Source organism: uncultured Lactobacillus sp. (genome assembly GCF_944327175.1).
Taxonomy (GTDB): Bacteria; Bacillota; Bacilli; order Lactobacillales; family Lactobacillaceae; genus Lactobacillus.
In genome coordinates this window covers 1-57,671 of sequence record NZ_CALVGT010000050.1, presented here as the reverse complement: position 1 = coordinate 57,671, position 57,671 = coordinate 1, and the positions used below count along the sequence as shown (strand labels likewise).

The following is a 57,671-nucleotide window of genomic DNA, read 5'->3' as shown; positions in this document are numbered from 1 at the left end:
ATTTCGTCGGTTAAAGGCAGTTCTTCGGTTGATTCCAGGCCGACCTGCTGGATCTTGATCTTGGAGTCCCAGACCGTCTTGCAGGCTTCCGGGTCCCACCAGGCGTTCCATTCCTGGGTTCCGTCAGCGCATGGAGCGTAAACGTTGCCGTGGGCGTTCAAAGACCCGCCCATCCAGTAGAGTTCTTCGATCTTGTCTTGAATGCTTGGGTCGATTTCCAGAGCCCGGGCTAAGTCAGTCAAGGGGCCAGTGAAGACCAGAGTAACCGGGCCGTCAGCAGCATGGATCTTGTCGATCATGTCCAGGTGGGCTGGCTTTGCGGCAACTGGCGCTTCAACCGTGCCTTTTTCATTCAAGATCGGGAAGTGGTCAACGGAAAAAGCTGACACTCTCCAGGCTTCCGGGAACTGGTGGACAGCCCGGGAATCGGACTTGGCTACTTCTAGCTTGTCGCCGCGCTGGTTGAAGCGGTCGATCAGCTTCCGGGAAGCGGAAACGCCTGGTTCAACGTAGCCGTCGGCGTCGGTTACCCCAACCCCGATCAGCTTGATGTCCGGGGCCAAAAGCATCAGCAAAAGTGAAGTAAAGTCATCCATGTTGCTGTCATGGTTCAAGTAGAAGTTCTTCATAAAATCTTACCTTCCTAAATCCTTTAGTCTTAACAAGAATATTATACGTGATAAGTAGTCAAAAGACAGCATTTTCAGTGAAAAAAAGTTTGTTTTGAACTAAAAGTCGAACAAGCTAAGCGGCGAAAAAGTAATTGTTAAAATAAACACTTATTTTCTCCTTCATTTTGGTCATGAAAAATCATTAAAATATTTTTGTGATTACAGGCGGATTGGTGTTAGAATAATACTTTTCGTGATAAAATCGTACGGTAAATGATTCGCGGGGAGGCAGACATGGCAAGTCAATTGATTGAAAACAAATTGAAATTGCTGCCGGAAAAGGCCGGCTGCTATCTGATGAAGGACGTCAACGGCAAGGTCATCTATGTTGGCAAGTCCAAAAACTTGAAAAACCGGGTCCGGTCTTACTTCAAGAGCAGCCAGGAGGGCCGCCGGGCCGAGCTGGTCAAGAATATTGCCGATTATGACATCATCGTGGTGGATTCTGACAAGGAAGCCTTTTTGCTGGAAATCACCCTAATCAAAAAGTACCAGCCTTATTACAATGTGGCTCTGAAGTCGGGGACGGGCTATCCCTATATCGAAATCACGAATGAGAAAAATCCCCAGACCCGCCTGACCTCGATCGTCTACAAGGATAAGGGCTACTATTTTGGCCCTTACCCCAACGTCTACGCGGCCAGCGCGACTTTAAAATTCATCCAGAAGGTCTTCCCTTTGCGCCGCTGCAGCGGCTATACCGGTCGGCCCTGCCTTTACTACCACATGGGCCAGTGCCTGGGCAGCTGCTTCAAGGAAGTTCCGCAAAGCGCATATGACGAGCAGATCAAGAAGATTAAGCGCTTTTTGAACGGGGACATCCAGGAGGTCAAGAAAGACTTGACCAATAAGATGCTGCAAGCTTCAGCTGACCTGGAATTTGAAAGAGCAGGGGAACTCCGGGACCAGCTCAAATATATTGAAGAAACGGTTGAAAAGCAGAAGATCATCTCTAACGATCATACCCAAAGAGACATCTTCAACTATTACGTGGACCGGTCCTGGATTTCCATCCAGGTCTTCTTTTTGCGGCAGGCCAAGCTCTTGCGACGGGAATCACACATGTTTCCTTTGACTGATGAAACTGACCCGGCAGACGAATTCATGTCCTTTATCGCCCAGTTTTACGCCCAAAAGAACCGGGTCAAGCCAAGGGAGGTCCTGGTGCCAAAAGGCATTGACCAGGATGAACTGGCCGCGGCAATCGGCATCAAGGTCCGGACCCCGCAAAGGGGGCAGAAGGCTTCTTTGATGGAGATGGCCAGAGAAAATGCCCAGCTGAAGCTGGATGACAAGTTCCGCCTGCTGGAGCTTGGCCAGCGCAAGACCAAGGGGGCCCAGGAAGAAATTTTCAAGGCCTTGGGTCTGCCTTACGGGGCATACATTGAAAGTTTTGACCACTCCCATATTCAAGGGGCGGACCCGGTTTCGGCCCTGGTTGTCTTCAAAGACGGGGAGCCTTTTAAGACCGGCTACCGGAAGTTCAAGCTGAAGGGGGAAGTTGAACACCAAAACAGCGCCGATGAAGTCGGCAACACCCGGGAAGTCGTCCGCCGCCGCTACAGCCGGCTCTTAAAAGAGCATGAAAGAATGCCGGACCTGATCTTGATGGACGGGGGACAGATCCAGGTGGAAGCTTGCGAGGACGTCTTAAGAAACGAGCTGAACCTGGATATTCCGGTAGCGGGGATGGTTAAAGACGACAAGCACCGGACCAACCACCTCTTGTACGGTGACCCGTTTAAGGGCCAGCCTTTCAAGCTGATTCCAATGGATCCGAAGTCAGAAGGCTTTTACTTAATGACCCGGATTCAAGATGAGGTCCACCGCTTTGCCATCACCTTTCACCGGCAGACCCATGCGAAAAATTCCCTGGTCAGCCGGCTGGACTCGATCAAAGGCATCGGGCCGAAGAGCCGGACCAAGCTTTTGCGGGAATTTGGCTCTTTAAAGAAGATCAAGGAAGCTTCTATTGACGATCTGCGTGAGGCGGGACTGACTTTAACCCAGGCGCAGGCTGTCAAAATTTCCCTTTAGCTATTGGGCAAAATAGCTTATGATTAAATGGTAACAATTAACGAAAGAAAGAAAAGGTAAAAACAAGAATGCCAACTCCTTCAACATTTGTTGATCAAACTAAAATTGAAGTCCAAGCCGGAAAGGGCGGGGACGGCATGGTGGCCTTCCGCCATGAAAAATTCATGCCCAACGGGGGACCAGCTGGCGGTGACGGCGGCCGGGGCGGCTCCATTATCTTTGTGGCCGACAACGGTCTCAGAACCTTAATGGATTTCCGCTACCGGCGCAAGTTCAAGGCTGAGCCTGGCGAAAACGGCCGCATCAAGGCCCAATACGGCAAGGCAGCCAAGGACCTGTACCTGAAGGTGCCAGTCGGTACGACCGTCTACGACTTTTTCACCGGTGAAGAAATCGGTGACTTGGTTGAAAACGGCCAGGAACTGGTCGTGGCCAAAGGCGGCCGGGGCGGCCGGGGCAATATCCATTTTGCCACCAGCGTCAACACCGCGCCGGAAATCGCAGAAAACGGGGAACCAGGTGAATTCCGGACCCTGCGTTTGGAATTGAAGGTTCTGGCCGACGTTGGTCTAGTCGGCTTTCCGTCTGTCGGTAAGTCAACCCTTCTGTCAGTCGTCACCAGTGCCAAGCCAAAGATCGCGGCTTACCAGTTTACGACCTTGAAGCCAAACCTGGGCATGGTCCTTCTGCCAGACGGCCGGGACTTCTCCATGGCCGACCTGCCGGGCCTGATCAAGGGGGCCAGCCAGGGGGTAGGGCTGGGGATCCAGTTCCTGCGTCACGTGGAAAGAACCAAGGTTATCCTCCACATGGTGTCCATGGACCCGAACAACGGCCGGGATGCCTACGAAGACTATGAAACCATCTTGCACGAACTGGCTTCATACACGGAAGATGACCTTTCCAGCAAGCGGGAAATCATCGTGGCCAGCCAGATGGATATTCCAGGTGCTGATGAGAAACTGGCTCAGTTCAAAAAAGACCTGGCTGCTCATGGGGTTGACCAGGAAGTTTACGAACTCTCCAGCATTACCCACCAGGGCGTTGACCGCTTGATGAGCCGAGCTGCTGACCTGGTCAGCGAGGTTGAAGCCCAAGAGGCTGAAGCTGCTGTTAAGCCCAAGGAAGAGGTCAAGACTAAGACCTACAAGTACCACCGGCCTGAAAAGCTGGAATTCACGGTTGAAAAGCTGGCTGACCACGAATTTGAAATTCACGGTGAGCAGCTTGAACGCCTGGTAGCCATGACCAACCTGGACCACCAGGACGGGATCATGCGCCTGGCCCGTCGCTTGAAGAAGATGGGTGTCGATGATGAACTGCGGGCGCAAGGCGCTGTCGATGGAGACGACGTTTACATTGGCGACTTCAGCTTTGAATTCGTGCAATAAGGGATAGATTGAAAACTATAGAATAGAGAAACGAAAGTTAGAGAATTAAAAAATGAAGAAACGATACATTACTGGCTATGCCGGTTTGCGGGCCCTGGCTGTAATCGGGGTTATTTTGTATCACCTGGATCCGGACCACTTTGTCGGCGGCTACCTGGGTGTGCCGGTCTTTCTGGTTTTGACCGGCTATCTGGTAACCGATCAGATTATGGCTGCTTACCGCGATTATGGCTATTTTGACATTAGGTCCTTTTACCAGCGCCGCTTCAAGCGTCTTTATCCGCCGCTGATTGCCATGCTCTGGCTGACTAGCGCTTATATTGTGCTCTTTCAGCGCAACCTCTTGAATAAGCTCTACCAGATCGTCGCCAGCAACCTGCTGGGGGTATACAACTGGTGGCAGATTTTTAACGGGCAGAGTTACTTTGAGCGTTTTGCCAATAATGAATCGCCTTTTACCCACTTGTGGACGATGGCGATCGATTGGCAGTTCTACCTGCTCTGGCCGCTAGTGATGGCCCTCTTGGTCAAATTTGCCAAAAAGCGGCGGAATATTTTCTGGGTTTTGGTTGGCCTGTCGGTCTTGTCCGCTTTGGAAATGGCCCTGCTTTTCCGGCCGGGCCAGGATACCAGCCGGATCTACTACGGAACCGATACCCGCTTCTTCTCCTTGGGCCTGGGTGGCGCTATGGCAGTTTTCTGGCCTTTTGAAGAAATGGACAACCGCTTCACCCAAAAAGACGGGGTGATCCTCAACTGGACGGGGCTGGCGACCTTGTTTGGGATGCTTTTGCTCATGTTCTCGCCTTTAATGAACGCTCAGACGGCCTTCCCATATTATGGGGGGATGTTCATCTTCAGCTTCTTCGTGATGGTTTTCGCGGCCGTAATCGCGGCACCGGTCGGGATCTGGGATCAGCTGATGACCAACCCGGTCTTTGACTGGCTGGGGTCAAGAAGCTATGAAATCTATCTCTACCAGTTCCCGGTCATGATCTTTTTTGAAAGCCGGGTCAGCGACCTGGCCGACCATGTGACTCTTTACCGGGTAATTGAGATTGTCTTGATCCTCTTGATCAGCGAAATTACTTACCGCCTTTTTGAAAAAAGACGCTACACCAGCGAGGGCATCCGCTACAACTTGGCCAAGCTCTTCCACTGGCCAGTCAAGCTGTCCAAGAGCTGGCTGAAGACGGCCGCCTTCTTCCTGGTCTTTTTGATCGGCAGCGGCGGGATTATCTTCTCCCCGCTGGCTAAGGCTGACAACAAGGACGGGGCTTTGATCAAGACGATCAATGACAACTCCAAGCAGCAGGCTGAGATGAACAAGAAGGCCCTGGAATCAATCAAGAGCTCGCAAAAAGCGGCCAAGAAGTCGTCCAGCAGTCAGAGCAAGCAGCCTTCCAAGGCCAAGTCAAAAAAGACTAAGTCTAAGAGCAGCGGGAAAAAGGTCAACCAGGAGTTTGAGAAATACGGGATCAGCCAAGCTGACCTGCAAGCCGCGCAAAAGCTGCAGGTGACGGCAATTGGTGATTCGGTCATGGCTTCTTCAAGTGACATCTTGCACCAGCTTTTGCCGCACGCCGTAATCGACGCCACGGTTTCCCGGCAGGCCGACGTGGCTCCCCAGCTGCTTCAGTCTTATGCCCAAAAAGGTGAGCTACAGGACAATGTCTTGATCGGCCTGGGGACCAACGGGCCTTTTACTGATGACGAGGTCAAGCAAATCATGCAGATTGTCGGGCCAAAGCGTCAGCTTTTCTGGATCAATGTCGTCGTGCCAACTCGGTCCTGGCAAAACCAGGTCAACCAGCAGCTACAGGCCTTGACCAAGAAGTACAAGAACCTGACCGTCATTGACTGGTATGGCTACGCCCACGGCCAGTCCAGCTGGTTTTACGACGACAAGACCCACCCGAATAATGTGGGGCAAAATTACTACAGCACTTATATCGTCAAAGAAATGGTCCGCGCCAGCGGATTGAATTAGCCTTTTTATATTTGTTTGGAAAAGAATGGGAGTTAAATGGAACTGGAATTTCTTGGCACCTGCTCGGGCCAGCCGTCAAAGTTGCGGAACGTCTCGAGCCTGGCTTTAAAACTACTGGATGAGCTGAACGAGATTTGGCTCTTTGACTGCGGGGAAGCAACCCAGCACCAGATTCTGCGCACCAATATCCGCCTGCGCAAAATCACGAAGATTTTTATCTCGCACAATCACGGCGACCACATTTTCGGTCTGCCGGGCCTCTTGTCAACCAGGTCCTTTCAAGGTGATGTGGGTCCCTTGACCATTTACGGGCCAGCAGGGATTGAGCAGTTCGTCAAGACATCTCTCAGGATTTCCAAAACCAAGATTTCCTATCCAATCAAATTCGTTACCCTGGAAGAAGCAGGCAAGATCGTCAGCGAGCGGGGTTTTGAAGTCTATACTGAAAAAATGGACCACCGGATCGACAGCTGGGGCTTCCGGGTAGTAGAGGCTGACAAAGCCGGTGAGCTGTTAATGGATAAATTGGCAGAATTTAAAGTGCCAAACGGCCCGCTCCTTGGTAAACTAAAGAGGGGCGAGCAGGTTGAGCTGGCTGACGGCACAGTTTTAAACGGCAAGGACTTCCTGGGTCCGGCTAAGAAGGGGCGGGTAGTAACCGTGATCTATGACACCCGGTCTACTGCTTCAATCCGCCGCCTGGCTGACCATGCTGACGTCTTGGTCCATGAAGCGACTTTTGATGCCAGCGAAAGTAAGCTGGCCAGGGATTATTACCATTCAACGTGCACACAAGCCGCTGAGACGGCCGCCGCCTGCCAGGTTGGGCATTTATACCTGACTCATGTTTCGGCCCGCTACGTGGGCCCTCTGGCTAGTCAGATGGTCAAGCAGGCCCGGGAGATTTTCCCGGCCACGACCCTGGCCAGGGACCTGGACAGCTTCGTAGTTCCAATGAAAGGTTAACGTGTTAAAGATGAGTGATTCATTACGCAATAAAGTTGTAGTTATTAGCGGGGCCAGCAGCGGGATCGGCCGGTCAATTGCCCTGGAAAGCGCCAGCCGGGGGGCCACGGTCGTTTTGCTGGCCCGCCGCCTGAACAAGCTGGAGGAAATCGCGGCTGAAGCCAGAGAATTGTCTGGTTCAGCGGCTTTTGCCGTCAAGGCTGACTTGGGGATGGCCAGCGATATTGAAGCCGCTTTTGACCAAGTTAAGGAAAAGGTCAAGCACATCGACTACCTGGTCAACGCGGCTGGTTTCGGCAAGTTTGAGGAATTCATGGAAGCTGACATGCAAGACACTACGGAAATGTTCCAGGTTGACGTCTTGGGCTTGATGTACATGACCCGGCTTTTCGGCCGGCTCATGCTGGAGCAGGGCAGCGGGCAGATCATCAACTTCGGCTCCTTGGCCGGCAAGGTGCCGACGACCAAGTCAGCGGCTTACGGCGCCGCCAAGGCAGCCGTAATCCAGTTCTCTAACGTCCTGCGCCTTGAACTCAAGCCTTTCGGCGTCAAGGTCATGACCGTCAACCCGGGCCCGGTTTACACCAATTTCTTCAACATTGCCGACGCAAGCGGCCAGTACGTCAAGAATGTCCAGGCCTTCATGCTTGACCCGGACGACGTTGCCTGGGAAGTAGTCCACTACTTCGGTTCAAACAAGCGTGAGCTCAACCTGCCGGTCAGTCTGGCGGCTTTGGCCAAATTGTACAACTTGTTCCCAGTGATTGGAGACAAATTGTCACTTGAATTTGCCTCCCGCAAATAAATAAAGTAAGGTTTTTCTTGATTTATTTGCCAGGCAATAGTATTATTTAATTACTTGAGTATTTAGGTCAATGACCTGATACTGTGATACTACAATAAAGGAGATCAGTTATAAATGGCAGTTCCTGCAAGACATACTTCTAAGCAAAAGAAACGTTCACGTCGCGCTCACTTGAAGCTCAGCGTGCCAGCAATGCACTACGACGCAACTACTGGTGAATACCGTTTGAGCCACCGTGTTTCCCCTAAGGGTTACTACAAGGGTCGTCAAGTAGTCAGCGAAAACAGCGCTAGCGATAACGACTAATTTAAAAGGCACCTGTTTTTCTGGTGTCTTTTTTTATGTCAAAAATTAGGATCGAGGAATTCGAAAAATGAAACTGGTTTTTTTACATTCAAGCGACACCCACGGCTACTTGCTGCCAACTGACTACCAAACAAGGGGCGACTACGACGCCCCTTACGGTCTTAGCCGGGTAGCCAGCGCCATTAAGGCGGAAAAGGCCAAGTGGGGGGCAGACCACGTCATCGTGACTGATGCCGGTGACTGCCTGCAGGGGTCTCCTCTGGCTGCTTACACCCATGGCAGCAAGAATCTGGACAACCTGGCCCGCTTTACTGCTGCTTACAACGCGGTCGGCTATGACGTCCGCTGCCTGGGCAACCACGACTTCAACTTTGGCCAGGAATACATGGCCTACTACGTGGACAACAACAAGGCGCCGTTCGTCAACTGCAACATTTTGGACGCGGAAACCCAGGTGCCGACTCTGGGCCGGGACTATGTGATCCTGGAAAGAAGCGGGGTCAAGGTTGGCGTTTTGGGGATTACCACCCAGTACATCCCCCACTGGGAAGCAGCTGACCGGATCAAGGGCCTGGCCTTTAAGTCTGCTTACGAACAGATTGCCCATTTTGCCAAAATCATTAAGCCGCAAGTCGATGTACTGGCCGTTCTTTACCATGGTGGCTTTGAAAGCGACATTGCCAGCGGGGAAGCGACTGAACCGCACAACGGGGAAAATGAAGGCTACCGGATTCTGACTGAAATCCCGGAAGTTGATGTCATGCTGACGGGCCACCAGCACCGGAGACTGAACATGATCAGCCCGTCCGGCAAGCCCTGCGTGCAGCCAGGCTACCGGGGCGAGGCAATCGCTGAAGTCGTTTTGGACCTGGAAAAGACGGAAGCAGGCTACAAGGTCAAAGAAGCGACCAGCGAATTGATCGACACCAATAACTTTGCGTCAGACCCGGAAGTTGAAGAAATCGTTAAGCCGCTCGATCTGGCCACCCAGAAATGGCTTGACCAGCCAATTGCCTATTTGGACCAGGCAGCGCCGATTGAAGATGCCAACAAGGGGCGGATTGAAGGGGCGCCTTTCATCAACCTGCTCCAGCAGATGCAGCTCTACTTTACTCACGCCGACCTTTCAGCTACGGCCGTGATGAATGATGTGGCCAAGGGCTTTGGCAAAACGGTGACCATGCGGGATATTCTTTTGAACTATCCATACGCCAATCAATTGGTCAGCGTCAAATTGACCGGTAAGCAGCTCCGCCACATCGTAGAGCACACGGCCAGCTTTTTGGAAAAAGACGAAAACGGCAAGATCCACTTTATTGACCGCTATTTGAAGCCAAAGCCGGAACTCTACCACTTTGACGTCTTTTATCCACTGGAATACGAGGCTGACCTTTCCAAGCCGGTGGGCCAGCGTTTGACCAAGCTGAAGTTCAAGGGCCAGGATATTCAAGATGACCAGGTCTACCACCTGGCCGTCAACAACTACCGGGCCAACGGGGGCGGTTTCTATCCTGAATACAGCTTGGACAAGATCGAATTCTCCTTGGACAAGGACTATGTCCAGATGTTCAGCGAATACCTGACTCAAGGGGAGGTCAAGGTCGACACGAAGAAGTACTACCGCTTCTATTAGTAACGAATAACGAAGAAAGAGGCCATCAGGCCTTTTTTTCATGCCCTTGTGGCATAATTAAATAAAAGCAGCTAAGGAGGTGGAGTATGCCAGGAGAAAATGTGCGCGTCCAAGGGAAAGTGGTCAAGAGCCATTTGACTTCCTTTGTATCAGCCGAAGAATTGCGGCAGGTGCAGGCAGCAGAAGAATTAGCCGGCCTGCCGGTTCACCAGAAGCCCTATGCTTTCGTGACATTGAAAGACTGGGAGGCGGTCTGCGGCCATTTAGAAAAGAATTTGCCGGGAGCAATTGCCTCTTTTGAGGCGGCCGAAGGGGTCCTGCCCTGGCTGGCCAAAGAAGAAGGCGGCAAGCTCAAGCAGATATTTGGCCAAGAAGTCCCGGCCGGGCAAATGGTGACCTTGACCCTCAGCCAGGTCGAGAAAAAGGGCAGTTGGCAATTGCAGTTAGACGGGGTGATTATGGCTGCTAAAATGCCAAATGAAGAAAAAACAGGTAAAACAGAAAAAATAGAAGAAGTTAAAGAAGTAAAAGTAGCCAAAAAAGCAAAAAAAGTAAAAGAAAAGACTGAGTCCTTTGCCGGTCAAATGGTCGATGCTCAAGTCAAATTAGGCGGGCAGGTCCTGCCCCTGCATGACTACCAGCTTTACAGCATGAACTTTATTATGGATCATCCTTACTGCGGGATTTTCCTGGATATTGGCCTGGGCAAGACCCTGACTACTCTGGCCGCTTTAGCCAAATTACGCGAAGAGGGGATGAAGGGGCATATTTTGGTAATCGCGCCAAAGACCGTGGCCAAGTCAACCTGGCAAGATGAGATTGACAAGTGGAACTTGCCCTTTAAGACCCAGTCCTTTTTGACCGACGAAAAAGGCCGCCAGCTGACTCCAGCTGGCCGGCAAGAGCTTTATGAAGATGCCGCGGCCAAGGCCGCCAAGGGCGACTGGCAGCTGTATTTTGCCAGCCGGGACCTGGTCAGCAAGCTGGTTGACCTGGGACCCTGGCTCTTTAAAAACGTGGTGATTGACGAGTCCCAGTCTTTCAAGTCGCCGGCTTCCCAGCGCTTTAAGGCCTTAAAGAGTGTGCGGGGGCGGATCCAGCGCCTGATTGAACTGACCGGGACTCCAGCGCCTAATTCCCTCCAGGATCTCTGGTCACAAATTTATCTTTTGGACCAAGGAAAAAGGCTGGGCAAGAGCATCACGACCTACCGGCAGCAGTACTTTGAGCCTACCATGCTGGTCAACAACCACCCGGTCAAGTGGCGGCTTTTGCCAGGCAGTGAGGAGAAAATCTACCAGGCCATCGATGACATTGTCATCTCCATGAAAAATAGCCGGCTGAAATTGCCGGAACTGACCGAGAGCCTGGATTGGGTGGAAATGCCGCCAAAGGCCAAAAAGAGCTACCAGCAGCTGAAAAAAGAGCAAGTTCTAGACTTGCCAGGCCAGGAGATTACTGCTGATAACGCGGCAGTTTTGGCCGGCCGCTTGCGGCAATTAGCCAGTGGAGCCATTTATGAAGAAGATGGTGTGCATTACCAGGAGATTTTTGCCGGGAAATTAGAAAGATGCTTCTACTTGACCAGTAACACGGCCACGCCCAGCCTGGTAGCTTATTATTTCAAGTCTGACGCCGCCCGCCTTTTAGCCTTTTACCAGAAAAACGGGGTGCAGGCTGAGCTTTTTGACGGCTCAGCTGGCATGATCCGCCGCTGGAACAAGGGCAAAATTCCGGTCATGCTGGTCCAGCCGGCCAGCGCCGGGGCGGGTCTTAACCTGCAAGAGGGGGGCCACACCTTGATCTGGTTTACCCTGCCCTGGAGCCTGGAGCAGTACCAGCAGATGAATGGCCGCCTTTACCGGCAGGGACAGAAAAAGCCGGTCATCATTCACCATCTTTTGACGAAGGGAACGATTGACCGGCATGTTTTAGACAGTTTGAAAAAGAAGGACCTCTCCCAGCAGGCCTTGCTGGCCGCGGTCAGAAGGACGGTTAATCCTATATTTTAGCAGATTTGCTTATACTCGCGGCAGAATCTGAGGACTGAGTTACAATATAGGCAGCAAGCAAAAAATTAACAAACAAGCAGAGAAATAAAGATTGGAGGAAAAAGATGGATTTAGCAGAAATTCAAAGGCAGGCCAAGCAGGCCGTCAGTGAAATTGTCGAGGCATCCGGGATCAAGGCCGGCCAGTTCTTCGTGGTTGGCTGCTCTTCAAGTGAGGTCTTGGGTGAGGCGATCGGCACCAACACCAGCACCGATGTTGCTGAAGCCCTTTACCAGGGAATAAATGAGGTTTTGGCAGAAAAGGGGATTTACCTAGCCGCCCAGTGCTGCGAGCACTTGAACCGGGCCCTGGTGGTCAGCCGGGAAGCGATGGAAAAGTATGACTTGGAACAGGTCAACGCTATTCCCCAGCCAAATCATGCCGGCGGGGCTTTCGCGACCGTAGCCTACCAGAAAATGCTAAATGCGGTACTGGTGGAAGACATTGCTGCCCGGGGTGAAGCCGGGATCGACATCGGCGGCACCTTGATCGGGATGCACCTGCACCCGGTGGTGGTTCCTTTGAGAATCTCTTTGGACAAGATCGGGGAGGCCAACATCATTTGTGCCCGTCGCCGGCCAAAGTATGTCGGTGGCCAACGGGCTATCTATGACGAGTCTTTGATGTAAAAAAACAGGTTTGAGCCTTTTGGACGACGAGCCCCTGGTGATTGAGCATACTTATATGCCGGTCAGCCAGGTGCCGGCCTTGTCCAAAAAGATCTTGGAAGGGTCGATCTACTCTTACCTGCACAAGAAGCTGCACATCAAGTTTGGCTGGGTCTTCCGCCGATTCTGGAAATTGAGCAGATTGTCTGGATCAATTCCGGGGTTAACATTGAATATTCCCGGTCAAGAAATGTTTACAGCAACCGGTCTTATATCATGGTCGAAACCAGCCATTAATAATTAGAACAAAATACCCACTGAAGAATTTTCCATCTTCAGTGGGTATTTCTTTGTTTATCTGCTTAATTTGCTCTTTAGCCCAATTCCTGGTTCCGCTTAAGAGCCGCGTTAACAGCGCTGATGGCTGCGTAGCGGAAGCCGTTCTTTTCTAGTTCAACGATACCGGCGATGGTTGAGCCGCCTGGTGAAGTTACGGCGTCTCTGAGTTGGGCCGGGTGCTGGCCGCTTTCCAGGACCATCTGGGCTGAGCCCAAAACGGTCTGGGCTGCCATTTCGATGGCTTGGGAGCGGGAGAGGCCGTTTTGCACGCCAGCATCGCCCAGGGCTTCAATAAACTGGTAGACGAAGGCCGGACCGCAGCCAGCTACTGCCGTAGCGGCATCCATCAAGTCTTCCTGGATTTCCACGACCTTGCCAGAGTAAGCCATTAATTCCTTGAAGACATCTTTGGCCTGGCTGCTCTGGCTGGTGTAGCTGGTCATGCCCTGGCCGATGGCTACTGGGGTGTTAGGCATCATTCTGACCAGGTCGTGACCGGGTAGAAGCTTGGCCAAAGTTTCCAGGCTGACCCCGGTTGCCATGGAGATCCAGATGTTGCCGTTATTGCTGCCTTCGCCGATTTCCTTGATGGTGCTGGCCACCTGGTAAGGCTTGACTCCTAAAAAGACCACGTCGCTTTCAGCAGCAACTTGCGCGTTGCCTAAGAGCTCGCCGCCGATTTCCGCCTGCAACTTGCCGGCCTTTTCCGGGTTGTGGCTACTCAAAAGCAGGCTGACGTCATCACACTTGGCAACTGCTCTGGCGATCGCGCTTCCCATGTTGCCTAAACCGATAAATCCAACTTTCATAAAAAACTCCTTGCTATTCTCTGACCTGGCCCTGGCCACGGACGATGTACTTGTAGCTGTTAAGTTCGTTTAAGCCCATTGGCCCGCGGGCGTGCATCTTCTGGGTGGAAATGCCCAGTTCGCAGCCCAGGCCGAATTCGCCCCCGTCAGTAAAGCGGGTAGAAGCGTTGACGTAAACGGCGGCTGAGTCAACTGCTTGGGTGAAGCGGTCAGCAGCTGCTTGGTCTTCAGTCACGATGGCTTCGCTGTGGTGGGTTGAGTGCTTGGCGATGTGGTCAATAGCTTCCTCAACCCCGTCCACGACCTTGATGGCCATGATGTAGTCCAAAAATTCAGTGTCAAAGTCGTCTGGACCAGCTGCTTTAGCTTCTGGCAAAAATTCTTTTGCTCTTTCTTCAGCCCGCATCTCAACCTTGCCGGCAAAAGCTTCAGCTAAACGGGGCAGGAAGTCAGCGGCAACTTCCTGGTCAACCAGGCAGACTTCAGCAGCGTTGCAGACAGATGGCCGGCTCATCTTGGCATTGGCCGTGATCTTGACTGCCTCGTCCAAATTAGCGGCCTTGTTGACATAGATATGGCAGATCCCGGTCCCGGTTTCAATAACCGGCACCTTGGCGTTGTCAACGACCGCTCTGATCAAGCCCTTGCCCCCGCGCGGGATCAAAAGGTCGATCTTGCCCCGGGCAGTCATCATTTCGCTGGAAGACTGCCGGCTGGTGTCTTGCACCAATTCAATCACCTTTGGGGAGATCTTGCTTTTGGCCAAGCCCGCCTTTAAGGCCTGCATGATAGCGTTAGCGGAATTAAAAGCATCCTTGCCGGACCGCAAAAGAGCGGCATTGCCGGACTTAAGAGCCAGAGCCGCCACGTCAGAAGTGACGTTTGGCCGGCTTTCATAGATCATCCCGATCAAGCCAAAAGGCACGGACCGCTTTTCAATCTTGAGGCCATTGTCAGCTGTGTGCTCGCTTAAAAGGCGGCCGACTGGGTCCGGCAGGTCGATCAAGGCCCGGATGCCGCTGGCCATGCCGGCTAAGCGGCCTGGAGTAAGGCGGAGCCGGTCCAGCATAACGTCAGGAATTTGTCCCTTTGCCTTTTCCAGGTCAAGCTGGTTGGCAGCCATGATCTCTGCTTCATGGTCCAGCAGGCTGTCAGCCATCAAGGCCAAAGCTTCGTTCTTATCGGCAGTATTTGCCAGGTTGACAGCCGCCTTGTTGGCCAGCAGACTGTCCAGCAGTTGTTGAGTTGAGCTTTCAGTCATATTTTTTCTTTTTTCCTTTCTCAAATCAAAGGGTGGTAACCCAATCGTCGCGGTGGATGAAGATGCCCTCGGGGTGCTTTTGCTCCAAAATTTCTTCCAGAACTGGCCGGGAGAATCTGGCCTTGCCCTTGCCGATCAGCTTCTTGCTCTTCAAGCTGTAGACTTCCACGATGTCATCTTTCTTAAAATTGCCCTGGATCTGCTTGATCCCGGAAATAAGGAGGCTGGAGCCTTCCCTGGCCATGGCGTGAACAGCCCCGTGGTCGATGTAGATCCGGGCTTTGGCCGGGGCGTAGAAGGCCAGCCACTGCTTCTTCTGGTTGAAGGCATTCTCGTTGGCCGTGAAAAGGGTCCCCTGATTCTTCTGGTGAACGGCGTCGGCTAAGGCAGTGGAATCCGCCGAACAGATGAAGACCGGGACGCCGGACTTGGTTGCCATGTCCGCGGCCTTGATCTTGGTAGCCATGCCCCCGGTGCCGTTGCTGGACCCGGCCCCGCCGGCCATTTCAAAAATTTGCGGGGTAATCTCGTCGATGACCGGGATCGGCCGGGCATCGGGGTTCTTTCGGGGATTGTCGCTGTAAAGGCCTGGCACGTCGGTCAAAAGGACCAGGAGGTCAGCCTTTAAAAGAGAAGCCACTTGCGCTGAAAGGGTGTCGTTGTCGCCGACTTTCAGTTCATCGATGGCGATAGTGTCATTTTCGTTGATAATGGGGATGACCCGCCGGTTCAAAAGGACGTTCAAGGCCGTCTGGGCGTTTTGGTAGCGGCGCTGGTCAGCGAAGTCGTCCTGGGTCAGGAGGATCTGGGCGGAAACCACGCCCTGGACCAAAAGGCTGCGGGTGTATTCCTCAATCAAGAGCCCCTGGCCGACAGCGGCCGCGGCCTGCTTGTCAGCCACCTTCCTGGGTCGTTTGTCAAAGCCGAGCCGGCGGAAGCCCGCTGCGATGGATCCTGAAGTTACCAGGACCAGCTTGTAGCCGGCCTGGTGCAGCTGGGCTAGCTGCCGGGTAATTCTTTTGATCTTCTCTGGATCCAGGTCGCCGGCCGGACTGGTCAGCGAGGAGGTTCCTACTTTAAAAACGATCAGGTTATCTTTCATTAGTCAACTTCCTTAATAAATTTAGACTAGGTAAATCATACCATCTTTTGCCCGCGGACAGGAAAAATACAACAAAAAGGGCTAGCCGGTTAGGCTAGCCACTGTGGTCTTCTGTTTTATTTGCTGAACGCGGAGTCGTCCTTGTATGACTTGGCCGTGATCTTTGGAATAGTCAAAGAGAACAACAGGCCAAATACGGCACCGACGATCAACAAGGTAACAGGGTTATACGTGCTCTGGGTCAAAGGGGCTCCGATGAAGCCGATGATGAAGGTAAAAATCATCCCCCAGACGATGCAAACAATGTAACGTCCCATAGTATCTTCCTTCTTTCGCTCTGCATTTTACCAGAATCAGCGAGCAAATTCAATTGGTGAAAAGGCGACTTTGCTATAATTGAAATAACAAGAAAAATGTGAAAGGCAGAGTGAGCAAGGTGAACATAGCAGCATTGCAGACGATTTCAGCTAATACCATTCTGGCCAGTCCGATGAAGGCGGCTGACCTGGTCAAGGGGGCAAAAGAGCGGGGTTATAGCGCCGTGGCACTGACGGACATCAATGTAACTTTTGGTCTGGCCGACTTTTACCAGGAAGCATTAAAAGCAGGGATCAAGCCCCTTTTGGGCCTGCAAGGCCGATTTAAGGGGATTGAATTGGAAGAAGCAGAATATGGCCTGGCCTTTTTGGCCCAAAGTCAAGAGGGCTACCAGTCCTTGATGCGCTTGTCCAGCTTTTTAAATATTGCTTCCGGCGATCTTACCGGATCAGCCCCTAGCTTAGCTGACTTGCCGGACTTGTCTGATTTGACCGTGATCGTGCCCGCCGGGCCGACCAGCGAGCTGCGCCAGCTTAATCAACTAGGCAATAGCGGAGAGGACTATGTTAAAAAGCTCTTGGACTTTTTGCCAAAAGGCCTGTCTTTATACTTAGGCGTTTACCCGGCCGAATCCGCGGCTGCTTATGATGCCTATGTCAAAAAGCTGGCAGAATCTTCGGACTTGCCCATAACGGTTGTTGAGGACGTCCGCTACTTGGACCCGGGTGACCAGTTTTTTTGCAAGGTGCTGCAGGCCATCAAGGAAAGACGGGTCCTGGATGAGCATGAACTGACCTTGATGGCGGAAGGGCAGGGGTCGCATTGGCTTAGGCCCGCGGCTGTCCTGGAAGACGCCTGCCGGAAAATGGGCCTAGAAGAAGCATTGGCCAACAGCGGTAAGATTGCCGACCACTGCCAGGCCAAGATTCCCTTTAAAGAGCCTCAGCTGCCGGTTTTTCCGCAAGCAACCGGCCTTTCTTCCGACCAATATTTGGAAAAGCTGGCTTTTGCCGGCCTGGAAAAATTACAGCTCAGGCAGGGAATTTACCAAGCCCGCTTGCAAAAGGAACTGGCCGTCATCAAGCAGATGGGCTTTGCTGACTACTTTTTGATCGTCGGCGACATCGTCAATTACTGCCGGCAAAAAGGCGCCCTGGTCGGCCCGGGCCGGGGGTCAGCCGCCGGGTCCTTGGTGGCCTACGCTTTGGGCATTACCCAAATTGACCCTTTAAAATACGACCTGCTTTTTGAGCGTTTCTTAAATCCGGCCCGGGCCAACATGCCCGACATTGACCTGGACTTTACCACGAGCGGACGGAAGCTGGCTTTTGCTTACGTGCAGGAAAAATACGGTGCTAAAGCCCGCTTTGGCGAGGGTTCTGACCTGGTGGCCCGGATTTTGGCCTTGACGACCATGAAGGCCAAAAGCGTTCTGGACCGGACCGGCCAGGTTTTTGGCCTAACCATGCCGGCTATCGCCCGCCTCAAGCAGGCTATGGGGCCAGCTAAAACTTTGGCGGAGGCCGGCCAGCAGGCCAAATTTAAGGCCCTGGTCGCTACCAGTCCTTTGACCCGCCTCCTTTATCAAACTGCCACAAGGCTGGAAGGATTGCCGGAAGACACGGGCACCCACGCTCCTGGCTTAGTGATCAGTGAGGAGCCTCTGTCCAGGCAGATCGGCCTCATGACCGGGAAAGAAGCTCCTTTATGGACGGTTGAGCAGACTAAAAAGTACGTTGAAAAGTACGGCCTCTTAAAGATTGACTTTCTGACCCTGGACAATCTGGAGCTTTTGGAAGGAGTTTTAGCCGAGATCCAAAAGAGCAGCGGCCCTCTGGATTTGACCCGGCTTCCTTTGGATGATCCGGAGACCCTGGCCCTTTTTGCCCGGGGGGAGACCCAGCAGATCTTCCAGTTTAATTCCAGCGGGATGCAGGAGGCCTTAAGAAAAATCCAGCCCCGGACTTTTGACGACTTGTCCGTCGCCGTAGCCCTTTACCGGCCGGGGCCAATCGCCAGCATCCCCTTGTACGTCGCCCGGAAAAACGGGGCCAGTCCGGTTCAGTATCCCGACCCCAGCTTAAAAGAAGTCCTGGGGCCGACCTACGGTGTTTTCGTCTACCAGGAGCAGGTCATGCAGACGGCCCGGATTTTCGCCGGCTTCAGCCTGGCTGAGGCTGATGTCTTCCGGAACGCGATTTCCAAAAAGCAGGCTGGCCTTTTAGCCGAAGAAAAGGGCAAATTTATCGCTGGTGCAGGCAAAATGGGACACAGCCGGCAAGCCGCCGAGGCAGTCTACGCCTTAATCGAGCCTTTCGCCAACTATGGCTTCAACCACTCCCACGCCGTTGCCTATGCCCTTTTGGCTTACTGGCAGGCCTTCTTGTCCGTCCATTTTCCAAGAGAGTTCTACTTGGAAAAGCTCCGGGCCAGCCGGGGCAAGGAAAAAGGGGCCATTATCCGCCAGGCTAGAAAGGCCGGCGTTGAGGTCCTGGGTCCGGATATCAATATAAGCCAGTCAGAAGCTCGCTTGTTTGAAGGCCGGATCTACCTGGGCTTAAAGGACATTATGGCTATCACGCCGCCTTTTTTGGACCAGCTGTTAAAGATAAAGCGGCCGGTAACCAGCTTCCCGGCTTTTTTGCGGCAGCTGGATACCAAAGAATTAAAAGAAAGGCAGCTGGTTCCCTTGATTGAAGCAGGTCTCTTTGACCAGGTCAGCCCTAACCGGGCCAGTCTTTTGGTCAACTGCGGCAACATGCTCAATACTGCACGCCTGTCGCAAAAGAGCCTGGTCTTGCAGGATTTTTTGGCCGCCAAGGAAGAAAACGTGCCAATGCCGACGGCAGCTGAAAAGGTGGCGATGGAAGAAAGAGCCATGGGCTTTGCCGTAACGGCATCGCCTTTGGAAATTGCCGGCAAGGCTCTGGCCAAGCGCTATGGGGCCAAGCCATTTGCTGCTTTTGCCTTAAATGAGACCGGGCAGGTCCTTGCCCAGTTCGTCAAGAAAAACGACTGGCGGGTCAAGCGGGGGGCACGGGCCGGTGAATTAGGCAGCAATGCCGTCTTTAGCGACGGACAGACTAGCGAGAAGGTGACGATTTTTACCAGCCAGTACCGCCGCTTTGCCCAGATGCTGAAAGAAGACGCGGTCTATCTCTTGCAGATTGACAAAAAAGAAGACCAGGAGGATGGCCGGGGCTACCAGCTGATCTTGCGCGACCTTCGCCTTTTGGACTTAAAGCAGCTGGAGCAGGCTGAAGAGGTCAAACCGGTCACGGTCAAGCCTAAGGCCCTGGCCCTTGAGCGCTATTTTGACCAGCACTACCAGACCAAGCGCTTAGGCAACTTCCGGGTTAAAGAAAGGGGCATGGCCCTGGGCAAGCTCTTGGCTGTCCGCTACCAGGAAGACAAGCGGGGGCGGAAGATGGCGACCTTGATCCTGGCTGATTCCTCCGGCCGTTACAGGTGCTGGCTTTTTGCCGGGGAACTGGCAAATTTAAACTTGAATTTACAGGTAAATGACTACTACCTGCTCAAGCTGGAAGCTTTAGGGCAAAGGGAGAGCCTGGATTTCAAAATTTATGCCTTAAAACAGGTCAATCTGCGCTGAAAATGACTTGACCAATTTGCTTTTTTGAAAAAAATCAGTCCTAGTGAAAAAAATAATAAACGCCAGGCTGGGATTTGTAAGCCCTAACAGGTCGAAAGTCTGAAAAAATCGAATTTAAACCAGATTTTACAAGACTTTATGCGGGAAAAATGTTATGATTTATGTGATGTGAGATATTACACAATTTAAATCATGATGAGGTGAATTCATGAAACGGATTGGTATTTTGACTAGTGGTGGCGACGCCCCTGGCATGAATGCAGCCGTAAGAGCCGTAACCAGAGTCGCGATCGCGAACGGTTTGGAAGTTTTCGGCATCAGATACGGTTTTGCAGGTTTGGTTGCGGGCGACATTTTCCCATTGGAAAGTGAAGACGTAGCCCACTTGATCAATGTTTCCGGTACCTTCCTCTACTCTGCGCGTTACCCTGAATTTGCAGAAGAAGAAGGGCAGCTGGCTGGTATTGAGCAATTGAAGAAGCACGGCATCGATGCTGTCGTCGTTATTGGTGGGGATGGTTCCTACCATGGCGCCCTGCAGTTGACCCGCCACGGCTTCAACTCAATCGGCCTGCCAGGCACGATCGACAACGACATCCCTTACACGGATGCCACGATCGGCTATGACACGGCCTGCATGACGGCAATGGACGCGATCGACAAGATCCGTGACACTGCTTCCAGCCACCACCGGGTCTTCATTGTCAACGTGATGGGCCGCAACTGCGGTGACATCGCTATGCGCGTCGGCGTAGCCTGCGGGGCAGACGCGATCGTCATTCCTGAAAGACCATATGATGTCGAAGAAATCGCCAATCGGCTCAAGCAAGCCCAGGAAAGAGGCAAGGACCACGGTTTGGTAGTCGTTGCCGAAGGCGTGATGACTGCTGACCAATTCATGGCTGAACTGAAGAAGTATGGTGACTTCGACGTTCGGGCCAATGTCTTGGGCCACATGCAGCGGGGTGGTACGCCAACTGTTTCTGACCGGGTGCTGGCTTCCAAGCTGGGCAGCGAAGCCGTTCACCTTCTTTTGGAAGGCAAGGGCGGCCTGGCTGTCGGTATTGAAAACGGCAAGATTACTTCACACGACATCCTTGATTTATTTGATGAGTCTCACAAGGGTGACTATGACTTGTTAAAGCTCAACGCAGATTTATCAAGATAGTTGTTTTTATAGTTTTTGATTTAGGGAGATTTTTTCAAGATGAAAAAAACGAAGATTGTTAGTACTTTAGGACCAGCTTCAAACGATATTGAAACTATTACCAAGTTAGCCGAAGCAGGCGCAAACGTATTCCGTTTCAACTTCTCACATGGTGACCACGAAGAACACTTGGCAAGAATGAACATGGTTCGTGAAGTTGAAAAGAAGACTGGCAAGCTTTTGGGCATCGCTTTGGACACCAAGGGTGCCGAAATCAGAACCACTGACCAAGAAGGCGGCAAGTTCACTATCAACACTGGTGACGAAATCCGCGTGTCAATGGACGCAACCAAGGCCGGCAACAAGGACATGATCCACGTTACCTACCCAGGTCTGTTTGACGACACTCACGTAGGCGGCACTGTATTGATCGACGACGGTGCTGTTGGTTTGACTATCAAGGCCAAGGACGAAGAAAAGCGCGAATTGGTTTGTGAAGCTCAAAACACTGGTGTCATCGGCTCAAAGAAGGGTGTTAACGCTCCAGGTGTTGAAATCCGCCTCCCAGGGATTACTGAAAAGGACACTGACGACATCCGCTTTGGTTTGAAGCACGGTATTAACTTCATCTTTGCTTCATTTGTACGTAAGGCTCAAGACGTTCTTGACATTCGCGCACTTTGCGAAGAAGCTAACGCATCATACGTTAAGATCTTCCCAAAGATTGAATCACAAGAAGGTATTGACAACATCGACGAAATCTTGCAAGTTTCAGATGGTTTGATGGTTGCCCGTGGTGACATGGGTGTTGAAATCCCATTCATCAACGTGCCATTTGTTCAAAAGACTTTGATCAAGAAGTGCAACGCTTTGGGCAAGCCAGTTATCACTGCTACTCAAATGCTGGACTCAATGCAAGAAAACCCACGTCCAACCCGTGCCGAAGTAACTGACGTTGCTAACGCCGTTCTTGACGGTACTGACGCAACTATGCTGTCAGGTGAATCAGCAAACGGTTTGTACCCAGTAGAATCAGTTCAAGCTATGCACGACATCGACGTTCGGACTGAAAAGCAAATGGACAGCCGGAACACTTTGGCTTTGCAACGCTTCGAAGAATACAAGGGTTCAAACGTTACTGAAGCTATTGGTGAATCAGTTGTCCGGACTGCTCAAGAACTGGGCGTTAAGACTATCATCACTGCTACTAGCTCCGGCTACTCAGCTCGTATGATCTCCAAGTACCGTCCAGACGCAACTATCGTTGCTTTGACTTTCGACGAAAAGATCCAACACTCATTGGGTATCGTATGGGGCGTTGAACCAGTTTTGGCAAAGCAACCTTCAAACACTGACGAAATGTTCGAAGAAGCTGCCCGCGTAGCTAAGGAACATGGTTTCGTTAAGGATGGCGATCTGGTAATCATTGTTGCCGGCGTACCATTCGGCCAATCAGGTACTACTAACTTGATGAAGCTGCAAATCATCGGCAACCAACTTGCTCAAGGTTTGGGCGTAGGCACTGGCTCAGTTATCGGCAAGGCTGTTGTTGCCAACAGCGCTGAAGAAGCCAACGCTAAGGTTCAAGAAGGCGACATCCTGGTAGCTAAGACTACTGACAAGGACTACATGCCAGCTATCAAGAAGGCCAGCGGTATGATCGTTGAAGCTTCCGGCTTGACCAGCCACGCAGCTGTTGTCGGCGTATCACTCGGCATTCCAGTTGTTGTTGGTGCTGCTGACGCAACTTCAAAGATCGCTGACGGCTCAACTTTGACTGTTGACGCTCGTCGCGGCGCAATTTACCAAGGTGAAGTTTCAAACCTGTAATCTAGGATTGCAAGTCTGACAACCACAGAAGAAAGAGTTCAATCAATCGATTGAGCTCTTTTTCTTTGCCTAATGTTTGCCCGCTTTCTTTTAATTAATGACTGTCTAAAATATGACAGAGGCAGCAGGCGTATTTTTAACTGCTGTGCCTTTTTTAAAGACCGGCCAGTTCTGCTTTTTCGCTTGTTGCCCAGTGCTCCTGCGAAAGTGCTGGCTACGTGGTTGAGGCAAAACTTGCTTTAAAATAGACAAACTATGCGTGAATTGAAAAAATCGGCGAATTAGCGGAAAAACTATTGTTAATTACTTTATTTTCTTTCTTTGTTCCCGTATACTAGCATTAGAATTATGTAAAGTTGGAGGCAGACTATGCTTGGAGAAATCCGGACCGGTAAAATCACTGACAGTAACGCTGAAGCCTATTTCGTGCAGATTGACGGCTTAACGTTCAAATTGAAGAAAGAAGAAATCACCCAGGAAGAGACGCCGGAAATTGGCGGGCAAATCACGGGATTTATTTATGATAACCAAAAACATGAACGGGAAATGACCCAGTTCTTGCCTTTTGCCCAGGCCGACCAATACGGCTGGGCCACGGTTACCAGGGTTCAGCGGGGGCTGGGGGTCTTTTTGGACATTGGCTTGCCTGATAAGGATATAGTTATGTCCCTGGACGACCTGCCACTTGACCCGGCCCGCTGGCCGCAAAAAGATGACCGCCTTTTGGTGCGGCTGGAAACTGATGACAAGGACCGGATCTGGGCCAAGGCCGCTGACGAGAACGTCTTTGACCAAATCGCTGTCCGCTTCCCAAACAACCTGGTTAACAAGAACCTGCTGGCCCGGGTATACTCCAGCAAGTCCCTGGGTTGCTTTGTTTTGACCAATGACTACTATTTGGGCTTCATCCATGAATCTCAAATGCAGCAGCCCCTGCGGCTGGGTGAGGAAGTCAAGGCCCGGGTAATCGGGGTCAGCCAGTATGGCCGTTTGAACATGAGCGTTTTGCCCCGGGCTTTTGAAGAAATTGACGATGACGCGGCTATGATCATGATGTCTTTGCGCCGCAAGGGCGACAAGACCCTGCCTTTTAGCGACAAGAGCGAGGCCCAGGCCATCAAGGACTACTTCGCTATCTCCAAGTCAGCCTTTAAACGGGCCTTGGGCAACTTGATCAAGCGGGGCCTGGTCAGCCAGGACAAGGAAGCCGGTACGATCAAGCTGGTTAAGGATGAGGCGGATGAATAAGCTCGCCGAACAAATTGACGATTACCTGCGCTACAGCCAGATTGAACGGGGACTCAGCCCGAATACAATCGCGGCCTACCAACAGGACTTGCAGGAGTTTTTGGCTTACGTCAAAGAAGAGCAGATGCAAGACTGGCCGCTGGAAGCCGTGGAAATTGATGCTTTTCTGGCTAAAGAGCGGGACTTGGGCAAGGCCAACAGTTCCATCAGCCGGCTGGTGTCGACCCTGCGCCGCTTTTACCAGTGGCTGGTCCGCCAGCAGCTGATTGCTTTGGACCCCATGAGCCAGATTGACGCGCCCAAGCGGGAGAAGCGGATGCCACTGGCTTTGACTGAGGCTGAAGTGGGCCGGCTTTTAGAGCAGCCAGATATAACAAAGGATCTGGGCATCCGCGACCGGGCCCTTTTGGAACTGCTTTACGCGACGGGGATGCGGGTCAGCGAAGCGGTCAACTTGCAATTAGCCGATGTCCATGCCGACCTGCAGCTGATCAAAGTCCTGGGCAAGGGGAGCAAGGAGCGGCTGATTCCAGTGAGCGATTTGGCCTTAGACTGGATCAAGCGCTACCTGCCTGTCAGGGACCAGCAGCTGTTAAAAAGGGGCAAGAGCAGTGACTATCTTTTCTTGAACAGCCGGGGCGGGCAATTGACCCGGCAGGCCGTCTGGCAGAAGATTAAGAAGTACTGCCAGCAGGCTGGCATTGCTAAGGATGTGACTCCCCATACCCTCCGCCACAGCTTCGCGACCCATTTGCTGGAACATGGGGCCGATTTGCGGGTGGTCCAGGAAATTCTGGGTCATACTGACATTTCCACGACCCAGATCTATACCAACTTGACCCAAAAGCATATCCTGGACGTCTATCAAAAGACCCATCCCCGGATTTAGAGGTGATCAGATGCTAGTACCATATAAAAAAGATTATGAAAAAGTCGCCATGGGCCTCTTGTCCTATCTGCCGGACTTTAAGAACTTGCAGAATCTGAAGGAAGAAATGCAGCTGTATGCTGAAGAACCGGCCCACCAGCTCTACCTTTACTGGGATGAGGATCAAAATATTGTCGGCCTGGCTGGCTGCTAGACCGGGGCCGGCTGCCTGGTCTTGCGCTACTTGTCCTTAGCGCCTGGTTTCCGCGATGATGATCACTTTTCAAAAATCATGCGGGAACTGGCCCAGGAAGCTGGCAAGCAGAAAGTTATGACGGTTCCGGAATATACCTATTTGATGAAGTATTTGAACGATGATGAATGAAGGCATGACCATTGAGCTGCCGAATTTTGAAGGCCCCCTGGACCTTTTGCTCCACTTGATTCGGTCGCAGGAACTAGACATCTATGACATCCCGATTGCCCGGATTACTCAGCAGTATCTGGACTATCTCCAGCAGATGCAGAGGCTGAACCTGCAATTAGCGGGGGAATATTTCGTGATGGCGGCAAGCTTGCTTAGGATCAAGTCCCAGTATCTTTTGCCGAAAAACGACTTTGTCGAGACGGAAGAAGAATTTGCTGACCCCCGGGAAGAACTGGTTGAGCAATTGGTGCAGTATTCCGTCTTTAAAAAGATCTCAGCCTACTTCAAGGTCAGAAATGAAGAAGTGCCGGTCTTGGCCGCCAAGGAACCCAGCGTGGCTGAAGGGGCCAAGGTTCAGCCCCTGCCCTTAGGGCAGATTAGCCAGCAGGACCTAACGGCCAGCTTTATTTTGGCCATGCGCCGCTTTAAGAAAAGAAATGACCATGCCCAGGTAACTTTAACCGGCCGGCCGATCCAGGAAATGATCACCTGGCTGAAGGAAGTTTTAGAGGAAAAAGGCCGGGTCAGCTTTTTTGCCTTGACTGACCAGGTGGAAAGCCTGGCGGATTTGGTTGGCCTCTTTTTGGCAATTTTGGAACTGGCCAAGGACCAGTACTTGAAAGTTAGGCAAAAGCGCCGCTTTGGCGACTTGGAAATAGAAAGAAGCAAGCATGACGAGTAAAATAGCCCAGCTGGAAGCCCTACTTTACGTGGCCGGGGACGGCGGGATCAAGAAAGAGCAGCTGCGGGACCTGCTGCAAGTGCCGGACCCGGAAATTGAGGATCTGGCCAAAAGATTGCAGGAAAAACTGGCTAGTGATCCCGACAGCGGCTTGCAGCTTTTGGAAATCAATGATGAATATAAATTAACGACCAGTGGGGAGGTCAGCGACTTGGTGGAAGCCTATTTCAACAAGGACTTGACCAAGAACATCAGCCAGTCAGCCCTGGAAATTCTGGCGATCGTGGCCTACCGGCAGCCAATCACTCGGATTGAGATTGATGAAATCCGGGGGGTTAACTCCTCTGGTGCCCTGCAGACACTTGTCTGGCGGGGGCTGGTCAAGGCCCAGGGGGTTAAGGATGCTCCGGGCCACCCCAAGCTGTACGTGACGACCGATTACTTCCTCCAGTACTTTGGCTACAAGTCCCTGGCGGATTTGCCGGTAATTGAGAATTTTGAAGACAGCAGCTTTGATGCCGACGGCCAGGTAGACCTGTTTGCCGAAAACGGCACGGCTGATGAAGCATTGCAGAAGATGGAGGATTTATAATGGCGGAAGAACGTTTGCAAAAAGTGATCGCCCAGGCAGGGATTGCTTCTAGAAGAGAAGCGGAAAAAATGATCCTGGCCGGCCGGGTCAGAGTCGACGGGCAAGTGGTAACCAAGCTGGGGACCAAGGTCAGCTCGATTGAACAAGTTGTTGTTGACAACCAGCCGATTGAAAGAGAAAGCCACCATACTTATCTTTTCTACAAGCCCCGGGGCGTGATCTCCGCGGTTAAGGATAACAAGGGCCGCAAGACGGTGGCAGACTACTTTACTGATTTGCCATACCGCCTTTACCCGGTTGGCCGCTTGGACTACGACACTTCCGGCCTGCTCTTGATGACCAATGACGGGGAGCTGGCCAACTTGCTCATGCATCCGAGAAACGAAGTTGACAAGGTCTACGTGGCTAAGATCAAGGGCATTTTGCAGCCAGATGAAATCAAGGCCTTGAAGAAGGGGGTCCAGATCGGCCGCTACAAGACCAAGCCGGCCCAAGTCAAGGTTTTGAAGACCAATCCCCGGGCCCAGACCCAGATCGTCCAGCTGACTATCCATGAAGGCCACTACCACCAGGTCAAGGAAATGTTTAAAGCTGTCAATCACCTGGTTGATAAATTGTCCAGGGAACGCTACTCCTTCCTGGACTTGCAAGGCCTTACATCCGGACAGTACCGGGAATTAAACCACAAAGAAGTTGACAGACTCAAGCAAGTGGATTAGAATGTAAACGTAATCAAAAATAATACAAGTTGTCTTCGGGGCAGGGTGAAAATCCCGACCGGCGGTGCAAGTCCGCGAGCCATGCAAATGGCTGAATGCTGTAAAGCTACCGATAGTTATAGTCTAGATGGAAGAAGGCAGACGCTGGAATAATAAGCATGCTTACTAAGAAAGGTCTGTTCCTCTTCGAGGCAACGGACTTTTTTAATGGAGGTATGTTAATATGGAAGCTGCTAACAAACGGACAGTTAAATCAGTCAGCAACTGGCTCGCTTATGCCATGATCGGGGCCATCGCCTTTGTGGTGATGAAGTTTGAATTCCCGGTCATGCCGGGTGTCAGCTTTTTGAAGATGGACTTCTCTGACGTCATCGTGGTCATCACCACCTTTATCTTCGGTATCGGCGGCGGGGTGGCCGTAGCCGCGATCAAGTGCCTTTTGTCCTTAATCTTTGCTGGCTTTGCCCTCCCGTCACTGGTCGGTGAACTGGCTGCCTTCCTGGCTTCGATGGCCTTTGCCCTGCCATTTTACTTCCTGGCTGGCTCAGTCAAGGAAGAAGACAGAAAGAGCTTGAAGGGTTTCCTGCTGCCGGCCCTGGGCCTGCTTTTAGGCGTCTTGTCATTGACCCTGGTGATGGCTTTGACCAACCAGTTCCTCTTGACTCCTGTTTACGCCTACACTTCAGTGCCGCAGGCAGCGGGGATGCACATGAGCTACGCTCAGCTGCTCACTTTTACTGAACAGACCTACCTGGGCAAGATGCTGCACATTCCAAGCATGTCCAGCTACATCATGGGCATCATCGTCCCATTCAACTTGATCAAGGGGGCCATCAACTCAGTTGTGGTCTACATCCTCTTTGAATCTGTCCTAAAGACGATCAAGCCATTTGTGATCAAGCATTTCAGCGTTTCCAGCAAGTACTAATGCGAAAAGGCAAATAAAATAATTGATGAGGCTTTCCTTAAGGAAGGCCTTTTCTTTTCGATTAGCACCTGGTTTTATGTTAAAATGGAAGCTTAAAGGGGGAAGCTAGATGGATCAAAATGCCCAAAAGCCCTTGTCACGTCTGGCCCGCCAGCAAGCGGTCAGAGAAGAGCGCAAGAACAAGCAGGCGCCGTGGTGGACGGCCCTCTTGATCGTGGTCATGATGGCCTTGGCGGCCATGCCGCTGGTCACCAGTCAAAATAGCGACTACGCCGTCCCGCAAGCAAAGAAAGAACAGACTAAGCCGAAGACCGCTAAGCGGTCCAGCAAGGCCAAGCCTGCGCCCAAGGTCAAGACTTACGTGGTCAAGTCCGGCGACAGCTGGGCTGCGATCGCCCAGAAGTACGGCATAAGCGCCGAAGAGCTGGCTGAGCAGAATGGTCTGGATACCAGCTCAACCCTGGCAGTTGGTCAGAAACTGAAGATCAAGCAAGCCAAATAGCTGAATTTATTGGAAAGGATTGAAGTGATGCTAGTCGCTTCATTTTGATGTTATGCAAGTAGCAATTGATGGACCTGCTTCAGCAGGTAAGAGCACGGTGGCCAAGATTGTGGCCAATAAGCTGTCATTCGTTTATATCGACACGGGTGCTATGTACCGGGCATGTACTTTTATCGCCCGCAAGCACGGCCTGGACTATGGGGATGAAGCCGGGATTTTAAAAGCGATCGACGAAGACGGCATCGTTTTAGAGCCCGGCGAAAACGGCCAGAAGGTTCTGGTAGCCGGGGAAGACGTGTCTTTGGAAATCCGGACCCCGGAAATCACGGCTAATGTCTCCCAGGTCTCAGCCCTGCCGGGGGTCAGAAGCAAGATGGTTGACTTGCAAAGAAAACTTGCCGGGTCAACCAACGTGATCATGGACGGCCGCGACATCGGGACCACGGTTTTGCCAAAGGCTGAAGTCAAGATCTTCCTGGTTGCCAGCGCCCGGTCTAGAGCGGAAAGACGACTTTTGGACTGGCAGGAAAAGGGAATTGAGGCCAAGCAGACGGTTGAAGAAATCGAAGCTGACATTGCCAAGCGGGACTACCTTGACTCCCACCGTGAAGTTTCACCTTTGAAGAAGGCAGTGGATGCAATCGAAATCGATTCAACTAATTTAACGATTGACCAGGTTGTTGCCGCTATCTTGGCCGAAATTGCTAAAAAAACAAATACCAGCAAGTAAAGTCAAAAAAAGTCTGGTAAAATAGTAGCAAATTCATCTATTTTTCGGTAAAATAGAGAACGAATAAACAGGGAGGCATTTTGTATTTATGTCAGAAAACAATCAATTTTTAGATGCTCTTGCTCAAATGCAAGAAGTTAAGGTGGGCGACATCGTTGACGTTAACGTTTTGAGCGTTGAAGATGGCCAAATTAACGTTGGTGTTCAAGGCGCCGGCGTTGAAGGTGTAATCACTCGCCGTGATTTCACCAACGACCGTAGTGTCAACTTGCGTGACGAAGTTAAGTTAGGTGATACCTTCAAGGCTTACGTAGTTCGTCGTGCAGGCGGTGACAAGGAAAACGGTGAATTTTTCTTCTCAGTAACCCGCGTTAAGGAACGTGAAGCTTACGACAAGCTGCAAAAGGACTTCGAAGAAGGCAAGACTATCGAAGGTAAGGTTACTTCATCAGTTCGCGGTGGTTTGCTCGTTGATGTCGGCACCCGCGGCTTCTTGCCAGCAAGCTTGATCTCAAACCGCTTCGTTTCAGACCTTAAGCCATACATCGGCAAGACTATCAAGGTTAAGATTACTGAAATCGACCCGGCTAAGAACCGTCTGATCCTTTCCCACAAGGAACTGATCGAAGAAGAACGCGAACAAGCCTTTGAAAACGTTGCTTCACAACTGGTTGTCGGCGACGTAGTTGAAGGCCGGGTATCACGTTTGACCAACTTTGGTTCATTCGTTGATATCGGCGGCGTTGACGGTTTGGTACACATCTCCGAAATTTCATACAAGCACGTTGACAAGCCAAGCGACGTCTTGAAGGTAGGCCAAGATGTTAAGGTTAAGGTTATTGGTATCGACAATGACCGTCACCGTATCTCCCTGTCAATCAAGCAAACTGAACCATCCCCATTCGAACAAGCTACTTCAAGCTTGAACGAAGGCGATGTAATTGAAGGCGAAGTTAAGTCTTTGACCAACTTCGGTGCCTTTGTTGAAGTTGCTGACGGCATCCAAGGCTTGGTACACGTTTCAGAAATTTCCAACAAGCACGTTGACAAGCCAAGCGACGTCTTGACTGTAGGTCAAAAGGTCAAGGTTAAGGTTCTTAACATTGACCCAAGTGAAAGAAGAATCTCCCTGTCAATTAAGCAAGCTGATCCAGAGAACGCTTCTTCATCAAACGACAGACCTCGCGCACGTCGTTCATCAAACAACGACGCAGTTGCTCGCAAGTACATGAACAACGACGACAACGGCTTCTCACTTGGTGACATGATCGGTGACCAACTTAAGAACCGTTAATCAGCACTAAAAAGACCGACCGTTGGTCGGTCTTTTTGTTTGACAATAATCAATAGAAAGCAAAAGAGGTGAAAAGATGCCATTACCAATTGTTGCTATCGTAGGGCAGCCAAATGTGGGCAAGTCAACCTTGTTTAACCGGATCATCAATGAACGGGTGGCGATCGTTGAAGACCGGCCGGGCGTGACCCGGGACCGGAACTATGCCCGGGCCAGCTGGATGGGCCACCAGTTCAGCATCATCGACACCGGGGGTATTACCTGGGAAGACAGCACGATTGACGAAGAAATCCGGGCCCAGGCGGAAATCGCCATTGAGGAGGCTGACGTCATCGTCATGCTGGCTGACGCCAGCCAGGGGGTGACCAGCCTGGATGAACGGATCGCCCACCTGCTCTACCGGGCCGATAAGCCAGTTCTTCTGGCTGTCAACAAGGCCGACAACCCTGAGCAGCGGACCGATATCTATGACTTCTACAGTTTAGGCTTAGATGACCCGATTCCTGTTTCTGGTTCCCATGGGACCGGGATCGGTGACCTTTTGGATGAAGTGGTCAAGAACTTCCCAGCCGATGCCGAAAAGACCGAGGAAGGGGTTATCTCCTTCAGCGTGATCGGCCGGCCAAACGTAGGCAAGTCATCTATCGTCAACCGCCTGTTGGGCGAAGAACGGGTGATTGTGGCCAACGAAGAAGGGACGACCAGAGACGCCATCGACACGCCATTCGTCAAGGATGGGACCAAGTTCCGGGTCGTTGACACGGCCGGGATCAGACGGCGGGGCAAGGTCTACGAAAAGACTGAAAAGTACTCCGTCATGCGGGCCATGAGCGCCATGGAACGGTCAGACGTGGCCATCCTAGTTCTGGATGCCAGCACCGGGATCAGAGAGCAGGACAAGCACGTGGCCGGCTATGCCCATGAAGCGGGCCTGGGCATGATCATCGCCGTCAACAAGTGGGACCTGCCGAAGAAAGACTCTTCATCCGGCAAGGACTTTGAAGCGGTGATCCGGGAAGAATTCTCTTACCTGGACTATGCCCCAATCGTCTTTGTTTCAGCCAAGACCGGCAAGAACATCGATCAATTGCCAAAGATGGTTAAGGAAGTTTACGAGAACAAGAACCAGCGGATCCAGTCATCCGTCTTAAACGACCTGCTCTTGGAAGCCAGTCGTTTGGTCCCAGCGCCGATGGTCAAGGGCAAGCGGCTTCGGGTCTACTACATGACCCAGGTCAAGACCAATCCGCCGACCTTCGTCGTTTTCTGCAACGATCCGGAATTGATGCACTTCTCCTACCAGCGCTTCTTGATCAACCAGCTGCGGGAGAATTTCGACTTCACCGGGACTCCGATCAAGATTCTGCCGCGTAAGCGGAAGTAAGACCCGACTTTTCTTTTTCAATTTGTGACATTCTCTTGAAAAAGTGCTAAGCCGCGGGCTAAAAGCCTTGTAGGGACAACGTTCTTGTGATATTTTAGAAAACAGGGAATTAATTGAATGCAGTAAGCGCTCAGTGTCCCTCATTTCTGCAAGAGAAATGAAGTGATTAGACGCGAGTCTAATTTATAGGAGGTGAATTCCACATGGCAAATAAGGCAGAATTAGTTTCAGAAATAGCTGCTAAGACTAAGTTGACTAAGAAGGACGTTTCAGAAGCTGTTGACGCAGTTTTTGAAGCTATCCAAGAAGACTTGGCTAAGGGCGAAAAGGTGCAACTGATCGGCTTCGGCACTTTCGAAGTTCGTGACCGTGCAGCTCGCAAGGGCCGCAACCCACAAACTGGTGCTGAAATCGAAATTCCAGCAAGCAAGGTTCCTGCATTTAAGCCAGGTAAGGCTCTTAAGGACGCTGTTAAGTAATTGACGCGCTTTAAAATAAAGAAACGCCGGTATTTCTGGCGTTTTTTTGTTTGGGCGAAACACTTTTTTAGCTGACTAGTTACGGTACAATAGTAAGCAGAAAGTGAGGACAAAGATGACATATTCTGAACAATTGTTGGACGCGATCCAAGGCCACCGCTTCAGCGAGAGCCGCGCCCTCTTGAAGCGGGCACTGGAAAATGATGATCCGGAGATTCTGGCATCCCTGGCAGAAAACCTGACTGACCTGGGCTTTACTGATCTGGCTAAGGAAGTCTACCGCAGCTTGATCGCGGAATTTCCCAATGAAGACCTCTTCAAGGTCTACCTGGCCGAAATCCTCCTCAATGACGGGGCAGAGGACGATGGCTTGACCCTGCTTTACAATGTGCCGGCTGATTCAGATGCCTATCTGGAAAGCCTCCTGGTCCAGGCTGACTACTACCAAAGCGAGGGCTTGATCGAAACGGCACGGGCCAAGATGGAGCAGGCCCGGCAGCTGGCCCCGGATGAAGATGCCATTACTTTTGGCCTGGCGGAACTGGACTACATGAGCGACTTGAACGACCAGGCCCTGCCTCTGTACCAGGACTTGCGGCAAAGACAGACCATGTTCGGGGAAGTCAACCTTAATCAGCGGGTCTTCCAGACCCTGGCTAAGCTGGGCCGATATGAAGAGGCAGCCGCTTTTATCAATGACCATAAAGAAGACCTCTTGAACATTGACGCCAAGTACCAAGCCGGAGTAATCATGGAAGAGGCCGGCCAGTTTGACAAGGCCATTTCCTTCCTTGATGATGTCATTAAGCAAAGCCCTGACTACGTCAATGCTTATCCTTTCTTGGCCAAGGCCTACCAGGAAGAAGACAACCCAGAGGACGCCCTCTTTGCCGCTCAGACGGGCCTGGGCTACAATGAGCTGGATGAAGAGCTTTATCAAATTGGGGCCCAGGCAGCGGCCAAATTAGGCAAGGCTGAGGATGCTGAAGACCTCTTGCAGCGGGGCCTTGAGGTCAATCCAGACAATTCCAGCCTTCGCCTGCTCCTAAGCGACCTCTACTTAGCCCAGGGGCGGGCAGAGGACTCCCTGGCCTTGTTTACTGCTCTGGCTGACAGCGATCTAGAGCCCCAGGCCCACTGGAACATGGCCCGGTCCTACCAAGAAATGGAAAAATATGACCAGGCCCTGCAGGAATATCTCTTGGCCTACCAGAGCCTGCAGACCAGTCCGGCCTTCTTGCGGGGGATGATCTTCTTTGCCCAGGAGAGCGCCCAAGGCGATCTGGCCCGGCAATTGCTGGAAAAGTACCTAAAGCTTGTGCCAGATGACCAGGAAATGCAGGATCTTTACGAGCAGCTGAGAAATTAGAATTTTGGATGATGACCAGCTTTTGCTGGTCATTTTTCTTTTTTAATATTTTCTAGCCTTTTAGCGGGCAGGGAAGAAAAGAAGTAGAATAAAAAGATAGACCATTAAACATTTTGGAGGGATGATTTTGCAATTCAGCTTTAGCAAAAAGAGTGACCGGGCCGTCTACTGGAAGTACTCTGCCTTCTTCCTCTTTTTGGCGGCCTGTGTTTTTGGACCTTATTTGGTTACGGGCCACAGCTTGATCTGGAACACTGACGCGGCCAACCAGCACCTGCCCTTGATGGTTAAGTACCGAGATTACGTGCTCAGTTTCCTGCGCCATTTAAGCCAGGGGCCGGCTGAGTGGTCCTGGACCATGGGCCTGGGCAGTGACCTGTTTTCAGTCTTTTCTTACTATACGATCGGGGACATCTTTGCCTACCTGGCCCTTTTGTTTCCAACCAGCTACCTGGTCTTTGCCTACCAGCTGATCTTGATTTTGCGCCTTTACTGCGTGGGCTTGGCCTTTGTCTATTTTGCCCGCCACTTTGACTTTAAAGATGGGGTAATCCTAATTGGCAGCGGGACCTATATGGTCAATGCCTACCTGCTTTACGCGGCTCTGGCCCAGCCGATGTTCACCACGACTTTTATTCTTTTTCCCTTGATCGTGGTCCAGCTGGAGCGGCTCTTGCAGGGAGGAAGCGCCTGGCCCTTATTTGGGGTCTTTGTCTGGATGCTGGTCAGCAACTACTACCTGGCCTTTGTCCTGGGCCTGGGGGCAATCGTCTATTTGCTTTTGCGCTGGGGCCTGGCTTACTGGGGAAAAATTCCTTTCTGGCCAACAATTAAGAAACTCTTCTTTGCCAGTTTAGGAGCGGTCCTCTTGTCAGCCGGCCTGCTTTTGCCGGAACTTTTGGCCGTGGTCAACTCCACCCGGACCGGGTCCCAGTTTGCCAATGGTTTGACTTTTTACCCGGCCTACTACTACCTGCTTTTGCCTAAGGAACTGATTGACGGGGACAACTGGAAGCTGATGTTCTGGTCAGCCTTGGGCCTGGCCAGTATCATTTTGCCGGCCCTGGTCTACCTTTTCGCTAATTGGCACAAGTACAAGACGGTCGCTGCTTCTCTGTTATTAGGGGCAGTCATGATCTTGATTCCAGCGGTTGGGGCCGTTTTTAACGGGGGGATGTCAGCTTCAAACCGCTGGACCCTGCTCTTGTACCTGCCTTTTGCCTTCAGCGTGATGATCTTTGTCAAGGCGGCCGGCGAGCAGACAGTCAGTCAAAAGGAGATGCGGCTGATTTTTACCATCAGCGGGATCTACCTGGCCTACCTGGTTGGTATGTCCTTTTTAGAAAACGACTACAAGCTCTTCTTGCCAGTTATCTTCCTTTTGCTAAGTTTAGCTGCGGCTTACCTGGTCAATGAAGGGCGGGCTTTAAAGCGGGCGTTATTGCTTACTGTGGCGGCTAATTTGGCCTTTAATGCCTTGTACGCGGCCTTGCCTTATAACGGCAACTTCGCGGGTAAAATGCTGGTTAGGGGGGAATATGAGCAGATTGCTGAAAACCGCTACGGCGGCTTGAACCACATCCTGCTGGCCGGCTTTTACCGGGTCAACACGGTATCAAACAACCAGTTTGTCGGCCAGAAAAAGCTGTTTAACGATCTGACCAGCGGCCTGGCCAATGTGTCATCTTACTATTCTATCCAGAACCAGTATCTGGGCCAGTTCTCGACCGACCTGGGCAACCTGCAGTATGACAACAACATTCCCTTCCACCAGCTGGATGACCGGACGATTTTGAACAATTTCCTGGGCGTCCGCTATATTTTTAACCAAAAATACTCGGTAAATGGCAACAAGCTGCCCGGGACTTACGATCTGATCGCTTCTGGTGAGGAGAAAAAAGACCAAAATCAAGAGATTGTCTATCAGGCTGAGCTCTATAAGACAACAGAGGCCTTCCCACTGCTTTGGCTGAGCGATAAGGCAATCAGCCCCAGCCGCTACCAAAAGCTCTCAGCGAGCCAAAAAGAGCGGGCTCTGGCCAGCGGGGTGGTAGTCAAGGGGGGTGGCCTTAAAGCCGCGAAATTGACCGGGGTCAAGACCATCAAGGCTAGTCTGGCCGATGCCAGCGGCAAGAAGTTGAGTAAAAATAAATTAACTTATACGGACTCTGATGCCAGCTACAAGCTCAAGCTACACTTGTCAGATAAAGAAAAAGCCAAACTGGGCAAAAGCGAGCTGCATGTCGAAATCAGCCAGATTTCCTACCAGCCCTTCACTTTAAGTCAGCAGCTGGACTTGGAGCTAAAGAAGGCTAAGCAGGAGGCCGACCTGGCCGGGCAGACCTTTAACGAGGGGGCGACCCGCTACAAGTACTGGCGCTACCACCTTTTAGCCGGGTCACCAGACCCCAGCTACAAGCTGACGGTAACTGGGAAGAAGGCCAGTGAAACCATTGTGCAGAGAAAGCAGGACATGACTTCCTTTTACCGCCTGGTCGACAGCGCGGTCATGAATATGGGGACTTACCAGACTCTGCCAAATAGCCTGACCTTCCAGCCTTCAAAACTGGGAATCTACCGCTTTAAGATCAAAGTTGTGGCAATTCCTTTGAATCAAGAATACACGAAAGAAGTGCGGCGGATTCAAAAGCAGGGGATCAAGCAGCTGAAACTGGCGCAAAACCAGCTGACCGGCCTCTTCACCAGCAAGAAAGCCGGTGTCGTTACTTCGACCATTCCGTATTCAAGCGGCTGGACAGCTACAGTAGACGGCAAGGCTGTCAAGGTCCTCAGGACCAACACGGCCTTTGTTGGCTTCAAAATGCCGGCTGGTAAGCACCGTGTCCGCCTGGTTTACCGGACGCCAGGATTGCGAAGCGGCCTGATAATTTCGCTTTTGACGGCTTTAGCCATCTGGGCTTATGCCGCGTTTAGTCACAAAGAATGGCGGCGGGAATTCCGGGCTAAGAAGAAAGAAAAATAGTTTTTAATAGTCAAATGCCAATAAAAAAACGAGCCAGCTGGCTCGTTTTTTGTCTGCATATTTTTAAATTTCTGTTCTTATTCCTTGATCAGCTTGCGGGAGACCAGGTCATCCTTCATCAGCTTGGTCATAACCCGGGCAACTTCCTTGGCCCGGTCGTTTGAATCCATGTGGATGGTCAAACCGTTGTCAGACTGAATCAAAGAATGATGCAGTTCAACCTGGTTGTACTTGAGGTCTGGGTCCAGTCCCGGCAACATGTATTCCAAGGTTGCCGTCCAGCCCAAACCGCTGACCGCCATCTGCAGGGCAACTTCGTAGTCATTGACCTTGATGCTCTTATTGACGGAGAGGTTCTGGTCTTCAAGCAGGTGGTCAACCGTCTTTTGGAAGCCGGAGTCATCGCTCAAGGAAACCATTTTTTCTTTGCTGAGGTCCATCAAAAGTTGCTGGCTGAACGGAACGTCCCGCTTGCCTTCTTGGTAAAGCTTACTGGTTTCAGGGATGATCAGGAAGATCCGCGGCTGGAAGAGGAAGAAGTTCTTCAGGTTTTCCCCCCGCAGTAGCGGACCTAAGTAAATGTCAACCATCCGGTTGTCGATCAGACGCTTGGCCGAGTTGATGGAGAAGGTCTTGATCAGTTCAAAGCGGGTAGTTTTAAACTGCTTCAGCAAAACAGGGATAATCTTCCTGCTTTCGCCCGGTGCCCAGATCGGGGAGAAACCGATCTTGATGTAGGACTGTTCTTCTTCAGTGAAGCGGTGCAGGTCCTGTTCGATCTTCATCTGGTCGCTGTGCAGCTTGGCCAGACCGTCGCAGAGGGTCCTGCCGGCTTCAGTCAATTCGATCGGCAGGGTTCTTCTTTCTAGCAGAACGACATTGTATTTCTTTTCAGCCTTGCTTAAAACCTGGCTGACATATGGCTGGCTCAGGAAAAGCTTCTTCGCGATATCGCTGACTGTCTGGCAGTCTTCAGCAGTTGTCAAGATTTGGTAAAGTACGTCTTGTTTCATCTTAATGCTCTCTTTTAAGTGAATGAATTTACAAAATAAATTTTACAATACTATTATTATAGCGTCTTTTTCCTATTAGTCAACGCCAATCATGCTTACTCAATTTTGACATAATACTCGGTGAAATTCAAATAATTACTGCTGATTTTTTGGATAAATGCGACTTTTGCGAGCAAGAAAGTGAAATGAAAGCGGTATAGGAAATCTGAATCATATATTTCCGAACTTATATTGGCAGTTTTTAGCAGGAAATTTTTGCGAAAAAGTTTGAAAATTGCTAAAAAACGTTTTAAAAAATGATAAATTCTTGCTAAAAACTAAAATTTTAGCAAAAATAGGAGGTAAGACTTAACGATGAGGAAAAAGATATGAACTTTCAACATTTGGAATACTTCAACGAGCTGGCTGAGACTCAGTATATGGCCCAGGCGGCGGAAAAACTGGGGATTTCCCAGCCAACCCTAAGCTACGCGGTCAAGAAACTGGAAGAGGAGCTGGGCGTCCCTCTTTTTGAAAGGGAAGGCCGCAACATCCGCTTGACGGTCTACGGCAAGGTCTTCAAAGAGTATAGCGAGGCCGGGGTCCAGCAGATCAAGGAAGGGCTGCGGCAATTGTCTGAGATGGCCTTGGGCGAAAGCGGCAAGCTGTCAATCGGGGTGGCTGAAATCGTGGCCCATAAATTCATTACCGATGTGATCAAGGATTACCGGCAGGTCAATCCGGAATACCGGGTCGACTTCAATTTAAAGCGAGCCGTAACTGGCAAGCTCTTGGACATGCTGCAAAGCGGGGAATTGGACCTGGCTATTGTTACTACCCGGCCGGGTGAAAAGATCGCGGGTTTTGACTTAGTACCAATGATGCACAGAAAGCTGGAGTTGCTCCTACCAGCTGGCCACGAACTGGCCAAGCAGAAGTCAGTCAGCTTGAAGCAGATCGAGCAGTATCCCTACTTGGCTTTTGGGGAAGAACATGGCTTGGCCGGGATCATCGCTGACGTTTTCGCCAAAAATGACATCCACCCCCAGATCAGCAGTGTGACTGACGACGTGCGGACTCTGGTTGACCTGGTGATCATCGGCGAAGGGGTGGCCCTTTTGCCTAAGTCCAAGTACCATGAATCATCTGGCGCCATTGCCGTACCGGTCACGGAAGATACCTCTTACACCATCAGCCTGGCCAGCCGGAATCTGGCCCAAGAGCCCAAGGTGGCTCAGAAAATGGCCTCTTTTATCGTGGAATTCTGCCAAGGGCATGATTTAACGTGGTCCTAATTCACCATCAGCCTGGCCGTACTTTTCTTTAGCCCGGCTGACAGTCTTAGACGGGGGTCATATCAGATAGTCATTATTTATTCCTCTTTTCAATTATTTTCTCTTTTCATGATAAACTTTTTTCAGGCTGGCTTTCTTTTGGCAAAAATCCGCAGAATCTTGCTAGCAAAGCAGGTAAACGCTGCCGAAAACGGGCCGGATAGTGCTATAATCTTGTTAAAGGTCTGCAATATGGCAGACAAAAAGTCATGAATGGGAATAAATCAGATGGCAAGGATTATTGATACTCAGCGCAAGTTACTGATCCAGCACGGCTTGCTGGAAGACATCAAGGAAGTAGGGGAAGAATACGGGAGCCTGACGGCCGCCCTGGCCGCTCCCGACTGGAGCCTGCTGGACCGGGAATTTACTTCATTGTTTGACCAGGCAGATCTTTGCCTGCTTTTTGGGGATGAGGAAGTTCCCGAACTCTCCGCGGCAAGCGAACTGTCCCGGCTTTTTCCGCTTTTGGCTGGCGACTGCCCGGACTTAAAGGAAAAACTGGCTGCCGGCCGGCTAGCGGTTAGCTTTTTGCCAGAAAAAGAAAGCAGCTTCTTCTTGCTGACGGGGAAAGACAAGTACCGCTTCTACTGGGGGCAGGGGGCCACTTACGCTTTAAGCAGCGGGGATAAGACCGGGGATGACTGGGCCATGGTCCAGCAGCTGGTTAAAGAGCTGACGGCTAAGGCGAGCGATATTTTAAACAAAGAAATCTACCAGGGCTATTTGGACCAGGCAGAAGACAAGCGGTCCCAGTACCTGCTGGAAGTCAGCGGCTTGGCAGACAAGCTGGCGACAGCTCCTTTAAAGGACTTCAAAGAAGCAACCCGGCTAGGGCAATTAGGCCAAAGCCAGGCCAGCGTGTCCTTCAAGAAGACGGCCAAGCTTCTCCGTTTCAAAAGCGGGATTGACAAGGAGGATTTGACTGGCGGACAGATCCTAGCTGACGAAGAATTAAGCCAGCGGCTCAGTCAGATCGTCTTTGGCGAGGGCAATGAAAACGGTGAAGCAATTGTTTTACCGGATGAGAAGGCCCACTATCCGCGTCCGCTTTATCTACAAGACCCAGTAACCGGGACGATTCTGGAGAAGCCGGCGATCGACTCCTACCAGGAAGAACCAGTCGCGGTTCAAAAGCCGACCCGGCAAGACGTGTCAGCGATTTTTGACATTATCCGCTTCTACCGGGACCGCAAGCAGGACAATGAATCCCAGGCGGCCTTCTCCTTCTTGATGTATGTCCTGGAAAGCGGCAGTATCTGGAAGATCCGCCAGGCCATCGACGAGCGAAACGGGATCGTGGAAGACGTCCCGATCGTGGCCGGCCTGGTCGGGCAGGGGGAAACTGGCAAGTCGACCCTGCTTAAAATTGCCTCCAACTTGACCATCGGCAATACCAAGGAGATCGTCCAGGCCAGTTCAGAAGACAAGCTCTTCGGGATGACGGCAGCGGTCAGAAAGAAGCTGCTGGCCGGCAAGAGCCTGAGCAAACAGGACCGGGTCAGCGCCTACAGCTCTAACCCTAAGGTCATCAACAAGAATATCTGGAACTTTACCGACCACTACATGGATGAAGACCAGGTCATCACTCCGATCTGCATCGATGACCCGGAAGTCTCCCTCTTTTCTTCCAGCGCTGCCCAGAGCTTTTTGAAAAAGCGGAGCAACCGGCATGGCAAGAAACTGGGGGTGGAACCAGTGGCCATTTTCAGCATGAACAGCAAGGGCAAGGATATCGAGCTTTTGACGGAAGTTGGCCGCAGGGGCTACGTGATCAGCCAGGGCAACCAGTTCCGCAAGAAGACGGACGCGGACATCCACTTTTTTGAATACCTGGACGGCAATACCGACAACCATGGACACTGGCTGAACAACACCCTCTTTCTTTACCTGACCCGGCAGATCGACCGCTGGCTGGAAGAGATGGACGATGAGGACTACTTGCAGCTCAAGCGGGACTTCCTCTACCCGGTCAAGCACGCCTTTTGGCAGTTGGTTGAAGAATATGGCCTGGTCAACACGGAAACTAAGTACTACTTCCAGATGAAGAACTACAATATCGTTGAGGACCTGGGCCGGCGGAACTGGAGCATTCTCTTGCACGATGAGGCGACTTTGCGGGAAATCACCTTTACCCGGGACAATCCGGAATGCATGATTCCCGCCCGGGTCTTCCCCAACAAGGGCAATGACATCAACCGCTACTTTGCCTACCTGCCGGCTTCAGCTGAGATCTGCAAGACTTTTGACAGCCAGGGGCTGACAGTCAAGATGGCCAATATGGACCTCTGGCAGGGCAACCACTTGCTGACTGAGCGCTATGAGAAGGAAACCGGGATCGCGGCTGAGCGCTTTGAAATGGAAAAGGCCAGAGCCGCTGCGGAAGTCCAGGGGCAGAGAATGGGCGAAAACATTGCTCCATATTTGAAGAAGAATGCCGAAATGATGGACCGGATGATGAAGGTCACTGAACAGAACGCCCAGCTTTTGGCGGAAAAAGAAGCCCAGGCTGAAAAGCAGCAGCAGGCAGAAGCTGAGAAGAAGGAGCAGGCTGACCAGATCCAGAAGCTGCAGGATGAACTGGCCCAGGCCAAGAAGGCCGCGGAAGCCGCCAAGAGCGAGGAAAAGAAGCCGCGGGGCTTTTTCGACCGCTTTTTCAAGTAATTTTTTAGAAAGAAGAATAAGATGACCGACACGCAAAGCATGATTGCCGTTCAAGAAAAAGACAATACCGTTTCCAGCCTGGTCTTGGACCATGACGGGGACTTGGAAACCGCCGGCCGGATTCTGGAGGAAAACTACCAGGACTATGAGCAAGTCCTGGCCCTGGTCAATTTGGGCGACTTAAAGAGCCTGGGGAAGACGGCGGAAGAAAGCCGGGCCTACTACCGGGACGAACATGAAGACCAATTGGTCTTGGAAAATTACGTGGACACGGAAGTCTTTGACCGGGCAACTGAAGAGCAGGGAGACTACCTGGCCTGCTGCTTCTTGTACTGCAAGTATGAAGGTGACTTCCAGTGGCTGGTCAGAGATTTTTCCACGGGCGACAAGCGCTTTAAGCCGCTGAAGGAAGCCCTGGCTTAAGAACAGAGGGACGGCAATGACAGCTGGGCAGAGATGAACTAAAGCAGATTTTGGACGAGAAGCGGAGAAGCCGCTGGCAGATCGTCTTCGGGGCCCTTTTGACCGACACGGCAGCCGAAAACGCAGCGGTTCCCAGGAAAAAGATGTCGACCTTGATCAAGCTGAAGGCCTACCAGACCAAGCTGATCCGCCAGTATGACGAAGACATTAAGTTCCTGCAGGAAGAATTTGCTGACCGGGTCCAGGAAGTGCCAAGGAAAATTTGAAATAGCATGCAAAAAGGCTAGAAGCAGTAAGTGCTTCTAGCCTTTTAATTTAAGCCAGTTCATGCATGGCTGGCAATTTGTCTGTTTCCAGCCAGTCATAAAAGTCCTGGCTGGCAGCGGACATGGTGTGTTCATTAATGGCCGTGCCGTAGCTGACTTCGTTTTTGCCGGAAAGGGGAACGACCGTTAAGTCCTGCAGCTGGTTAGGCAAAAGGAAGTTGGGCAGGATGCCAATGCCTAGACCCGCTTGAATACTGAGCATGGCAGCATTGATGGAGTTGGCGGAAGTTACCTTGAGCTGGGGGAGTTTTTGCCAAAGGATCTTTTGCAAAGAGTACTGGCCAGGGGTACAGATGTTATCATTCAAGAAAATGACTCTTTGCTTGTCCAGGTCGCTGTGCTTGACTGACCCGCGGACAGCAAAGTCATAGTCTTTTTGGAAGACAGCACAGTACTTGCCAGTCAGAAGTGCTTTGAATTTGACATTGGTGCCAGAGCCCAGGGAGTCCTGGTTTAAGAAGACGATATCCAGAGTCCCTTCGTTTAAAAGGACAACCAAGTCCCGGTAATTGTGGCTTTCAATGTTAAATTGGACCTTGGGATTTTCAGTTTGGTAGGCCTTGATGCTTTTAGACAGGGCAAAGGTTTCGTAAGGGGAGTTGCTGATACCGATTGTGATTTTGTCTCTGGCCTGCTCGTTTAGGGCTTCCAGCTGCCTTAAAGTGTCCACGTAATTGTGGTGGACAGGGCGGATGTCTTCATAAAATGCCTTGCCAACCGGGGTTAAGGAGACCTTCTTCCTGGTCCGGTAGAAAAGGTCGGCCCCGATATAGCGCTCCATTGAAGAAATGGTCTGCGAGACTGCCGACTGGGAGACTCCCATATTCATGGCTGTCCCGGAGAAGCTCAAGGTTTCAGCCAGGTTAATAAAAATTGCCAAGTGTTCTGTGTTCATTGTTTTCTTTCCAGCTCCTTATTCTGCAACCGGGTGGGTGGCCGGCAGCCCCCGCTCTTTGACCCAGGCGATAAAGTCGGCGGCCGGTGACTTCCGGTCCTTTAAGGTGACCATGCCAATTTCATCAGTAATTTCCTTTTCCAAAGGCAAAAGCTCCAGCTGGTCGTCGCTAGGGTCAACGACAAAGTCGGCGCAGATCCCGATGCCTAGGCCGGCGGAAATCATCTGGGTGTAGTCAGCCATGTTGTTAGCCACGGCATAGTCCAGGCTGGCCAGGTCCCGGCTTAAAGCGTTCTGCAGGGAATTTTGCTTGGGCAGGCACCAGCTGTTGTCCAGGAAGATCAAACGCTCTTTAGACAGGTCCTTTAAAGTCACAGGTGAATTGCCTATGTAGCAGTAGCTCTTGCTGCAGACAGCGTAAAAGCGGCCTTCCAGCAGCTTTTCGTAAGTCAAGGTGATGCCGGAGTCGATCGATTCTGGTCTGGTCAAGATCACGTCGCAAAAGCCCTGCTTTAAGCGGGCCACCATGGTCCGGTGGTCGTAATTTTCCAGGAAGATCTTGACGTCTGGCCTGACTTTCCGGTATTCCTGGATCAACTGCTTGATGGCATAGCGGTCATAGCCAGAGCCAGAGAAACCGATTGTTAAGAGGGTATTGACTGACTGGGACACTTCCCGGGCGTGGGTAACGGCCTTGTTGAACTGGGTAATGACTGGCTGCATCCCCTGGTAAAAGAGCTGGCCAGCCGGGGTCAAATTGACTTCTTTACGGCTGCGGTAGAAGAGCTTGGTATTGAGGTAGCGCTCTAATGAAGAAATTGACTGGGAAACAGCCGACTGGGTAATATTCATGTTTTGGGCAGTCCGCGAGAAATTCAGGCTTTCCGCCAAATCAAGGAAAATTTTGATTTTATCGGTATTCATGGATAGTATTAGTCTTTCTGATTGATTTTACTAGTTCGCTTTATGAGCAAAGAATACCCCATTATTTAAAGCAAGTCAAAGAATTGATCAAAATAGCGAAAAATATTATCAATCCACGGCAAAGGCGATAAGGGCGGGCTTTGTAGTGAAAACAGTAAACGCTTTACGGAGATTTTTGCAGAAATATTCAAAAAAGTTTGTAAAAAAGGCTTGAATAAAATGAGAGACCTGTTAGAATTAAATCCAACAAGTTAAGCGAAGGAAGTAGTACCCGCTCCCCTGACTCTTCAAGCGAGTTTCGTAGTTGAGAGGAAACAGAGCCAGCGCGGGGAACGCAGCCGGGAATATGACCGATAAGCGGTCATCGATTGATTCGCGTTAAGAATCAAGAGGGTTCAGCCGGATATGGCTGGGAATTAAAGGTGGTACCGCGAGCAAGTCGTCCTTTTGCAATTAGCAAAAGGACGGCTTTTTTGATAGAAAAGGTGATAAAAATGAGGCGGACTAACGGAGCAGATTAAAAGTAAGTTAGAATTTTACAGGAGAGAATATTAATGAACATCGACAAGAGCAAGATCAAGAAAATCGTATTGGCATACAGCGGCGGTCTGGACACTTCCGTGATCATTCCATGGCTGAAGGAAAACTACAACAACCCGGAAATCATCGCGGTTTCAGCAAATGTCGGCCAGGGGGATGAACTGGAAGGGCTGGAAGAAAAGGCCAAGAACTCCGGGGCGGCCAAGCTGGTTGTGGCCAACTTGGAAGAAGAATATGTCAACGATTACCTGCTGCCATGTCTGAAGGCTGATGCTAAGTACGAAGGCTACCTGCTCGGGACGGCCAACGCCCGTCCTTTGATTGCCAAGGCCTTGGCAGAAGTAGCGATTAAAGAAGGCGCCGACGCGATTGCCCACGGGGCAACTGGTAAAGGCAACGACCAAGTTCGTTTTGAATTAGGGATCAAGCACTTTGCCCCGGACATGCCGATCATTGCTCCTTGGCGGGAATGGGACTTGGTTTCAAGAGAAGATGAAATCGACTACGCTGCTGCCCATCATGTTCCTTTGCGGATCAGCAAGGAAACCAATTATTCTAAGGATAAGAACCTTTGGCACTTAAGCCATGAAGGGCTGGACCTGGAAGATCCAAGTCTGGAGCCAACTTATGAAAAGCCGGGCTTTTTGGAAATGGGCGTCTCACCGCTTGATGCCCCAGACAAGCCAACTTACCTGCAGCTGGACTTTGAAAAGGGCGTGCCGGTTGCTTTAGACGGGCAGGAAATGCCTTTGATGGAAATTTTGGAGAAGCTGAACAAGGTCGGCGGAGAAAACGGGATTGGCCTCTTGGACTTAGTCGAAAACCGTCTGGTGGGGATGAAGTCCAGAGGGCTTTATGAAACGCCAGGCGGCAGCATTCTCTACTTTGCCCACGAATACCTGGAAACCATCACCTTGGACAAGCAGGTGCAGCACAAGAAGTCAGAACTGGCTATTGCTTACGGGGAACTGGTTTACGACGGGCAATGGTTTACTCCATTAAGAGAAGCGCTTGCTGCATTTGTGGACAAGACTCAGGAATGCGTGACCGGGTCGGTTAAGTTGAAGCTCTACAAGGGCAACATCATCAAGGCCGGGGTAACTTCGCCAAACAGCCTTTACTCAACTGAATTGGCAACTTTTGATGAATCAGACTACGACCAGGCAGAAGCCGCTGGCTTTATCAACCTCTTCGGCCTGCTGATCCAGGTACAAGCCAAGCTGGATGCCAAGAATAAGGATTAAGACGGGACAAGTTTTTTAGAATAGGTGATTGTGATATGAAAAAAATGTGGGCCGGCAGAACTTCCGGTAAGACTGACCAAATCGCGGACGACTTCAATTCCTCGATCCGTTTTGACCAAAGAATGTATCCAGAAGACATTGCCGGCTCCATTGCCCATGCCAAGATGCTGGCCAAGCAGGGAATAATCCCAAAAGAGGCAAGTGAAAAAATCATTTCCGGTTTAGAAGGCATTCTGGCGGACTTAAATAGCGGCAAGCTGGAAATCGACCCGGCAGCTGAGGACATTCATATGTTTATTGAAGAGACGCTGACTGACCGGATCGGCCAGGATGGGAAGATGCTGCACACGGCCCGGTCAAGAAACGACCAGGTGGCTTTGGACATCCGTTTGTACATGCGGGAAGAAAACGGGCAGATCAAGCAGCTTTTAAAAGACTTGGTAGCGGCTCTCTGCGACCAGGCGGAAAAGTACAAGGGCAGCCTCATGCCGGGTTATACTCACCTGCAGCGAGCCCAGCCGGTGACTTTTGGCCACCAGCTAATGGCTTATGCCTACATGTTCATGCGGGATCTGGACCGTCTTACGCAGATGGAAGAGCGGATGAACTATTCGCCGATCGGCAGCTGTGCCTTGGCCGGAACGACTTATCCGATTGACCGGGAATATGAAGCAGAACTGTTGGGCTTTAAGGCTCCGGTAGCCAATAGTTTAGACGGGGTGAGCGACCGGGACCATGTGGTTGAAGACTTAAGCGACCTGTCTCTGGTGATGATGCACCTCTCCCGCTTAAGTGAGGAATTAATCTTGTGGTCATCTTGGGAATTCCACTTCGTCCGCCTGGCAGATGCCTATACGACTGGGTCTTCTATTATGCCGCAGAAGAAAAATCCTGACATGGCCGAACTAGCCCGGGGCAAGACCGGCCGGGTATACGGGGATTTGATGGCGATCTTGACTACTTTGAAGGGATTGCCGCTGGCCTACAACAAGGACATGCAGGAAGACAAGGAAGCCTTGTTTGACGCTATCGACAATGTTGAGCTGTGCCTGGAGACTTTTATCCCAATGATCAAGACACTGGAGGCTAATGAGAAGGCCATGCACCAGGCGGCGCAGAAGGGCTTTATTAACGCGACGGACTTGGCAGACTATCTGACTAAGAAGGGGATGCCATTTAGAGATGCCTACCATATTTCCGGGCAATTGGTAGCCTTGTGCATTGACCAGGACACGGTTTTAGAAGACTTGCCGCTTGAAACTTACAAGGGTTACAGCGACTTGTTTGAGGAAGATTTATACCAGGCAATTGACCTGCATAACTGCCTGGCCAAGCGGACTTCTTTGGGCGGCCCGACGCCGGAGTCAGTCCAAAAGCAGGTTGATGAAGTCAGAGGCAAGCTGGTTTAAAGCAGGTGGCAACTTTGGACACGCTGGTGAACGATGACGAGTCGCTGATCGCATCGTCAGCCAATTTGGCCAAGCTGCCTGCTGGGCAGTACTCGGTTGAGTTGTGGCAGACCACCGACACAGGCGTAGTGGTTTACCCGTCAAACGGCCAAGCAATCATCACCTTGATGCCATCTATTAACTAGCTGTTTCTAGTTGTTTTCTAGTTAAAAACGAAAATAATCCCCGAGAATATTGATTTCTCGGGGATTATTGATTAGTTTAAGGAGAGTACAGGATTTGAACCTGCGCACCAATTCAACATTGGTTCGGCGGATTTCGAGTCCGCTGCATTACCGCTCTGCCAACTCTCCATTAACAATAATATTGTACCTTAATTTTTGCTTCTTGCAAATTATTTTTAAGACGATGAAACCGCTTTTTTAAGTGCTATAATTAATAGGTAATGCTCGTTAAAGAGTTTAATGTAATATCTCTTTAGCAAATAGTTGATATTAGAGACTAATAATGACATTTCAACTGTTTTGAGGAGCTATCTGTATTTTGTAAGTATATTCTTGAAGTAAAGCAAGAGGCATAATAATGTACAAAAAAGGCGATTATGAAGTCGAAGCAGAAGGACATCATTCTACGGCTAAGTTACGCGTTTCTTTTGATGAAGAAAAACTGACTAAAATTGAAGTTCTTGAAGAAAATGAAACACAGGCTTTTGTAGATGATTTAAAAGACAGATTTATCCCAGAAGTTGTCGCTAATCAATCTTTAAACGTAGATGCGATTAGTGGTGCAACAAAGTTGACTAAAGCAGTGACCAGTAGTGTAGAAGAGGCAATTACTGAAGCTGGTGGGGATCCTAAAACATTTACTGAAGCAGCACATGTCACTGAAACCAAGCTTCCAGATGCTGATGTTACAGCTGACGTTGTAGTTATCGGTAGTGGTGCATCAGGCTTTATGTCAGCTATCACCGCTGCCAAGGCGGGCAGTAAGGTGGTTGTTTTAGAAAAAGCTGGTAATCTAGCAGCGGTTAACGGAGTAAAAGTTTCAGGCCCATTTGCCGTTGATACTCCAGTCTTGCGTGAACGTGGGACTACTTTGACGGTTAATGAAGTTTTCCAACATGTGATGAATTACACTCACTGGGAACCGAATTCTGCTTTGATTAAGAACTACCTTGAGCATTCGAGTGAAGCGGTTGAAAACTTATTGGAGATCGGTTACCAATTTAAGGAAGCAAACTTCCGTTTTAAAACACCATTCGTCGATGAAAAAGGCGGCTTCCATTTGATTTTAACCGATGTTGATAAGCGCGTCCGTCTGTGGACTGAAGCTTACGAAAAATGTGGTATTGATGTGTTCTTTAATACGGCAGCCAAAGAAGTTCTGAAGGAAAACGGTAAAATTGTAGGGGGTGCTGGTCAGCGGAAGGATGGTTCGAAAGTTACCGTTCATGCCAAGAGCGTTATCATCGCCAGTGGTGGATATCTTGGCAACAAGGAACTACTTTTAAGGTATCTAGGCACAACACACGTGAACGTTGCTGCTCGCGGCAAGAGTCTCTGCACTGGTGACGGGTTGACTATCGCGCAAAAGGCAGGTGCAATTCTTGACAAGACCTTTGGCTATTGTGGCTGTGAGTATGGTGGAACCAACCCCAAGGCCAGTCGCCCAGCAACCCAAGATAAATATGACCAGAACCTAGCATTCAAGTTTGGCATTTACGGTAATCTGTTAGTTGACAACCAAGGAAAGCGCTTCATGAATGAAGGCTTGCTATGTGACTATCCAATGTCATATGGTGAAGAGCCGACCTTGCGCCATTCACCATATTACGCCATTGTTGACCAGGAATATGTTGACAAAATGCGGGATGAAGGCCTGTATGAGTACTTAACCAAGCGTGGAGCTAACCATGACAACTGGTTTATCGGCTCCTACTACAAGCAAAGAGGTGCCTTGAAGAGCCTGGATAGTGATCTTGAAGAAGGAATTCATGAAGGTTGGATTGTAAAGGCTGACACTTTGGAAGAACTTGCTAAAAAGACTGGATTCGATCATTTAACAGGTACAGTAGCGTCTTATAACAGTTATTGTGAAAAAGGCGAAGATGAGCAATTTGGTGCCAATCCGTGGTACTTAAGCTCGGTCAAGCAAGGCCCGTTTTATGCCATTGAATGTGAGGTAAGTGCTTGGTCAACTTTTGGTGGAGTAAAAACTGATGATGAGTGTCGTGCTTTAGCTGAAGATGACCAGGTTATTCCAGGCATGTATGTAGTTGGTACTGACAACGTGTACTCACCATATTATGACATCCCAGGCTTCTGTTATGGTTCATGTATCGGTAGTGGGGTTATTGCCGGACATGGAGCAAGTGCTTACGCGAAAGCCTAAAAACGTGATAAGTGCTCGTGCCGAAGTCAATCCACAAAAATAAAAATTAGCTGCTAAGGCAGACAACATGGTCCCAATACTGAATTTGGGCCATGTTTTTTTGTGAAAGGTAAGCTATCCATAAGTTTCCCTTAAAGCACAAGCAAATTTCAAGGATCTTTGGTAGAGTAGAAGTAATAGAAGGAGTGAGGAACAAATATGAGCATCTACGGAAAGTATGCCGACTATCTGCCACAGATCCTGGCTTCTGTTTTGCAGCAAATTCAGGGTATTGGTCAGGAATACAGCGAAAAATACGGACAAAAGTTATACGAGCACCTGGAAGGCCGCGTTAAAGGTGAAGAAAGCATGACGCAAAAGTGCGAAAGAAAGGGCTTACCGCATACGCCAGAGTCTGCTTTGATCGAAAACCGGGATTCAATCGGATTCAGAATCGTCTGTAACTTTATTGACGATATTTACACTTGTATTGATTTGCTGAAGAAGCAGGACAACTTTAAGATTATTAAGGAAAAAGACTACATTACCAATGCCAAGCCAAATGGCTACCGGTCCTACCACTTGATTATGGAAGTAGTCACTCCATTTGAAGACGTCCACGGCAATAAGCCTGGCACCTACTACGTTGAAATCCAGCTGCGGACAATTGCCATGGACACTTGGGCCAGTCTTGAACACGAAATGAAGTACAAGCATGACATCAAGAATCCTGAACGTATCAGCAAGGAACTCAAGCGGGTTGCTGACGAACTGGCATCTTGCGATGTAAGCATGCAAACAATCCGCCAACTGATCAAGGAAGGGTAACTATGAAAATTCTTTTAGCTGAAGACGAATCACAATTGAACAGAGTTTTGACGGTCGCCATGCAAAAAAGCGGCTACGATGTCGACTCAGTTTTTAACGGCCAGGAAGCCGTCGATGCTGTCAAAAAGCATCCCTACGACGTCATTATCATGGACATCATGATGCCCGTCAAAAATGGCTTGGACGCAGTCAAGGAAATCCGCGCTACTGGCGACAAAACCTACATTATGATGTTGACTGCCAAGTCTGAAATTGACGATAAGGTGACGGGCCTGGATGTTGGTGCTGACGACTACTTGACTAAGCCGTTCTCCTTAAAGGAACTGCTGGCCCGCCTGCGGTCAAAAGAGCGCCGAAGCGAGGACTACAACAGCACTCAAGAACTGAACTACGATAACCTCAAGCTGGATCTTAACTCACAGGAGCTGTCCAGCAACAACTCCATCAGCCTCTCCAAGCAGGAAACCGGTTTGATGCGCTATTTCTTGCTCAATCCTGGCAAGGCAATCAGCACGGAAGAACTGTTCAACCATGTTTGGAAGAATGAAGATGAAAGCGAAGACGTGGTTTGGGTATACATCTCCTTCCTGCGGTCCAAGCTGGCCTCAATCGGGGCAAATGTCCAGATTTCCGGCGAAAAGGGCGGAGAGTTCTGCCTTGAGAGGGCCTGATCATGATTAAAAAAGTTAGGCGCCGCTTTATCTGGGTGGCCACCCTGTCGCTTTTTCTAGTCATGATCATATCTTTTGCCAGCTTGATTGGCATCAGTGTCTTCGGCTCAAGCCGGGAAGCAGACCAAGTCCTGTCCATTATCGTTAAAAACAACGGCCGTTTGGATATTCAGCAGGCTAAACAGCAGCTTGGTGACCAGTACAACCGGGAAGGTTTGTTCAAGTACCGCTACTTTACGGCTAATGTTGATACGAAAAAAAAGACTTTGACCGTAATTGACACTGACCACATTATCGGCAGATCGATAGATTCTGTTTCCAGCCGGAAAAGGCAGATTTCCAGGCGCTTGGCTGGTGGCCAGCTGAAGGGGACAATTCGCAGTGAAGGGATGCGTTTTCGCTACTTAGCTAAAAAGATTTCAACCAATAAATACTACATCTGTGTCATTGACCTCAGTCCACTGATGCAGTCGACTATCTTTTTGGTAAAATACGCCATGTTCTTTACTTTTGGCGGAATTTTCTTTTTTATACTGGTTATGTTCCTGCTAGCTGACAGGGCAATTCAGCCAATTAAAGACGCCTATGACAAGCAGCGCCGCTTTATCACTAATGCAGGGCATGAGTTAAAGACCCCCCTTGCCGTAATCAGTGCCAACGCTGAAATGGAAGAATTACTGGGCAACGATGATGAATGGAATGAAAGCACCAAAGAACAAGTGGTGCGGATGACCGGGCTGATTAATCAATTGATCACTTTAACCAGAATGAGTGAGCCAGAAGAGATTGTTTTGTCAAAGGTCAACTTTTCAGAAGTGGCCAAGGAATCAGCTGAATCATTCAAGTCGATTCTTGCCAAAGATGGCAAGGAATACGTAATCAGCATTGATCCGGACCTTTATATCAATGCCGAGCAGCGCAGTTTATTGGAACTAGTCAATATTTTGATCGATAACGCGCAGAAGTATTGCGATCCAGAAGGCGAAGTCATGGTTGTTCTGGCCAAGAGCCGGCTTAACCAAAACGCGGTCCTGACGGTTGCCAATTCTTACAAGAATGGGGCTGGGATCGATACCAACCGCTTCTTTGAACGTTTCTACCGGGAAGACGAGTCCCACCATTATGATGGGAAGCAGAAATTAGGTTTTGGGATCGGCCTGTCAATGGCTCAGGACCTGGTTTCGGCTTTTGGCGGCAAAATCAATGCCAGCTGGTCGGATAGCGTGATGAACTTCACGGTAACTTTCAAACGGGTCCACTAAGAGCACTCCCTCGCGGGGTGCTTTTTTGCTAGATCTACAGGAATGGAGAAAAATTATGACTTATATCGCTCATACCAAAGATAATTCAGATGAAATTCAGACCTTAAAAGCACACCTTTTGAATAGCAAGATGTATGCTGAAAAATATGGAGATATTTTAGGGATACCACACGTAACGGGGGTAGCTGCCTTAGTACATGATTTGGGTAAGTATCGTCAAGAATTCCAAGAGTACATTAAGCATCCTGAGAAAGCTAGGAAGGGTAGCGTAGATCACTCTAGTTTTGGTGCGTTTTTTATCAAAGAGAAAGTCAGAGAATTGTCTCAGCATTCGGAAGGATTTTCATCAGATAGCCTATTTGCCGAAATTGTTTCGAATGCTGTTTTCTCTCACCATAATAGCCTGGGCTTAAAAGACTATCTAAACGCCCGCCTAAAAAGTCCCTATTGTGAAAGAGTAGAAAAATTTGATGATGATCTTGAGAAGAAACAAGAGTTAAAGCGAGCTGAAATTAATTTTTATCAAGAAATGATGTCAGAACGAGACTTTAATATCTATTTAAAGACAGCGATACAAGAGTTCAGCCAACTGTTTGATAAATTGTTAAAGGATCAAGATGGATTGCTTGACAATCTTTACTATGTAGGACAGTTTATCTACTCTTGTTTACTAGATGCTGACCGAACAGATACATCTTTGTTTTCATTTGGTAAAAGTGCAACAGAATACCAGTATGATGAAATTTTTAAGCAGTACTATGCCAAGCTGCTAGACAGTATAAGCAAATTCGATCAGAACACGAAAATTAATCAAGCCCGTTCTGAAATGTCGGATGAATGTGATGCTTTTGCAGATCAAGCTGACAGCATTTACCGTTTGTCAATTCCGACAGGTGGTGGGAAGACGCTGGCAAGTTTGCGTTATGGATTGAAGCATGCCATCAAGACTAAAAAGAAACATATTATCTACGTACTTCCATATATCACGATTATTGAGCAGAATGCAGAAGTGATTCGGAAGATGCTCAACGGTAATCCGAAAAATACTACCAATATACTAGAATTTCATTCAAACGTTTCAAATGATCTGACTGAAGATGATATTGAGGTTGAGAAGACGGTCAGACTTGCTGAGGATAACTGGGACAGTCCGATTGTAATTACCACGATGGTTCAGTTCTTAAATTGCATTTATGCAAAGAGTACGGTGAATCGCAGACGTTTTCATAATTTGTGCGACTCGGTAATTATTTTCGATGAAGTACAAAAACTACCGTTAAAGACCATATCAATGTTTAACAAGCTTCTTAACTTCTTGAGCACTATTGGAAAAAGTGATGTTGTGCTATGTACGGCAACGCAACCAGCTTTTGATAGTTTATCATCAGGAACGTCATTAAAGTTGGCTGGTAAGTCTGAAATGATTTCTAATTTGTCAGATAGGATTCAACAGTTCAAGCGGGTGCAAATCATTGATCGCACTAAAAAGGATGGAGCAGACCATCAGCTAACAGTAACTGAAGCAGCAGAAATGATTTTAGAGGCTTCTAGAGAGCAAGGATCTGTCCTTGCTATTTTCAACACAATTTCAGCAACAGAAAGAGTGTTTGATGAGGTCAAAAAAGGTGTTCAAGACTACGTTTACATCCTCACAACAAGAATGTGCCCAGAACACCGTAAAAAGGTGATTGAAGAGATAAAGGAAATGCTGGCGGAAGGAAAAAATGTGATTTGTATTTCAACCGCGCTTATTGAAGCCGGAGTAGATATTAGTTTCTCTTGCGTCTTCAGATCGCTATGTGGTTTGGATTCAATTGTTCAGTCAGCTGGAAGATGCAATCGAAATGCTGAAAGAAAATATGGAACGGTAAACCTTATTTTAATGGATCAAAGTGCAGAGAAATTGAACAGCTTGCAGGAAATAAAGAATGGCAAAGAAATCGTCCAAGGAATGCTGGATGGAAAGTACAAGGCAGATTCTTTCTTAGAAGATGAGACAATCAACTACTACTTCCAAGTTTTATATAGGGATGCTGATAAGGAATACTTGGTAAGTGATCATGGTTATCAAGTATATTTGGCAGATTGCATCGATGGCAGTAAGTTGATGCAAAAATATATGAATGAATATCATAGTGGCCCTAAAACTATTGAAGGATCTGCTAGCGAGACGATAGCACGGAATTTTGAAGTCATCGATGAAGACACAGTATCTTTGATTGCCCCGTATGGTTTAGGCAAAGAAATTATTATGAAGTTGAATTCAAAAGATGGAGGCAGGCAATTGAAAGAACTCTTGAAGATGGCTCAACCATATTTAGTTGGCGTTTATCGGACAAAACTTAAAGATTTGATTGATAAAGGGGCAATTATTTCTTTAGGAGACGAATACCAAGAAAATAATGTATTTGCGATTAGAGATGATTATTATGATGAAGGCATTGGGCTAGTTGAAGAGCCTACTATCAGTAATTTTGTCAGCTTTTAAAATCTGATGTAAGAAATGTTATAGTGCTACTTTTTACACTATAAAGCGCTTCCTTGGATTTGTTCAAAGTGGTAAACTTTAAGTTGTCAAGAAATAATTCACTCAATTTTAGAATTTTTGGGCATAGTTATCGCACCATTAGGAGAGAAATATGGAAGAGAATACGACATTCAACTTTAAAGTGTATGGTGATTATGCGCTGTTTACTGATCCGATCATGAAGATTGGCGGGGAAAAGTTTACATACCCAGTTCCAACATATCAAGCCTTAAAAGGCATAACTGAGAGTATATATTGGAAGCCAACCATTCAAATTTATATTGATAAAGTTAGAGTGATGAACCCGATCATTACAGAGGCAAAAGACATCAGAGTGCCAAAGTATAACGATATGACAAAAACAGACCTTTCTAGATATACCTACTTGAAAGACGTTGAATATCAAGTTCAAGCTCACTTTGAATTTAATCAGAACAGACCAGATTTAGTCGGTGACAGAAATGCAAAGAAACACTATGCAATAATGAAACGGTGCATAGAAAAAGGTGGCAGGCGCGACATCTTCTTAGGAACCCGTGAATGCCAGGGCTACGTTGAACCATGCAAATTTGGAGAAGGTGAGAGCTTCTACGACAATTCTGATGACCGACTTTTCGGTACCATGGTACATGGTATTGATTACCCAGATGAAACAGGGAGAGATGAATTAGGCGTCAGACTTTGGAATGTTGTGATGAAACAAGGGATTATTGAGTTCCCAAGACCCGATGATGATACCTTGGTCCGTAGGAGTCTTCATAAGCTGAAAGCAAAACAGTTTAGTTTGAGCAATATCGAGAGTGCGGACGCGCTTTATGCAGAGCTTCTAAAGGAGGGTGACTTATGAGTTGGCTTTCTGAGTTTGTAGATGTCTACAATAAGAATGAAAAGAACTTAGGTAAAACGAATTATAGGATTTACCACTCCAAGTCTGGCGAAGAATCCAAAAAAGCGTATCAGATGTTGCCAGTATCTCATATTTTCTTGAACTGCACACTTCAAATTGATTTAAATGCCAATGGTACTTTTGCTGGTGCATTCGTAGTGGATGATCCGAAAACGATAGTCCCTGCAACGATAGAGTCTTCGATTAGATCAGGTAGTGGTTCATATTTGGTTCCTCTTCCTATTGATGATAAACTTCAGTATTTAGCAAGAGACTATGGTAAGTGGAGTGGCGATGAAAAGTATATTGAGTCGCACAAAAAGTACGTGGAACAATTTCGGGCATACCTTAATTTCCTAAAAGAATATCCAGATCAATATGTTTATCAAACTCTACAAGCGGTCTACCGTTATGTTACTGACAGTGACATGATCAATGATTTATGGACTGGAAAAATCTTTGGCGAGGATATTGCCAAAGAAAATGTGGCGGGCAATAACCTTTTTAAGAGTACGGTTCGTTTTAATATTAGAAATCCAGAAAACGTTAAAAGATTTGAAAATCGACGTTTTTTTGACGCTTGGACACAGTACTATCATCAAGTGTTACAGACGGATACGGTTAGTGGCGAAATTAATGAAGGAATTGATTATATTACTGGAGAAAAAAATGTCATTCTGACAAGCAAACATCCAAAAGGTATCTTGGATAATGCTGCTAATGCAAAATTAATTTCTGCAAACGACACCACTAACTTTACATTTAAGGGTCGTTTCTTAACTGCAGATGAAGCTGTCACGATTGGGTATGACTCATCTCAAAAAGCACATGCGGCAATGAGATGGCTCTTGACAAAACAAGGTTTTAAAATTGGTGACAGATATTATCTCGCTTGGGAAGTAAATGGAGAAAATACGGCAGATTTATCAATTATTTCTCAGAATCCATTACTTGCATTAGCGCAAAATAAATTAGCAGAAACGACCGAAATTGATACAAATACTAATATTGCCGAGAATTTACGTAAAGTCTTAATTGATGGTGCAAATGAAGATGATTACAGCTTGCAAGGATCAGTGCATTTGATCGAACTTGAAAGTCCGGTTAACGGCCGCTTCGGAGTTGTCTATTACCAAGCAATGAGTTTGCAACAATACATTAATAAATTGTAAGCACCCAATAGCGCGGTATCTATCAACCCCCAGTCAATAGTCATATACTGTTCTTAACAATTGAATACGGAGGAACATGATATTATGACTGAACATCCAATCGTACCGCTCGAGCTGCCGAA

At 49.6% G+C, this 57,671-nt stretch carries 48 protein-coding genes, 1 tRNA gene, 1 pseudogene and 1 riboswitch (1 of these 51 running past the window's edge); of the genes and pseudogenes, 41 read left to right on the top strand and 9 right to left on the bottom strand.

Annotated features, from left to right (window positions below; all coding sequences use genetic code 11):
• Positions 1 to 629: the 5' portion of a nucleoside hydrolase gene (locus tag Q0J41_RS06510; protein WP_296227573.1), read on the bottom strand. Its footprint begins 310 nt before the window's first position; the window shows 629 of its 939 coding nt (coding positions 1–629); it begins with the start codon at positions 627 to 629; the stop codon falls past the left edge of the window.
• A gap of 276 nt (positions 630 to 905) precedes the next feature.
• Here Q0J41_RS06510 and uvrC point away from each other — a divergent pair, with 276 nt between their 5' ends.
• From uvrC to Q0J41_RS06460, 10 genes are all read left to right on the top strand, one after another.
• On the top strand, positions 906 to 2,708 hold the full coding sequence (gene uvrC, locus Q0J41_RS06505; protein WP_296227571.1) for an excinuclease ABC subunit UvrC: 1,803 nt from the start codon (positions 906 to 908) through the stop codon (positions 2,706 to 2,708).
• Positions 2,709 to 2,776: 68 nt separating this feature from the next.
• Positions 2,777 to 4,099, top strand: a complete 1,323-nt coding sequence (gene obgE, locus Q0J41_RS06500; RefSeq protein WP_296227569.1) for a GTPase ObgE — start codon at positions 2,777 to 2,779, stop codon at positions 4,097 to 4,099.
• Between the two features lie 52 nt (positions 4,100 to 4,151).
• Entirely contained in the window at positions 4,152 to 6,089 is a 1,938-nt protein-coding gene (locus Q0J41_RS06495; RefSeq protein WP_296227555.1) for an acyltransferase family protein, read from the top strand.
• 36 nt (positions 6,090 to 6,125) lie between these two features.
• The gene (gene rnz / locus Q0J41_RS06490; RefSeq protein WP_296227552.1) at positions 6,126 to 7,055 is read left to right on the top strand and encodes a ribonuclease Z; all 930 of its coding nucleotides are present in this window, start codon (positions 6,126 to 6,128) and stop codon (positions 7,053 to 7,055) included.
• Between the two features lie 10 nt (positions 7,056 to 7,065).
• Positions 7,066 to 7,860 (top strand): SDR family oxidoreductase, encoded by a 795-nt coding sequence (locus Q0J41_RS06485; protein ID WP_296227550.1) that lies wholly within the window; start codon positions 7,066 to 7,068, stop codon positions 7,858 to 7,860.
• 114 nt (positions 7,861 to 7,974) lie between these two features.
• Positions 7,975 to 8,166 (top strand): 50S ribosomal protein L32, encoded by a 192-nt coding sequence (gene rpmF, locus Q0J41_RS06480; protein WP_003614010.1) that lies wholly within the window; start codon positions 7,975 to 7,977, stop codon positions 8,164 to 8,166.
• Between the two features lie 67 nt (positions 8,167 to 8,233).
• Positions 8,234 to 9,799, top strand: a complete 1,566-nt coding sequence (locus Q0J41_RS06475) for a bifunctional UDP-sugar hydrolase/5'-nucleotidase (RefSeq protein WP_296227540.1) — start codon at positions 8,234 to 8,236, stop codon at positions 9,797 to 9,799.
• 86 nt (positions 9,800 to 9,885) lie between these two features.
• Positions 9,886 to 11,811 carry a DEAD/DEAH box helicase gene (locus Q0J41_RS06470; protein WP_296227538.1) on the top strand — a complete coding sequence of 642 codons (1,926 nt, stop codon included), beginning with the start codon at positions 9,886 to 9,888 and terminating at the stop codon, positions 11,809 to 11,811.
• Positions 11,812 to 11,915: 104 nt separating this feature from the next.
• The gene (locus tag Q0J41_RS06465; RefSeq protein ID WP_296227536.1) at positions 11,916 to 12,479 is read left to right on the top strand and encodes a TIGR01440 family protein; all 564 of its coding nucleotides are present in this window, start codon (positions 11,916 to 11,918) and stop codon (positions 12,477 to 12,479) included.
• Positions 12,480 to 12,498: 19 nt separating this feature from the next.
• Positions 12,499 to 12,762: a UTRA domain-containing protein gene (locus Q0J41_RS06460; RefSeq protein ID WP_296227534.1), complete on the top strand. Its 264-nt coding sequence runs from the start codon at positions 12,499 to 12,501 to the stop codon at positions 12,760 to 12,762.
• A gap of 70 nt (positions 12,763 to 12,832) precedes the next feature.
• On the opposite strand, the gene proC is transcribed toward Q0J41_RS06460, so the two are convergent.
• The 4 genes from proC to Q0J41_RS06440 all read right to left on the bottom strand — a co-directional run bounded on the left by proC (position 12,833) and on the right by Q0J41_RS06440 (position 16,286).
• Complete coding sequence (gene proC, locus Q0J41_RS06455; protein WP_296227532.1) at positions 12,833 to 13,606, bottom strand: pyrroline-5-carboxylate reductase; 774 nt, start codon at positions 13,604 to 13,606, stop codon at positions 12,833 to 12,835.
• Between the two features lie 13 nt (positions 13,607 to 13,619).
• Positions 13,620 to 14,867, bottom strand: coding sequence for a glutamate-5-semialdehyde dehydrogenase (locus Q0J41_RS06450; protein WP_296227529.1), 1,248 nt, complete (start codon positions 14,865 to 14,867; stop codon positions 13,620 to 13,622).
• A 25-nt stretch (positions 14,868 to 14,892) separates the two neighbouring features.
• Positions 14,893 to 15,969, bottom strand: coding sequence for a glutamate 5-kinase (proB, locus tag Q0J41_RS06445; RefSeq protein WP_296227527.1), 1,077 nt, complete (start codon positions 15,967 to 15,969; stop codon positions 14,893 to 14,895).
• 116 nt (positions 15,970 to 16,085) lie between these two features.
• Positions 16,086 to 16,286, bottom strand: a complete 201-nt coding sequence (locus Q0J41_RS06440) for a YjzD family protein (protein ID WP_270448977.1) — start codon at positions 16,284 to 16,286, stop codon at positions 16,086 to 16,088.
• Between the two features lie 119 nt (positions 16,287 to 16,405).
• Between Q0J41_RS06440 and Q0J41_RS06435 the strand changes: the two genes are divergently transcribed.
• The 17 genes and pseudogenes from Q0J41_RS06435 to Q0J41_RS06355 all read left to right on the top strand — a co-directional run bounded on the left by Q0J41_RS06435 (position 16,406) and on the right by Q0J41_RS06355 (position 37,082).
• Positions 16,406 to 19,900, top strand: coding sequence for a DNA polymerase III subunit alpha (locus Q0J41_RS06435; RefSeq protein ID WP_296227525.1), 3,495 nt, complete (start codon positions 16,406 to 16,408; stop codon positions 19,898 to 19,900).
• A 208-nt stretch (positions 19,901 to 20,108) separates the two neighbouring features.
• On the top strand, positions 20,109 to 21,068 hold the full coding sequence (gene pfkA, locus Q0J41_RS06430; RefSeq protein WP_296227523.1) for a 6-phosphofructokinase: 960 nt from the start codon (positions 20,109 to 20,111) through the stop codon (positions 21,066 to 21,068).
• A 39-nt stretch (positions 21,069 to 21,107) separates the two neighbouring features.
• Entirely contained in the window at positions 21,108 to 22,877 is a 1,770-nt protein-coding gene (gene pyk / locus Q0J41_RS06425; protein WP_296227521.1) for a pyruvate kinase, read from the top strand.
• A gap of 369 nt (positions 22,878 to 23,246) precedes the next feature.
• On the top strand, positions 23,247 to 24,125 hold the full coding sequence (locus tag Q0J41_RS06420; protein ID WP_296227520.1) for a S1-like domain-containing RNA-binding protein: 879 nt from the start codon (positions 23,247 to 23,249) through the stop codon (positions 24,123 to 24,125).
• Positions 24,109 to 25,014: a site-specific tyrosine recombinase XerD gene (gene xerD, locus Q0J41_RS06415; protein ID WP_296227518.1), complete on the top strand. Its 906-nt coding sequence runs from the start codon at positions 24,109 to 24,111 to the stop codon at positions 25,012 to 25,014. Before Q0J41_RS06420 ends, xerD begins: the two co-directional genes overlap by 17 nt.
• Before the next feature lie 10 nt (positions 25,015 to 25,024).
• Positions 25,025 to 25,378, top strand: a pseudogene (locus Q0J41_RS06410) (reductase).
• Positions 25,368 to 26,102, top strand: coding sequence for a segregation/condensation protein A (locus Q0J41_RS06405; protein WP_296227516.1), 735 nt, complete (start codon positions 25,368 to 25,370; stop codon positions 26,100 to 26,102). Before Q0J41_RS06410 ends, Q0J41_RS06405 begins: the two are co-directional and overlap by 11 nt.
• On the top strand, positions 26,092 to 26,694 hold the full coding sequence (scpB, locus tag Q0J41_RS06400; RefSeq protein WP_296227513.1) for an SMC-Scp complex subunit ScpB: 603 nt from the start codon (positions 26,092 to 26,094) through the stop codon (positions 26,692 to 26,694). The genes Q0J41_RS06405 and scpB overlap by 11 nt, the downstream gene beginning before the upstream one ends.
• Positions 26,694 to 27,413 carry a pseudouridine synthase gene (locus tag Q0J41_RS06395; RefSeq protein ID WP_003619832.1) on the top strand — a complete coding sequence of 240 codons (720 nt, stop codon included), beginning with the start codon at positions 26,694 to 26,696 and terminating at the stop codon, positions 27,411 to 27,413. The genes scpB and Q0J41_RS06395 overlap by 1 nt, the downstream gene beginning before the upstream one ends.
• A gap of 27 nt (positions 27,414 to 27,440) precedes the next feature.
• Positions 27,441 to 27,556: riboswitch (FMN riboswitch) on the top strand.
• 80 nt (positions 27,557 to 27,636) lie between these two features.
• Entirely contained in the window at positions 27,637 to 28,341 is a 705-nt protein-coding gene (locus tag Q0J41_RS06390; RefSeq protein ID WP_296227499.1) for an ECF transporter S component, read from the top strand.
• Positions 28,342 to 28,450: 109 nt separating this feature from the next.
• Positions 28,451 to 28,843, top strand: coding sequence for a LysM domain-containing protein (locus Q0J41_RS06385; protein WP_296227496.1), 393 nt, complete (start codon positions 28,451 to 28,453; stop codon positions 28,841 to 28,843).
• A gap of 52 nt (positions 28,844 to 28,895) precedes the next feature.
• Positions 28,896 to 29,573 (top strand): (d)CMP kinase, encoded by a 678-nt coding sequence (gene cmk, locus Q0J41_RS06380; RefSeq protein ID WP_296227494.1) that lies wholly within the window; start codon positions 28,896 to 28,898, stop codon positions 29,571 to 29,573.
• An 88-nt stretch (positions 29,574 to 29,661) separates the two neighbouring features.
• Positions 29,662 to 30,867, top strand: a complete 1,206-nt coding sequence (gene rpsA, locus Q0J41_RS06375; RefSeq protein WP_296227493.1) for a 30S ribosomal protein S1 — start codon at positions 29,662 to 29,664, stop codon at positions 30,865 to 30,867.
• A gap of 76 nt (positions 30,868 to 30,943) precedes the next feature.
• Entirely contained in the window at positions 30,944 to 32,251 is a 1,308-nt protein-coding gene (gene der, locus Q0J41_RS06370; RefSeq protein WP_296227491.1) for a ribosome biogenesis GTPase Der, read from the top strand.
• Positions 32,252 to 32,454: 203 nt separating this feature from the next.
• Entirely contained in the window at positions 32,455 to 32,730 is a 276-nt protein-coding gene (locus Q0J41_RS06365) for an HU family DNA-binding protein (RefSeq protein ID WP_296227488.1), read from the top strand.
• A gap of 115 nt (positions 32,731 to 32,845) precedes the next feature.
• Positions 32,846 to 34,099: a tetratricopeptide repeat protein gene (locus Q0J41_RS06360; protein WP_296227487.1), complete on the top strand. Its 1,254-nt coding sequence runs from the start codon at positions 32,846 to 32,848 to the stop codon at positions 34,097 to 34,099.
• Between the two features lie 121 nt (positions 34,100 to 34,220).
• Entirely contained in the window at positions 34,221 to 37,082 is a 2,862-nt protein-coding gene (locus tag Q0J41_RS06355) for a YfhO family protein (protein WP_296227485.1), read from the top strand.
• Between the two features lie 77 nt (positions 37,083 to 37,159).
• Here Q0J41_RS06355 and Q0J41_RS06350 read toward each other — a convergent pair whose 3' ends face one another.
• A complete protein-coding gene (locus Q0J41_RS06350; protein ID WP_296227483.1) occupies positions 37,160 to 38,095 on the bottom strand; it encodes a LysR family transcriptional regulator in 936 nt (311 codons plus the stop codon).
• Positions 38,096 to 38,463: 368 nt separating this feature from the next.
• On the opposite strand from Q0J41_RS06350, the gene Q0J41_RS06345 reads away from it, so the two are divergent.
• The 4 genes from Q0J41_RS06345 (at position 38,464) to Q0J41_RS06330 (ending at position 42,761) form a co-directional block, all read left to right on the top strand.
• A complete protein-coding gene (locus tag Q0J41_RS06345; RefSeq protein ID WP_296227481.1) occupies positions 38,464 to 39,369 on the top strand; it encodes a LysR family transcriptional regulator in 906 nt (301 codons plus the stop codon).
• Between the two features lie 267 nt (positions 39,370 to 39,636).
• Entirely contained in the window at positions 39,637 to 42,072 is a 2,436-nt protein-coding gene (locus tag Q0J41_RS06340; RefSeq protein ID WP_296227479.1) for a hypothetical protein, read from the top strand.
• A 21-nt stretch (positions 42,073 to 42,093) separates the two neighbouring features.
• The gene (locus Q0J41_RS06335) at positions 42,094 to 42,495 is read left to right on the top strand and encodes a hypothetical protein (protein ID WP_296227477.1); all 402 of its coding nucleotides are present in this window, start codon (positions 42,094 to 42,096) and stop codon (positions 42,493 to 42,495) included.
• Positions 42,496 to 42,545: 50 nt separating this feature from the next.
• Positions 42,546 to 42,761 carry a hypothetical protein gene (locus tag Q0J41_RS06330; RefSeq protein WP_296227475.1) on the top strand — a complete coding sequence of 72 codons (216 nt, stop codon included), beginning with the start codon at positions 42,546 to 42,548 and terminating at the stop codon, positions 42,759 to 42,761.
• A 49-nt stretch (positions 42,762 to 42,810) separates the two neighbouring features.
• Here Q0J41_RS06330 and Q0J41_RS06325 read toward each other — a convergent pair whose 3' ends face one another.
• Both Q0J41_RS06325 and Q0J41_RS06320 read right to left on the bottom strand, forming a co-directional pair.
• The gene (locus tag Q0J41_RS06325; protein WP_296227474.1) at positions 42,811 to 43,716 is read right to left on the bottom strand and encodes a LysR family transcriptional regulator; all 906 of its coding nucleotides are present in this window, start codon (positions 43,714 to 43,716) and stop codon (positions 42,811 to 42,813) included.
• A gap of 18 nt (positions 43,717 to 43,734) precedes the next feature.
• The gene (locus tag Q0J41_RS06320; RefSeq protein ID WP_296227473.1) at positions 43,735 to 44,640 is read right to left on the bottom strand and encodes a LysR family transcriptional regulator; all 906 of its coding nucleotides are present in this window, start codon (positions 44,638 to 44,640) and stop codon (positions 43,735 to 43,737) included.
• Between the two features lie 554 nt (positions 44,641 to 45,194).
• On the opposite strand from Q0J41_RS06320, the gene Q0J41_RS06315 reads away from it, so the two are divergent.
• Genes Q0J41_RS06315 through Q0J41_RS06305 form a run of 3 tightly spaced genes read left to right on the top strand, consistent with a single transcriptional unit; the run spans position 45,195 to position 48,018 of the window.
• Positions 45,195 to 46,424: an argininosuccinate synthase gene (locus Q0J41_RS06315; RefSeq protein ID WP_296227472.1), complete on the top strand. Its 1,230-nt coding sequence runs from the start codon at positions 45,195 to 45,197 to the stop codon at positions 46,422 to 46,424.
• Positions 46,425 to 46,459: 35 nt separating this feature from the next.
• On the top strand, positions 46,460 to 47,833 hold the full coding sequence (gene argH, locus Q0J41_RS06310; protein WP_296227470.1) for an argininosuccinate lyase: 1,374 nt from the start codon (positions 46,460 to 46,462) through the stop codon (positions 47,831 to 47,833).
• Positions 47,834 to 47,859: 26 nt separating this feature from the next.
• The gene (locus Q0J41_RS06305; RefSeq protein ID WP_296227468.1) at positions 47,860 to 48,018 is read left to right on the top strand and encodes a hypothetical protein; all 159 of its coding nucleotides are present in this window, start codon (positions 47,860 to 47,862) and stop codon (positions 48,016 to 48,018) included.
• A gap of 79 nt (positions 48,019 to 48,097) precedes the next feature.
• Here the strand turns inward: Q0J41_RS06305 and Q0J41_RS06300 are convergent.
• A tRNA-Ser gene (locus tag Q0J41_RS06300) sits at positions 48,098 to 48,186 on the bottom strand.
• Positions 48,187 to 48,415: 229 nt separating this feature from the next.
• On the opposite strand from Q0J41_RS06300, the gene Q0J41_RS06295 reads away from it, so the two are divergent.
• From Q0J41_RS06295 to Q0J41_RS06265, 7 genes are all read left to right on the top strand, one after another.
• Positions 48,416 to 50,224 carry an FAD-binding protein gene (locus tag Q0J41_RS06295; RefSeq protein WP_296227467.1) on the top strand — a complete coding sequence of 603 codons (1,809 nt, stop codon included), beginning with the start codon at positions 48,416 to 48,418 and terminating at the stop codon, positions 50,222 to 50,224.
• A gap of 198 nt (positions 50,225 to 50,422) precedes the next feature.
• Complete coding sequence (locus tag Q0J41_RS06290; RefSeq protein WP_296227465.1) at positions 50,423 to 51,031, top strand: GTP pyrophosphokinase family protein; 609 nt, start codon at positions 50,423 to 50,425, stop codon at positions 51,029 to 51,031.
• A gap of 2 nt (positions 51,032 to 51,033) precedes the next feature.
• The gene (locus Q0J41_RS06285) at positions 51,034 to 51,702 is read left to right on the top strand and encodes a response regulator transcription factor (RefSeq protein ID WP_296227463.1); all 669 of its coding nucleotides are present in this window, start codon (positions 51,034 to 51,036) and stop codon (positions 51,700 to 51,702) included.
• Between the two features lie 2 nt (positions 51,703 to 51,704).
• On the top strand, positions 51,705 to 52,964 hold the full coding sequence (locus Q0J41_RS06280; RefSeq protein ID WP_296227461.1) for a HAMP domain-containing sensor histidine kinase: 1,260 nt from the start codon (positions 51,705 to 51,707) through the stop codon (positions 52,962 to 52,964).
• A gap of 55 nt (positions 52,965 to 53,019) precedes the next feature.
• Positions 53,020 to 55,452 carry a CRISPR-associated helicase Cas3' gene (gene cas3 / locus Q0J41_RS06275; RefSeq protein ID WP_296227459.1) on the top strand — a complete coding sequence of 811 codons (2,433 nt, stop codon included), beginning with the start codon at positions 53,020 to 53,022 and terminating at the stop codon, positions 55,450 to 55,452.
• Positions 55,453 to 55,603: 151 nt separating this feature from the next.
• Positions 55,604 to 56,338 carry a type I-C CRISPR-associated protein Cas5c gene (cas5c, locus tag Q0J41_RS06270; protein ID WP_296227457.1) on the top strand — a complete coding sequence of 245 codons (735 nt, stop codon included), beginning with the start codon at positions 55,604 to 55,606 and terminating at the stop codon, positions 56,336 to 56,338.
• Positions 56,335 to 57,549, top strand: a complete 1,215-nt coding sequence (locus tag Q0J41_RS06265; RefSeq protein WP_296227456.1) for a type I-C CRISPR-associated protein Cas8c/Csd1 — start codon at positions 56,335 to 56,337, stop codon at positions 57,547 to 57,549. The genes cas5c and Q0J41_RS06265 overlap by 4 nt, the downstream gene beginning before the upstream one ends.
• Positions 57,550 to 57,671: the final 122 nt, after the last annotated feature.

What these genes read in the sequence shown, in the direction of transcription:
- der (WP_296227491.1), top strand. Translation starts at nt 30,944, where the DNA reads ATGCCATTACCAATTGTTGCTATCGTAGGGCAGCCAAATGTGGGCAAG.
- Q0J41_RS06280 (WP_296227461.1), top strand. Translation starts at nt 51,705, where the DNA reads ATGATTAAAAAAGTTAGGCGCCGCTTTATCTGGGTGGCCACCCTGTCG.
- Q0J41_RS06340 (WP_296227479.1), top strand. Translation starts at nt 39,637, where the DNA reads ATGGCAAGGATTATTGATACTCAGCGCAAGTTACTGATCCAGCACGGC.
- Q0J41_RS06390 (WP_296227499.1), top strand. Translation starts at nt 27,637, where the DNA reads ATGGAAGCTGCTAACAAACGGACAGTTAAATCAGTCAGCAACTGGCTC.
- proC (WP_296227532.1), bottom strand. Translation starts at nt 13,606, where the DNA reads ATGAAAGTTGGATTTATCGGTTTAGGCAACATGGGAAGCGCGATCGCC.
- Q0J41_RS06440 (WP_270448977.1), bottom strand. Translation starts at nt 16,286, where the DNA reads ATGGGACGTTACATTGTTTGCATCGTCTGGGGGATGATTTTTACCTTC.
- rpmF (WP_003614010.1), top strand. Translation starts at nt 7,975, where the DNA reads ATGGCAGTTCCTGCAAGACATACTTCTAAGCAAAAGAAACGTTCACGT.
- Q0J41_RS06290 (WP_296227465.1), top strand. Translation starts at nt 50,423, where the DNA reads ATGAGCATCTACGGAAAGTATGCCGACTATCTGCCACAGATCCTGGCT.
- Q0J41_RS06470 (WP_296227538.1), top strand. Translation starts at nt 9,886, where the DNA reads ATGCCAGGAGAAAATGTGCGCGTCCAAGGGAAAGTGGTCAAGAGCCAT.
- Q0J41_RS06295 (WP_296227467.1), top strand. Translation starts at nt 48,416, where the DNA reads ATGTACAAAAAAGGCGATTATGAAGTCGAAGCAGAAGGACATCATTCT.
- Q0J41_RS06475 (WP_296227540.1), top strand. Translation starts at nt 8,234, where the DNA reads ATGAAACTGGTTTTTTTACATTCAAGCGACACCCACGGCTACTTGCTG.
- rnz (WP_296227552.1), top strand. Translation starts at nt 6,126, where the DNA reads ATGGAACTGGAATTTCTTGGCACCTGCTCGGGCCAGCCGTCAAAGTTG.
- Q0J41_RS06335 (WP_296227477.1), top strand. Translation starts at nt 42,094, where the DNA reads ATGACCGACACGCAAAGCATGATTGCCGTTCAAGAAAAAGACAATACC.
- rpsA (WP_296227493.1), top strand. Translation starts at nt 29,662, where the DNA reads ATGTCAGAAAACAATCAATTTTTAGATGCTCTTGCTCAAATGCAAGAA.
- Q0J41_RS06345 (WP_296227481.1), top strand. Translation starts at nt 38,464, where the DNA reads ATGAACTTTCAACATTTGGAATACTTCAACGAGCTGGCTGAGACTCAG.
- Q0J41_RS06485 (WP_296227550.1), top strand. Translation starts at nt 7,066, where the DNA reads ATGAGTGATTCATTACGCAATAAAGTTGTAGTTATTAGCGGGGCCAGC.
- Q0J41_RS06495 (WP_296227555.1), top strand. Translation starts at nt 4,152, where the DNA reads ATGAAGAAACGATACATTACTGGCTATGCCGGTTTGCGGGCCCTGGCT.
- scpB (WP_296227513.1), top strand. Translation starts at nt 26,092, where the DNA reads ATGACGAGTAAAATAGCCCAGCTGGAAGCCCTACTTTACGTGGCCGGG.
- Q0J41_RS06420 (WP_296227520.1), top strand. Translation starts at nt 23,247, where the DNA reads ATGCTTGGAGAAATCCGGACCGGTAAAATCACTGACAGTAACGCTGAA.
- obgE (WP_296227569.1), top strand. Translation starts at nt 2,777, where the DNA reads ATGCCAACTCCTTCAACATTTGTTGATCAAACTAAAATTGAAGTCCAA.
- uvrC (WP_296227571.1), top strand. Translation starts at nt 906, where the DNA reads ATGGCAAGTCAATTGATTGAAAACAAATTGAAATTGCTGCCGGAAAAG.
- Q0J41_RS06355 (WP_296227485.1), top strand. Translation starts at nt 34,221, where the DNA reads ATGATTTTGCAATTCAGCTTTAGCAAAAAGAGTGACCGGGCCGTCTAC.
- Q0J41_RS06465 (WP_296227536.1), top strand. Translation starts at nt 11,916, where the DNA reads ATGGATTTAGCAGAAATTCAAAGGCAGGCCAAGCAGGCCGTCAGTGAA.
- pfkA (WP_296227523.1), top strand. Translation starts at nt 20,109, where the DNA reads ATGAAACGGATTGGTATTTTGACTAGTGGTGGCGACGCCCCTGGCATG.
- pyk (WP_296227521.1), top strand. Translation starts at nt 21,108, where the DNA reads ATGAAAAAAACGAAGATTGTTAGTACTTTAGGACCAGCTTCAAACGAT.
- Q0J41_RS06365 (WP_296227488.1), top strand. Translation starts at nt 32,455, where the DNA reads ATGGCAAATAAGGCAGAATTAGTTTCAGAAATAGCTGCTAAGACTAAG.
- Q0J41_RS06360 (WP_296227487.1), top strand. Translation starts at nt 32,846, where the DNA reads ATGACATATTCTGAACAATTGTTGGACGCGATCCAAGGCCACCGCTTC.
- Q0J41_RS06450 (WP_296227529.1), bottom strand. Translation starts at nt 14,867, where the DNA reads ATGACTGAAAGCTCAACTCAACAACTGCTGGACAGTCTGCTGGCCAAC.
- Q0J41_RS06350 (WP_296227483.1), bottom strand. Translation starts at nt 38,095, where the DNA reads ATGAAACAAGACGTACTTTACCAAATCTTGACAACTGCTGAAGACTGC.
- proB (WP_296227527.1), bottom strand. Translation starts at nt 15,969, where the DNA reads ATGAAAGATAACCTGATCGTTTTTAAAGTAGGAACCTCCTCGCTGACC.
- Q0J41_RS06265 (WP_296227456.1), top strand. Translation starts at nt 56,335, where the DNA reads ATGAGTTGGCTTTCTGAGTTTGTAGATGTCTACAATAAGAATGAAAAG.
- Q0J41_RS06320 (WP_296227473.1), bottom strand. Translation starts at nt 44,640, where the DNA reads ATGAATACCGATAAAATCAAAATTTTCCTTGATTTGGCGGAAAGCCTG.
- Q0J41_RS06385 (WP_296227496.1), top strand. Translation starts at nt 28,451, where the DNA reads ATGGATCAAAATGCCCAAAAGCCCTTGTCACGTCTGGCCCGCCAGCAA.
- cmk (WP_296227494.1), top strand. Translation starts at nt 28,896, where the DNA reads ATGCAAGTAGCAATTGATGGACCTGCTTCAGCAGGTAAGAGCACGGTG.
- Q0J41_RS06405 (WP_296227516.1), top strand. Translation starts at nt 25,368, where the DNA reads ATGATGAATGAAGGCATGACCATTGAGCTGCCGAATTTTGAAGGCCCC.
- cas3 (WP_296227459.1), top strand. Translation starts at nt 53,020, where the DNA reads ATGACTTATATCGCTCATACCAAAGATAATTCAGATGAAATTCAGACC.
- xerD (WP_296227518.1), top strand. Translation starts at nt 24,109, where the DNA reads ATGAGGCGGATGAATAAGCTCGCCGAACAAATTGACGATTACCTGCGC.
- Q0J41_RS06325 (WP_296227474.1), bottom strand. Translation starts at nt 43,716, where the DNA reads ATGAACACAGAACACTTGGCAATTTTTATTAACCTGGCTGAAACCTTG.
- Q0J41_RS06285 (WP_296227463.1), top strand. Translation starts at nt 51,034, where the DNA reads ATGAAAATTCTTTTAGCTGAAGACGAATCACAATTGAACAGAGTTTTG.
- argH (WP_296227470.1), top strand. Translation starts at nt 46,460, where the DNA reads ATGAAAAAAATGTGGGCCGGCAGAACTTCCGGTAAGACTGACCAAATC.
- Q0J41_RS06395 (WP_003619832.1), top strand. Translation starts at nt 26,694, where the DNA reads ATGGCGGAAGAACGTTTGCAAAAAGTGATCGCCCAGGCAGGGATTGCT.
- Q0J41_RS06315 (WP_296227472.1), top strand. Translation starts at nt 45,195, where the DNA reads ATGAACATCGACAAGAGCAAGATCAAGAAAATCGTATTGGCATACAGC.
- cas5c (WP_296227457.1), top strand. Translation starts at nt 55,604, where the DNA reads ATGGAAGAGAATACGACATTCAACTTTAAAGTGTATGGTGATTATGCG.